This is a genomic window from Bradyrhizobium sediminis (genome assembly GCF_018736085.1).
GTDB lineage: Bacteria > Pseudomonadota > Alphaproteobacteria > Rhizobiales > Xanthobacteraceae > Bradyrhizobium > Bradyrhizobium sediminis.
In genome coordinates, this window is sequence record NZ_CP076134.1 from 5,456,934 (window position 1) to 5,514,604 (window position 57,671).

The 57,671-nt window shown below is 62.8% G+C and carries 49 protein-coding genes, 1 tRNA gene and 1 pseudogene (1 of these 51 only partly in view); 30 read left to right on the forward strand and 21 right to left on the reverse strand.

Going from position 1 to position 57,671, the window contains the following annotated elements; genetic code table 11:
* The 3 genes from KMZ29_RS26120 to KMZ29_RS26130 all read left to right on the forward strand — a co-directional run.
* Positions 1-1,718, forward strand: partial view of a transglycosylase domain-containing protein gene (locus KMZ29_RS26120; RefSeq protein ID WP_215621854.1) — the 3' portion only. The gene continues 538 nt to the left of window position 1, outside the view; the window shows 1,718 of its 2,256 coding nt (coding positions 539-2,256); the start codon falls outside the window, past its left edge; it ends in the stop codon at positions 1,716-1,718.
* Positions 1,719-2,067: 349 nt separating this feature from the next.
* Positions 2,068-6,549 (forward strand): HTH domain-containing protein, encoded by a 4,482-nt coding sequence (locus KMZ29_RS26125; RefSeq protein WP_215621855.1) that lies wholly within the window; start codon positions 2,068-2,070, stop codon positions 6,547-6,549.
* 22 nt (positions 6,550-6,571) lie between these two features.
* The gene (locus KMZ29_RS26130; RefSeq protein ID WP_215621856.1) at positions 6,572-8,479 is read left to right on the forward strand and encodes a hypothetical protein; all 1,908 of its coding nucleotides are present in this window, start codon (positions 6,572-6,574) and stop codon (positions 8,477-8,479) included.
* Between the two features lie 9 nt (positions 8,480-8,488).
* Here KMZ29_RS26130 and KMZ29_RS26135 read toward each other — a convergent pair whose 3' ends face one another.
* The 4 genes from KMZ29_RS26135 to KMZ29_RS26150 all read right to left on the reverse strand — a co-directional run bounded on the left by KMZ29_RS26135 (position 8,489) and on the right by KMZ29_RS26150 (position 12,636).
* Positions 8,489-9,328, reverse strand: a complete 840-nt coding sequence (locus KMZ29_RS26135) for a M48 family metallopeptidase (RefSeq protein WP_215604066.1) — start codon at positions 9,326-9,328, stop codon at positions 8,489-8,491.
* Between the two features lie 240 nt (positions 9,329-9,568).
* The gene (locus KMZ29_RS26140; protein ID WP_215621857.1) at positions 9,569-10,897 is read right to left on the reverse strand and encodes a polyhydroxyalkanoate depolymerase; all 1,329 of its coding nucleotides are present in this window, start codon (positions 10,895-10,897) and stop codon (positions 9,569-9,571) included.
* Positions 10,898-11,026: 129 nt separating this feature from the next.
* Complete coding sequence (locus KMZ29_RS26145; RefSeq protein ID WP_215624422.1) at positions 11,027-11,794, reverse strand: ABC transporter permease; 768 nt, start codon at positions 11,792-11,794, stop codon at positions 11,027-11,029.
* A gap of 47 nt (positions 11,795-11,841) precedes the next feature.
* On the reverse strand, positions 11,842-12,636 hold the full coding sequence (locus KMZ29_RS26150; protein WP_215621858.1) for an ABC transporter ATP-binding protein: 795 nt from the start codon (positions 12,634-12,636) through the stop codon (positions 11,842-11,844).
* A 209-nt stretch (positions 12,637-12,845) separates the two neighbouring features.
* Between KMZ29_RS26150 and KMZ29_RS26155 the strand changes: the two genes are divergently transcribed.
* Positions 12,846-14,165, forward strand: a complete 1,320-nt coding sequence (locus KMZ29_RS26155; protein WP_215621859.1) for an ActS/PrrB/RegB family redox-sensitive histidine kinase — start codon at positions 12,846-12,848, stop codon at positions 14,163-14,165.
* Between the two features lie 108 nt (positions 14,166-14,273).
* The gene (locus KMZ29_RS26160) at positions 14,274-14,828 is read left to right on the forward strand and encodes an ActR/PrrA/RegA family redox response regulator transcription factor (protein ID WP_215621860.1); all 555 of its coding nucleotides are present in this window, start codon (positions 14,274-14,276) and stop codon (positions 14,826-14,828) included.
* 367 nt (positions 14,829-15,195) lie between these two features.
* On the opposite strand, the gene KMZ29_RS26165 is transcribed toward KMZ29_RS26160, so the two are convergent.
* Positions 15,196-15,681 carry an MmcB family DNA repair protein gene (locus tag KMZ29_RS26165; RefSeq protein WP_215621861.1) on the reverse strand — a complete coding sequence of 162 codons (486 nt, stop codon included), beginning with the start codon at positions 15,679-15,681 and terminating at the stop codon, positions 15,196-15,198.
* A gap of 169 nt (positions 15,682-15,850) precedes the next feature.
* Between KMZ29_RS26165 and KMZ29_RS26170 the strand changes: the two genes are divergently transcribed.
* The 4 genes from KMZ29_RS26170 (at position 15,851) to KMZ29_RS26185 (ending at position 20,586) form a co-directional block, all read left to right on the forward strand.
* Complete coding sequence (locus tag KMZ29_RS26170) at positions 15,851-17,167, forward strand: ISNCY family transposase (RefSeq protein ID WP_215620016.1); 1,317 nt, start codon at positions 15,851-15,853, stop codon at positions 17,165-17,167.
* 238 nt (positions 17,168-17,405) lie between these two features.
* The gene (locus tag KMZ29_RS26175; RefSeq protein WP_215621862.1) at positions 17,406-18,533 is read left to right on the forward strand and encodes a vWA domain-containing protein; all 1,128 of its coding nucleotides are present in this window, start codon (positions 17,406-17,408) and stop codon (positions 18,531-18,533) included.
* Between the two features lie 282 nt (positions 18,534-18,815).
* Complete coding sequence (lpxD, locus tag KMZ29_RS26180; protein WP_249779792.1) at positions 18,816-19,823, forward strand: UDP-3-O-(3-hydroxymyristoyl)glucosamine N-acyltransferase; 1,008 nt, start codon at positions 18,816-18,818, stop codon at positions 19,821-19,823.
* A gap of 94 nt (positions 19,824-19,917) precedes the next feature.
* Positions 19,918-20,586: an MBL fold metallo-hydrolase gene (locus KMZ29_RS26185; RefSeq protein ID WP_215621864.1), complete on the forward strand. Its 669-nt coding sequence runs from the start codon at positions 19,918-19,920 to the stop codon at positions 20,584-20,586.
* 75 nt (positions 20,587-20,661) lie between these two features.
* Here KMZ29_RS26185 and KMZ29_RS26190 read toward each other — a convergent pair whose 3' ends face one another.
* The 3 genes from KMZ29_RS26190 to KMZ29_RS26200 form a co-directional block, all read right to left on the reverse strand.
* Positions 20,662-21,885 carry an extracellular catalytic domain type 1 short-chain-length polyhydroxyalkanoate depolymerase gene (locus KMZ29_RS26190; RefSeq protein ID WP_215621865.1) on the reverse strand — a complete coding sequence of 408 codons (1,224 nt, stop codon included), beginning with the start codon at positions 21,883-21,885 and terminating at the stop codon, positions 20,662-20,664.
* An 84-nt stretch (positions 21,886-21,969) separates the two neighbouring features.
* On the reverse strand, positions 21,970-22,605 hold the full coding sequence (locus KMZ29_RS26195) for a hypothetical protein (RefSeq protein WP_215621866.1): 636 nt from the start codon (positions 22,603-22,605) through the stop codon (positions 21,970-21,972).
* Positions 22,606-22,614: 9 nt separating this feature from the next.
* A complete protein-coding gene (locus KMZ29_RS26200) occupies positions 22,615-23,322 on the reverse strand; it encodes a VOC family protein (protein ID WP_215621867.1) in 708 nt (235 codons plus the stop codon).
* A gap of 173 nt (positions 23,323-23,495) precedes the next feature.
* Here KMZ29_RS26200 and KMZ29_RS26205 point away from each other — a divergent pair, with 173 nt between their 5' ends.
* Positions 23,496-24,737 (forward strand): LLM class flavin-dependent oxidoreductase, encoded by a 1,242-nt coding sequence (locus KMZ29_RS26205; protein ID WP_215621868.1) that lies wholly within the window; start codon positions 23,496-23,498, stop codon positions 24,735-24,737.
* Positions 24,738-24,977: 240 nt separating this feature from the next.
* Positions 24,978-26,354 carry a cytochrome P450 gene (locus tag KMZ29_RS26210; RefSeq protein WP_215621869.1) on the forward strand — a complete coding sequence of 459 codons (1,377 nt, stop codon included), beginning with the start codon at positions 24,978-24,980 and terminating at the stop codon, positions 26,352-26,354.
* 16 nt (positions 26,355-26,370) lie between these two features.
* Here the strand turns inward: KMZ29_RS26210 and KMZ29_RS26215 are convergent, their stop codons facing one another.
* The gene (locus KMZ29_RS26215; protein ID WP_215621870.1) at positions 26,371-26,874 is read right to left on the reverse strand and encodes a cupin domain-containing protein; all 504 of its coding nucleotides are present in this window, start codon (positions 26,872-26,874) and stop codon (positions 26,371-26,373) included.
* A gap of 116 nt (positions 26,875-26,990) precedes the next feature.
* Entirely contained in the window at positions 26,991-27,833 is an 843-nt protein-coding gene (locus KMZ29_RS26220; RefSeq protein WP_215621871.1) for an SDR family NAD(P)-dependent oxidoreductase, read from the reverse strand.
* 189 nt (positions 27,834-28,022) lie between these two features.
* Here KMZ29_RS26220 and KMZ29_RS26225 point away from each other — a divergent pair, with 189 nt between their 5' ends.
* The 10 genes from KMZ29_RS26225 to KMZ29_RS26270 all read left to right on the forward strand — a co-directional run bounded on the left by KMZ29_RS26225 (position 28,023) and on the right by KMZ29_RS26270 (position 43,096).
* Positions 28,023-28,985 (forward strand): sensor histidine kinase, encoded by a 963-nt coding sequence (locus tag KMZ29_RS26225; protein ID WP_215621872.1) that lies wholly within the window; start codon positions 28,023-28,025, stop codon positions 28,983-28,985.
* Positions 28,986-29,271: 286 nt separating this feature from the next.
* Entirely contained in the window at positions 29,272-30,954 is a 1,683-nt protein-coding gene (locus tag KMZ29_RS26230; RefSeq protein WP_249779793.1) for a putative bifunctional diguanylate cyclase/phosphodiesterase, read from the forward strand.
* Positions 30,955-31,229: 275 nt separating this feature from the next.
* Positions 31,230-32,675, forward strand: coding sequence for a sigma-54 interaction domain-containing protein (locus tag KMZ29_RS26235; RefSeq protein ID WP_215621874.1), 1,446 nt, complete (start codon positions 31,230-31,232; stop codon positions 32,673-32,675).
* 194 nt (positions 32,676-32,869) lie between these two features.
* The gene (locus KMZ29_RS26240) at positions 32,870-34,924 is read left to right on the forward strand and encodes an acyl CoA:acetate/3-ketoacid CoA transferase (protein WP_249779794.1); all 2,055 of its coding nucleotides are present in this window, start codon (positions 32,870-32,872) and stop codon (positions 34,922-34,924) included.
* 113 nt (positions 34,925-35,037) lie between these two features.
* Entirely contained in the window at positions 35,038-36,222 is a 1,185-nt protein-coding gene (locus KMZ29_RS26245) for a substrate-binding domain-containing protein (RefSeq protein WP_215621876.1), read from the forward strand.
* Positions 36,223-36,318: 96 nt separating this feature from the next.
* Positions 36,319-37,083 carry an ABC transporter ATP-binding protein gene (locus KMZ29_RS26250; RefSeq protein ID WP_215621877.1) on the forward strand — a complete coding sequence of 255 codons (765 nt, stop codon included), beginning with the start codon at positions 36,319-36,321 and terminating at the stop codon, positions 37,081-37,083.
* On the forward strand, positions 37,080-37,802 hold the full coding sequence (locus tag KMZ29_RS26255) for an ABC transporter ATP-binding protein (RefSeq protein WP_215621878.1): 723 nt from the start codon (positions 37,080-37,082) through the stop codon (positions 37,800-37,802). The genes KMZ29_RS26250 and KMZ29_RS26255 overlap by 4 nt, the downstream gene beginning before the upstream one ends.
* Positions 37,799-38,809, forward strand: coding sequence for a branched-chain amino acid ABC transporter permease (locus KMZ29_RS26260; RefSeq protein ID WP_215621879.1), 1,011 nt, complete (start codon positions 37,799-37,801; stop codon positions 38,807-38,809). Before KMZ29_RS26255 ends, KMZ29_RS26260 begins: the two co-directional genes overlap by 4 nt.
* A complete protein-coding gene (locus KMZ29_RS26265; RefSeq protein WP_215621880.1) occupies positions 38,806-39,876 on the forward strand; it encodes a branched-chain amino acid ABC transporter permease in 1,071 nt (356 codons plus the stop codon). Before KMZ29_RS26260 ends, KMZ29_RS26265 begins: the two co-directional genes overlap by 4 nt.
* Before the next feature lie 115 nt (positions 39,877-39,991).
* Positions 39,992-43,096: a bifunctional diguanylate cyclase/phosphodiesterase gene (locus tag KMZ29_RS26270; protein WP_215621881.1), complete on the forward strand. Its 3,105-nt coding sequence runs from the start codon at positions 39,992-39,994 to the stop codon at positions 43,094-43,096.
* A 70-nt stretch (positions 43,097-43,166) separates the two neighbouring features.
* Here KMZ29_RS26270 and KMZ29_RS26275 read toward each other — a convergent pair whose 3' ends face one another.
* Both KMZ29_RS26275 and KMZ29_RS26280 read right to left on the reverse strand, forming a co-directional pair.
* On the reverse strand, positions 43,167-43,730 hold the full coding sequence (locus tag KMZ29_RS26275) for a cytochrome b/b6 domain-containing protein (protein WP_215621882.1): 564 nt from the start codon (positions 43,728-43,730) through the stop codon (positions 43,167-43,169).
* 11 nt (positions 43,731-43,741) lie between these two features.
* Positions 43,742-44,014, reverse strand: coding sequence for a PepSY domain-containing protein (locus tag KMZ29_RS26280; RefSeq protein WP_215621883.1), 273 nt, complete (start codon positions 44,012-44,014; stop codon positions 43,742-43,744).
* 124 nt (positions 44,015-44,138) lie between these two features.
* On the opposite strand from KMZ29_RS26280, the gene KMZ29_RS26285 reads away from it, so the two are divergent.
* The 4 genes from KMZ29_RS26285 to KMZ29_RS26300 all read left to right on the forward strand — a co-directional run bounded on the left by KMZ29_RS26285 (position 44,139) and on the right by KMZ29_RS26300 (position 46,892).
* Positions 44,139-44,486, forward strand: coding sequence for a hypothetical protein (locus tag KMZ29_RS26285; RefSeq protein WP_215621884.1), 348 nt, complete (start codon positions 44,139-44,141; stop codon positions 44,484-44,486).
* A 98-nt stretch (positions 44,487-44,584) separates the two neighbouring features.
* A complete protein-coding gene (locus KMZ29_RS26290; RefSeq protein WP_369810055.1) occupies positions 44,585-44,866 on the forward strand; it encodes a PepSY domain-containing protein in 282 nt (93 codons plus the stop codon).
* Positions 44,866-45,531 (forward strand): response regulator transcription factor, encoded by a 666-nt coding sequence (locus KMZ29_RS26295; protein WP_215604094.1) that lies wholly within the window; start codon positions 44,866-44,868, stop codon positions 45,529-45,531. Before KMZ29_RS26290 ends, KMZ29_RS26295 begins: the two co-directional genes overlap by 1 nt.
* Positions 45,528-46,892 (forward strand): sensor histidine kinase, encoded by a 1,365-nt coding sequence (locus tag KMZ29_RS26300; protein ID WP_215621885.1) that lies wholly within the window; start codon positions 45,528-45,530, stop codon positions 46,890-46,892. Before KMZ29_RS26295 ends, KMZ29_RS26300 begins: the two co-directional genes overlap by 4 nt.
* A gap of 38 nt (positions 46,893-46,930) precedes the next feature.
* Here KMZ29_RS26300 and KMZ29_RS26305 read toward each other — a convergent pair whose 3' ends face one another.
* A complete protein-coding gene (locus tag KMZ29_RS26305; protein WP_215621886.1) occupies positions 46,931-47,296 on the reverse strand; it encodes a hypothetical protein in 366 nt (121 codons plus the stop codon).
* A gap of 171 nt (positions 47,297-47,467) precedes the next feature.
* Between KMZ29_RS26305 and KMZ29_RS26310 the strand changes: the two genes are divergently transcribed.
* Both KMZ29_RS26310 and KMZ29_RS26315 read left to right on the forward strand, forming a co-directional pair.
* Positions 47,468-47,953 carry a RidA family protein gene (locus tag KMZ29_RS26310; protein WP_215621887.1) on the forward strand — a complete coding sequence of 162 codons (486 nt, stop codon included), beginning with the start codon at positions 47,468-47,470 and terminating at the stop codon, positions 47,951-47,953.
* Positions 47,954-48,036: 83 nt separating this feature from the next.
* Positions 48,037-48,441 carry a YccF domain-containing protein gene (locus KMZ29_RS26315; RefSeq protein ID WP_215621888.1) on the forward strand — a complete coding sequence of 135 codons (405 nt, stop codon included), beginning with the start codon at positions 48,037-48,039 and terminating at the stop codon, positions 48,439-48,441.
* A 41-nt stretch (positions 48,442-48,482) separates the two neighbouring features.
* Here the strand turns inward: KMZ29_RS26315 and KMZ29_RS26320 are convergent, their stop codons facing one another.
* The 5 genes from KMZ29_RS26320 to KMZ29_RS26340 form a co-directional block, all read right to left on the reverse strand.
* A complete protein-coding gene (locus KMZ29_RS26320; protein ID WP_215621889.1) occupies positions 48,483-48,767 on the reverse strand; it encodes a hypothetical protein in 285 nt (94 codons plus the stop codon).
* A 154-nt stretch (positions 48,768-48,921) separates the two neighbouring features.
* Complete coding sequence (locus KMZ29_RS26325) at positions 48,922-50,001, reverse strand: LLM class flavin-dependent oxidoreductase (protein ID WP_215621890.1); 1,080 nt, start codon at positions 49,999-50,001, stop codon at positions 48,922-48,924.
* A 129-nt stretch (positions 50,002-50,130) separates the two neighbouring features.
* A complete protein-coding gene (locus KMZ29_RS26330) occupies positions 50,131-51,219 on the reverse strand; it encodes a YeeE/YedE family protein (protein WP_215621891.1) in 1,089 nt (362 codons plus the stop codon).
* A 127-nt stretch (positions 51,220-51,346) separates the two neighbouring features.
* Positions 51,347-51,574 carry a hypothetical protein gene (locus tag KMZ29_RS26335; RefSeq protein ID WP_249779795.1) on the reverse strand — a complete coding sequence of 76 codons (228 nt, stop codon included), beginning with the start codon at positions 51,572-51,574 and terminating at the stop codon, positions 51,347-51,349.
* A gap of 113 nt (positions 51,575-51,687) precedes the next feature.
* A complete protein-coding gene (locus KMZ29_RS26340; protein ID WP_249779796.1) occupies positions 51,688-53,445 on the reverse strand; it encodes a patatin-like phospholipase family protein in 1,758 nt (585 codons plus the stop codon).
* Positions 53,446-53,870: 425 nt separating this feature from the next.
* On the opposite strand from KMZ29_RS26340, the gene KMZ29_RS26345 reads away from it, so the two are divergent.
* Positions 53,871-53,947 (forward strand) — tRNA-Arg (locus KMZ29_RS26345).
* A gap of 264 nt (positions 53,948-54,211) precedes the next feature.
* On the opposite strand, the gene KMZ29_RS26350 is transcribed toward KMZ29_RS26345, so the two are convergent.
* Together KMZ29_RS26350 and KMZ29_RS26355 are read right to left on the reverse strand one after the other, a co-directional pair.
* Positions 54,212-54,604 carry a helix-turn-helix domain-containing protein gene (locus KMZ29_RS26350; RefSeq protein ID WP_215621893.1) on the reverse strand — a complete coding sequence of 131 codons (393 nt, stop codon included), beginning with the start codon at positions 54,602-54,604 and terminating at the stop codon, positions 54,212-54,214.
* A pseudogene (locus tag KMZ29_RS26355) lies at positions 54,589-54,765 on the reverse strand (type II toxin-antitoxin system HigB family toxin); the annotation flags it as partial. The gene KMZ29_RS26350 and the pseudogene KMZ29_RS26355, both read right to left, overlap by 16 nt.
* A 313-nt stretch (positions 54,766-55,078) precedes the next feature.
* On the opposite strand from KMZ29_RS26355, the gene KMZ29_RS26360 reads away from it, so the two are divergent.
* Complete coding sequence (locus tag KMZ29_RS26360) at positions 55,079-55,531, forward strand: GFA family protein (protein ID WP_215621895.1); 453 nt, start codon at positions 55,079-55,081, stop codon at positions 55,529-55,531.
* 211 nt (positions 55,532-55,742) lie between these two features.
* Here the strand turns inward: KMZ29_RS26360 and KMZ29_RS26365 are convergent.
* Positions 55,743-56,809, reverse strand: a protein-coding gene (locus KMZ29_RS26365; RefSeq protein WP_215620268.1) for an IS630 family transposase whose coding sequence is annotated in 2 segments (ribosomal slippage) — positions 55,743-56,320 and positions 56,320-56,809 — 1,068 coding nt in all. Because the reading frame shifts where the segments join, the coding sequence is not laid out codon by codon here.
* A gap of 62 nt (positions 56,810-56,871) precedes the next feature.
* Here KMZ29_RS26365 and KMZ29_RS26370 point away from each other — a divergent pair.
* Positions 56,872-57,285, forward strand: coding sequence for a GNAT family N-acetyltransferase (locus KMZ29_RS26370; protein ID WP_215621896.1), 414 nt, complete (start codon positions 56,872-56,874; stop codon positions 57,283-57,285).
* Positions 57,286-57,671 lie beyond the last annotated feature (386 nt).

The window sequence follows — 57,671 nt, forward strand, 5'->3', positions numbered from 1 at the left end:
GCGCGGCGGTGGCGAACGTCATGCATCGCGGCGTCTCGCAGGGCGGCTCGACCTTGACCCAGCAGCTCGCCAAGAACCTGTTCCTGACGCAGGAACGCACGCTGCAGCGCAAATTGCAGGAGGTCGAACTCGCGCTCTGGCTGGAGCGCAAGCATTCCAAATCGGAAATTCTCGAGCTCTATCTCAACCGGGTCTATTTCGGCTCTGGCGCCTATGGCGTGGAGGCGGCCGCGCAGCGCTATTTCGGCAAATCCGCCAGGAACGTCACGCTGGCGGAAGCCGCGATGCTGGCGGGACTGGTCAAGTCGCCGTCGCGGCTGGCTCCGAACCGCAATCCGGAGGGCGCCGAGAAGCGCGCCCAGACCGTGCTGGCGGCGATGGCGGACGCCAAATTCATCACCGATGCGCAGGCGCAGGCCTCGATCGGGCAACCCTCCTACAACGTGAAGGCGGCAGGGGCCGGCACCATCAATTATGTGGCGGACTGGATCGGCGAAGTGCTCGACGATCTGATCGGCCAGATCGACCAGAACATCGTGGTCGAAACCTCGATCGACCCGAAGCTGCAAAGCGTCGCCGAAGCCGCCATCATCGACGAGCTGGCGGCAAAGAGCGTGAAGTTCAATGTCAGCCAGGGCGCGCTGGTGGCGATGACGCCGGATGGCGCGGTGCGCGCCATGGTGGGGGGGCGCAATTACGCCGAGAGCCAGTATAATCGCGCGGTCACCGCCAAGCGCCAGCCGGGCTCGGCCTTCAAGCCCTTCGTCTATCTCACCGCGATCGAGGCCGGACTGACGCCGGAGACGATCCGGCAGGATGCGCCGCTCGACGTCAAGGGCTGGAGGCCCGAGAACTATACCCACGAATATTTTGGTTCCGTGACCCTGACGCAGGCGCTGGCGATGTCGCTCAATACCGTCGCGGTGCGGCTCGGCCTCGAAGTCGGGGCCAGGAATGTGGTGCGCACCGCGCACCGGCTCGGCATTTCCTCGAAGCTCGACGCCAATGCCTCGATTGCGCTCGGCACCTCGGTCGTCTCGCTGACTGAACTGGTCGGCGCCTATGCGCCGTTTGCCAATGGCGGCCAAGGGACGACACCGCATGTCGTGACCAGGATCCGCACCTCCGAAGGCAAGGTCCTGTACGTGCGGCCCGCCGATCAGCTCGGCCAGGCGATCGAACCGCGCCATGTCGCGATGATGAACACGATGATGCGGGAGACCTTGCTGAGCGGCACCGCGCGCAAGGCGGAAATCCCGGGCTGGACCGCGGCCGGCAAGACCGGCACCAGCCAGGATTTCCGCGACGCCTGGTTCATCGGCTACACCGCCAATCTCGTGACCGGCGTCTGGCTCGGCAATGACGACAATTCACCGACCAGGAAGGCAACCGGCGGCGGCTTGCCGGTCGAGGTCTGGACCCGCTTCATGCGCGCGGCCCATCAGGGCGTGCCGGTCGCTGGCTTGCCGAACTCGCGCCAGGCCGGCTTCCTCTCCAACCTGATGCAGACGGCCTCACAGGTCAGCGCGCCTTCCGCGCCATCCGGACCGACTCCTTTCGCGCAAGCCCCGGTTCCGCTGGCGCCGGTTCCGTCCAGTGGCGGCTATCGACCGCCGCCGACGCGCACGTCGGCGCCGCCAGCGCCGAACACGCGCCCGGAAGCGGCGGCAGGACTTGACGGCTGGCTGGTGGATCGGCTGTTCGGCGGCAACCGCTAGAGCCAAACCGGTTAAGAAGGAACCCGCGTTCAGGGCAATGATAACGACCCCGCAGGCGGGACCCTAACGCGAGAGCCTCGACGAACGGTTCAATATGACCTTGCGCGAGGCGAAGCGGGTAGAGCCCGACGGTAAGCCGGCGCGCCAATATATGCCCAATCGATGCAACTAGCGGGATAACGCGTGGCCCCGGATGAAATTCGCTTCGATTTGTGCGATTACGTAACGTGAGTTCGTTAGCTCGGAGGCGACACTGGCTGACCTACATCTACTCTCAAAGGAAGTCCCGATAGAACGCCACGTCCTTTTCCTTCACGGACTCCGGTGGCGGAAGAAACGCCCTCTTTGGATGTCGGGCGGACAGCCACCTGAGAAGTGGCCGCTCTGGCTTTCTGACGAGATTGAAAACCTCGCCATCTGGAGCGCGGAGTACGATGCCGCGCCTTCAAACTGGTTGGGGCACGGCATGTCGCGAGCGGACCGCGCGAATAATCTACTCGCGCGGTTGCTCGCCGAACCGCGTCTTGAGACGGGTGATATTGCGTTCGTCGTTCACAGTTTTGGTGGGCTGGTGTTTGCGCAGATGCTGCGCATTGCAAGCGAAAGGGCAGAATTCGACGCGAAGGCCGGAAGCTTCCTAAAGCGAATTAGTCGCGTCACATTCCTGGGTACTCCGCATCGTGGCGCAGATTTGGCAACGATCGGTGGCAAGCTCAGTTTTGTTTCACGTCTTTCTGCTGCCTCGCTCGGCCTTGCACGCAATGATCCCGATCTGCGAGACTTAAACGAATTCTTCCGTCAATATGTATCCCGAAACGGTATTGATACACAAAGCCTGATAGAGGGGCGTTCCACCTCGATCTGGGGATTAGTGGTTAAGCCCGACAGTGCCGGCGATGGAACATTATCCATCCCAATAGTGGTTGATGCGGATCACTTTGAGCTGACCGCTCCGACTTCCCGCCAATCCGAAATCTACATCCACATCCGCAACCAATTGAAGAAGCCGATTGGGCATCGAAGAACCTTGGTTGCCGATGCCAATCTCCTTGAGGGCATCGCTCAGAATTCTGCCGCTAGTGCTGCGACGCTTACTCGGATTGAGGAGAAGCTCTCTTCAACAAGTCAAACAGCGCATCAAAAGCCGCTAATCCCCAGCTATCTTGTGGACGGCGAAACGATCAAGCGGATTACCCGGCTTCGTCAAATGCGTTTCTTCGAAGGCTCGACGCATCTGGAGGATGCTGAACGGCTGGCGAGCGAGCTTCTTAGTGGAGAGCTAGTCGGTACTTCGGTCCAGGTGAAAGCTGATGCCTTAGCATGGTGCGCCAGGCTATTGTCTGCAAAGACAGACAGATCAGATGCGCAACGGCTTCTTGGCGAAGCGAAACGACTGTTGTCGACGGAGGCCGTCGCCATCGCCGGAGCGCTTCTTCTCTCATATGAGGGCAACGAGCCCGAGGCATTGAAGCGATTAGCGGAGATCAATTCGAACGACGCGCGCGCCGCCTCTTTGATCATAGTCATAAACTCCAAAGGCGGGCGCGACCCGCTCAAGTGGTTCGACGATGCCGGGCTTTCGATTGGGTCCATCGCTCCCGACGGGAAGTTCTTCTTGTTGAAGCGTCTGATCGATGCTGGCGCATGGGAAGGCGCCCTGAAGACGGCAGAGGCGTTGACGGACAACGATTTCAGAGAGGCGCCGGTTCTCGCTTACGTAGCCGCGAGCGCACGACTTGCGTCGACCGCACCAACCGAGCTGAAGGCCTTCGTAGCTTTCCAGCCTCCATTTGAGGTTAGCCCGATACCGTTGGACGACACGGCTGCTTCGATGGAGCAGCGCCGGAAGGCACGCGAGTTGTTTGAGCGTGCAGCAGAAGCAGCAGCAGGGTTGGGTCTGTTGCGCACCAGCCGCGATGCTGCTGATCGCGCGCTTTGGATCGCGTTGCGCGACCCTACTACAAGAGGAGCGGCACTAGGACAATTGGAACGCAGCATGCGGGACCCAGCCGAGCAGTTGCGGAGGCTTCCGCTCGCGCTGGAATTTGGGCTGAAGCTAGATCTACAAGCGGTCGAAAGAGAGATTGATCGGCAGGACGCTCTATCAGACGGCAATTCGGATGTAGCTGTTGCGCGCATAAGTATTGCGTTGACCAAGGGCTCTCCGAAAGAAGGCGCTGACTACATCGCGAAGTATCGCGACCGTCTGATCAAGCATCTTAATCCATCATTCGTCTACTCGATGGAGATTGAACTACTTGCTCGCTCGGGGCAGGCGGATTTGGCAGAGCAAAAAATCGTGGAGTGGCCCAATGGTGAAGCTTCTGAGTCCGAGCGTGACCGCTTACGGCGATTAATCGCGGAGGCGCGAGGCGCGAATCCAGTTGAAGCAAGAGAGGTTGAATTCAGAAGAACAGACTCGCTAACCGATCTGGCGAATCTTGTCGAAAGGCTAAACGAGCTGGAGGAATGGGGCCGATTAGCGCCCTATGCGGCGACGTTTTTTGACCGGACCCGCGGATTGTCTGCGTGCCGCATCTACGCTCAAACGATGTTCGAAACGAAAGATTATGAAGGGGTCCTACAATTATTAAACCAGCATCCAGATTTCGTCGCACAGTCCCCCTTTCTTGAAGCAATTCGGGCCTGGTCATTTTACCGGGCCGGCGACATCAACGCCAGTAGACAGGCAATCGAGAAGCTCCGAGCAAGACGCGATGAAGCAAACGACCGAATCTTGTTCGTATCGATCGCGATATCATCCGGAGATTGGACTTCACTCAATTCGTTCATCGAGGAGGAGTGGGCGGCGCGTGAAAAGCGCAGCGCGGTGGAGTTGTTGCAGGCGGGGCAGTTAGCCGTTCATGTGGGGTCGTCAAGGGCGCGGGAACTCATTTTCGAGGCGGCATCTCGGGCGCCCGATGATCCGGCTGTCCTCACGGGTTGTTATGGAGCAGCCATCAGTTCGGGTTGGGAAAGCGACGAAACTGCTCGATGGCTTGAGCGAGCCGCCGATCTGTCAGGTGATGACGGTCCGGTTCAGCGTTTTTCACTTAAGCAGATGCTTGATCTCGACCCGGATTGGCAGCAACGCGAGAAGCGCACGTGGGAACAGCTGAATGCTGGAGATATTCCTATCTTTGCGGCGGGACACCTACTACGTCGTAGTGTCTTCCAAATTTATCTAATTCCAGCAATCGCGAACAGCGAAGCGACTGATCCAAGGCGACGTTCAGTAGTCTATGCCTATAGCGGCGCAAGACAGTTCTTCCGTGCGACAGCAAAAAGCGCCGTACTTGATCCCACGACAATTATATCATTGGCCGTTACGGGTGCACTCGACAAAGCATTCAATTGGTTCGACAAGATCGTTATTCCCCATGCGACGCTAGGATGGTTGTTCGAAGAAAAGCAAAAGCTGCAATTTCATCAACCAAGGAAGATCGTTGAAGCTCGCGAAATCAAGTCGCTGCTCGAGTCTGGACATATTGTTCGATTTGAGGGAACCGCCGTCGTTGACCGAGAACTTGCGTCGGAAGTTGGCGATGATTTAGCCGCCTTCATCGCGGAGGCCATGGTTCCTGCGAATGATGGGCGTCAGCGGGTCGTGGTGAGGCCCTGGCCTGTTCACCGCATTGGCTCACTCATGGAGGAAGAAGCCGATCTGACCGCTTACTCCGGACACTTGTCCGGCTGTCTGGAACTAGTGGCTGCTTTGGCCCAGCAAGGTCAACTCACTCAGGCGGAAGACCAGCGGGCGCGCGCCTATTTCAAACTTCGGGAGCGACCCTGGCCAACGCCCGTGCAAATTCAGCCCGGCGCGACCCTGTTCTTGGATGAATTGACCGTAACATACTTCCAACACTTGCGGTTGTTAGGAAAGATTAAAGCTGCTGGCTTCACCGCCGTTGCCTCACCCAGCGAATTGCTTCAAGGCGATGCTTTCGTCCGCCATGAGGATCTGACCAACCGCGCGAGTGAATTGCTCGAACAAATTCGTAAAAAGTTAGCTGAGGGGATTTCTTCAGGCAAAGTACAGGTAGCTCCGCAACGCAGTTTGATCGAGGACGACGGCGTAGCGCGGCTTCAACAGCACCCAACATTTGAACTGATGTCCGCGGCTGACATGGCTGATGTTGTCGTAATCGATGACAGGCATTTCAATCAGCATGGAAATATTTCGGGAAGTTTCGGGACGCGGCCGGTGTGGTCGAGCTATGACATCATCTCGTTCATGTCTTCAGATGACAATGAATTTGAAGAGTACGTTACAGCGTTGCGACGCGCTGGATTTGCGTTCGTCCCGCTGCGGGCTGAGGAGCTGTCCGCACTTGTTGCGCGCACCTCAGTATTGAATGGGCGCATGGTCGAGACAGCTGAGCTGAAGGCTATACGAGAAAATCTCCTGCTCGCTCGTATGTCCGAAAGTTTGGCGTGGCCCAAAGAGCAGACTTGGTTAGGCAATACGGCTCTGGCGTTTGCTGCGACAATAAAGGATCAGTGGGTCGATGGTGTCGATGAAGTGGCGGCCCGGGCACGTGCCGCCTGGCTGCTGGAGCAGTTCGATATACGTCACTGGGCTCCGTCTTATGGCGCAGTGGGCGATATTGCGGAGATGAAAACGCGGTATCGTAACCAAGTGCTTTCTTTGGCAATGCAAACTTCAAAGGTAAGCTACGATACCAAGCAAAAGTACTGGAGATGGTACGAAGAAGCGGTGCTCGAACCGCTACGACTGGCTGATCCGGAGTTGTACACCGAGCTGTCTGAGGATGTGAAGTCAATCGTCGAAGATGGATTGCGTCGGGTGGAGGGGCAGAATGGGGCCTAGAGTTCCTCTCAACGAATTAGGAATGATGCTCTTGGGCATGTTTCCGCCGAAGCTGAGAGAAGGGGCGCTTGAAAGCAAAGCGCTTCGCGATAGGCTTTCGCTAAGTCTTGAGGTGGCCCTTCGTTTGGACGCGATAGGCGTCTCGTTTCGACGTTCGATATTGTTCCAAGCTATTCGCCAGATTCTGAACGACCCAGCGTCTCGGGTCGACGTTCCGGATATTGAGGAAGTATCGTGGCAGCTAAAGTTCAATGCCGACAAGCGAGCGTTGGAATTGGTTCGCGAAGAGAAATCACACTCGACGCCTGATTTCACTTGTCTGCATCCCGTTGCAGCGACGCGCCTCGAGTGGTTTGATCGGGAAAACAAGAAGTTCGAACTGCGTGACGATCGAATGAGCGCTTGGCGCCAAACCTTAGAAAGGAGGCCCCTGGACGACGAAGAAGTCGACGAGTTGTTCAAGGAGTATCGGTTGTCGCCGCGCTATGTTTCGAGAAGCATCGAAAACCACCTGCGGCGCAGGTCGGTCGCCATTGATATTCTCGTACCCAACGACATTCGATATTTTGAGCGGCTGGTTGGCCAGCTGGGGGAGTGCCGTGATGTTAAGGAGTTCTACAACAAGGTCGTCACCCTCAGAAATGCCGAGCTTGTTTCAGAGGATCTGGCAAACGGGTTTAGAACCTCGTTCTTGCTGTGCGCGCATCCATTCGGCGCAGGAAGCATTCCATCCGTGGAAGGCAAATCGGAAGAGTTGTCGGCCTTGTTCAAATGGATTCTCTCGAACGGCGATCTTGTATCGCAAGTCGGAGCTATGGAATGGGGCCTGACCAATCTAAATGAGCACCCAGCTCTTGACGAACTCCTTACGAAAATCGCCGAGCGTATCCGAAGCGAGGACGCCAAAGACAGGGAAGGCAGGTTGAGATTGTTTAGTGCTTTGGTCGTGCTCGTCGACGGTGAGCTGGCTGGCACTGGGATATGCCGTAACAGGCCTCCGTTTTGGCGAAGGCTGGCTTCGATTGCCCATGCGGCGATCATTGAAAGAGCAATCCTCGCAACGGGCATGATAACGGCCGACTTCGTTGAGTGGGCTATGGAGAACCGTGGATTTGTCTACTATCTTCAAACCTTCATTGACCTGAGGCGCGAGCCGCGATGGCTACCGGATTTCATTTTCCCGGAGCAGCTCAAACCCGAGTTCGCAGGCCGGATAGTCGCCGCCGCCGCCCAGGCAGCGCTTGAGGCGGGCCCGCTTCGCGATTTGATACTTGGCGACGGAGACAACAGTCTCAGGACTCAAGTGGAATTTCCGGATTCATTCTTTCCCGGCCCGTTGGAGGGGGGAAGTCCGGCTATCCAGTCGATGCCAGAGGACGTGGAGGCAGCTCTAATAAAGAACCTACAGAAGGATGAAATAACGCCCCGATCGTTCGCGACACTCGTCAACTCGGCGCTGGTTTGGAAGCTGGATCAAAAATGGGCTGATCTGGCCGCGGATAGGCTTCGACAAGCCAAGTATCAATTGCGGGACATCACTTCCCAGAACGAGGCGTTCACCTTATTGAGCGGCCTTTCAACGGTTGCTGCGGTCACCCGAAGCAAGCGTCTTGCTGAGGAGACCCGTATTCTGATGCGCGTGATCAAAAGAAAGCCGGGTCTGGAAATCACGATGGAGAACGCGGTGCGCATCTCTTTGATTGCAGCCGCTGCGTACCAAGACCTGGGAGATTGGTGCAAATACGTGGGGGATTGTCTGTCTGAGTTCGCATTCGAAGACATGGCGCCGGACAAGGCTTTGGTTTTGCGTAATCACATCGCCGTTCTCAGATTACTGGAACCGGCTCTTTGGAGAACGAGTTCCCGCGCCGACGCGGCGGTGACTGGTTTATTGGCGGTTGCGCGAACTGATCTGCCGGCGACTCCCTAGACCCGCGACCTAGTCCTGTATCCCGTAGCGATGCAGGTCGTTGCCGTAGGTGTCGAGCCAGCTCTTGGCGCGCTCGACATGGGCGCATTCCCGGGCGACCACCCGCCAGAACCGCGCCGAGTGATTCATCTCGACGAGATGCGCCACCTCGTGGGCGGCGAGATAATCGAGCACGTAGGGCGGCGCCAGGATCAGCCGCCACGAGAACGACAATGAGCCGGCCGAGGTGCACGAACCCCAGCGGCTCGACTGATCGCGGATCGACAGCCGCTTCACCTTCACGCCATAGGCCTCGGCGTAGACCAGCGACGCCTTGTGCAGATCGTTGCGCACTTCGCGCTTCAGGTAATCGTGGACCCGCCGCTCGATATGCTCGGCGCCGCCGGCGACGCAGAGAATCCGCTCGCCGCTTTCGCGGGTTTCCGTCCACACCGTGCCGCGCACGCCGGCGCGATGCACGATCTTGTGCGCGACGCCCCGCAGCGGCACCACGGTTCCCGGAAGAAAGGGTGCGGCCTTCGGCAACCGGCCGAGGCGCGCGGCGATCCAGCCGCCATGACGCTGGGCGAAGTCCTTGGCGTCGGCGATGGTGCCGCGCGGCGGCATGGTGAGGATCGCTTCACGGTCGCTCGGATGGATGCGCAAGGTGTAACGCCGCGCGCGGCGGTGCCGGCGCAGCCTGACCGAGTAGATCTGCGAGCCGTGCTTGACCAGAAGTCGAGAAGGTTCGGCGGGCCGCCGATAAAGGAGGGCGCGAGTGGCCATGTCTGCAAGTCCGGGGATCAGGAGTTCGCCCGGATTCTGCCATATCCGCCGCCAGTGAAATCGCTCGGCGCAAAAACAAATCATTTGCCCAATATACAGGGGCAACCCGCCCTGCCGCCCCTACAGGATGGGCCTGGAACAAATAATTTTGGCTGGAACCGGGTCCGGAGACCGCCTTGAAGGAATGAGACCAAACTCATTCCTTTAACGGGCTGGGAATCCGGGTTTCCTTGCACCAATTCAGAGGGTTACCGATCGCGCCGAATCAGCGCCGCAATCGCCGTTCGAAGCGGGAGCTCTGCCTTGAACCCATTCGTTCGACGCTCATTCGGCGGCGAAGGCCAATTTGGGTTTCACGTTCGCCGCCGAGGTCATGAAATCGGAAATCCGTGGCACGATTTCCGATTTGAAGCGGGAGCCGTTGAACACGCCGTAGTGGCCGACGCCCTTCTGCACGTAATGCACCCGGCGGTGGTCGGGAATCGAACTGCACAGCGCATGCGTCGCTTCGGTTTGCCCGAGACCGGAAATGTCGTCGTTCTCGCCTTCGACCGTCATCAGCGCCACCCGCGTGACCTTCGACGGGTCGACCAGCTTGCCGCGATGGGTCATTTCGCCCTTGGGCAGCGCATGCTTGACGAACACGGTGTCGACGGTCTGCAGATAATACTCCGCGGTCAGATCCATGACGGCGAGATATTCGTCATAGAAATCGCGGTGCTTGTCGGCCATGTCGCCATCGCCCTTCACCAGATCCTTGAACAGGTTCTTGTGGGCGTCCATGTGACGGTCGAAGTTCATGCTGATGAAGCCGTTGAGCTGCAGGAAGCCCGGATAGACGTCGCGCATCACGCCCGGATGCGGAAACGGCACCTTGGTGATGACATGGGCGCGGAACCAGCCGATGCCGCGCTCCTGGGCGAGATTGTTGACCGCGGTCGGATTGCGGCGGGTATCGATCGGGCCGCCCATCAGCGTCATCGACAAGGGAACGAACGGATCGCGTTCGGCTTCCATGACGGAGACCGCCGCCACCACCGGCACCGAGGGCTGGCAGACCGCGATCACGTGCATGTTGCCGCCGAGCAGATGCAGCATCTCGATCACGTAATCGACGTAGTCGTCGAGATCGAAACGCCCCTCCGTCAGCGGCACCATCCGCGCATCGGCCCAGTCGGTGATGTAGACCTCGTGGGTCGGCAGGAATGCCTCGACCGTGCCGCGCAGCAGCGTCGCGTAGTGGCCCGACATCGGCGCCACGATCAGCACCCGCGGCTGGGAGCTGCGCAAGGGGCGGGTCAGCTTGCGATCGAAGTGCAACAGCCGGCAGAACGGCTTTTCCCAGATCGACCGGATTTCGATCGGCGTCCGGATGCCGTTGACCTCGGTGTCGTCGAGACCCCATTCGGGCTTGCCGTAGCGGCGCGTGGTGCGCTCGAACACTTCGCAGCCGGCGGCGATGGATTTGCCGAACTCGGTGTGCGACCACGGATTGAGCGGATTCTGGAACAGAATTTTCGTGGCGTCGGTCACGGCGCGCGCCGGATTCAGCGACGCGTGCGCCATTTCGTACATCCAGTACATCGGCGTTGTCAGCGCCGGACTGCCTTCAGCCACCAGTGGCGGTGCGCCGCCAAACTCACCAATCGGCATGTATTCCTCAAATCCCCTTTTGCATCGCAGCATACTGCATAATGCGTAATTAAGCGTCAATGCACAGATCGGTAGATCTACCCGCCCGGAGGGCCGTAAATCCACGGATTCCGTGGGATAACCCGGCCTTCATTCGCCGCCCTGGAGCAGCGAGCCGTGGCGCCTGGCGCTCTTCAAAAGGGCAAGAAAGATCGCAAATGACGCAATCAGGAGCATAGCGTTGATCGCCAGCGCCGACAGCATCAGGTCGGTCCGGAGCACCTTGTCGATCAACAGCGCCCGCATCCCCTCGAATACATAGGTCGGCGGCAGCGACCAGGCGACATATTGCAGCCAATGCGGCAGCACCGTCACGGGATAGTAAACGCAGGCGAGCGGCATCACCCCGAACATCAGCGTCCAGACGATGCTCTCGGCGCCCAGGCCGTTGCGCAGCACCAGCCCCGAGACGAAAATCCCGAGCGACCAGCTGGTGAATATCAGATTGCAGAAGAAGGCGATCAGCGGCAGCCCGAAGCCGTACAGATTGAAGTCGAAGAAGAACATCGCCAGCAGCGTCATTGGAATGACGCCGATCGCGAGCCGGATCAGGCTCATGACCATCAGCGCGATCAGAAACTCGATCGGCTTCAACGGGCTCATCATCAGGTTGCCGAGATTGCGCGCCCACATCTCCTCGAGAAAGGAGATCGAAAAGCCGAGCTGCCCGCGGAACAGGATGTCCCACAGGATCACCGCGCCGATCAGGGTGCCGCCGGCCTGCGCGAAAAACCCGGCATTCTGCGAGATGTAATTCTGCAGGAAGCCCCAGGTGATGATCTGCAGCGCCGGCCAATAGATCAGTTCCAACAGCCGCGGCCACGACGACAGCAACAGGTACCAGTAGCGCAGGATCATCGCATTGATGCGATGCGGCGCGATGCCGCCGGGCAGGACAAGCTGGCTCACGGCGTGCCCTCCTGAACGCGGCCGCGTGCGACGTCGAGGAACACCTCTTCCAGCGTCGTCCGGTTATAGCGGGCCATGATCTTGTCGGGACTGTCGTCGTCCTCGATGCGGCCGCGCTTCATGATGATGACGCGGTCGCACAATCGCTCCACCTCCAGCATGTTATGCGACGCCAGCAGGATGGTTGCGCCATGGGCCTTGCGGTAGGTCTCGAGATGCCGCCGGATCCAGTCGGCGGTATCGGGATCGAGCGAGGCCGTCGGCTCGTCCAGCAGCAACAGCTCCGGCTGGTTGATCAGCGCCTTGGCCAGCGCCACGCGCGTCTTCTGCCCGGCGGAGAGCTTGCCGTTGGCACGGTCGAGGAAGTCGGAAAGGTCGAGGTCGGCTGCCAGCTTTTCGATGCGCTGGCGCAAATTCTCGACGGCATAGAGGCGGCCGAAGATCGTGAGATTCTGCCGCACCGTGAGCCGCATCGGCATGTCGACATAGGGGCTCTCGAAGTTCATCCGGCCGAGCACCTCGGCGCTCTGGTCGGGCATCGAAGCGCCTAGCACCTGGATGCGCCCCGAGGTCGGCAGCACCAGCCCCATGATCATGGCAATCGTCGTGGTCTTCCCGGCGCCGTTGCCCCCGAGCAGCCCGGTGATGCTGCCGGGCCGGATCCGGAACGATACGTCGTCGATGGCGCGGGTGGTCTTGTAGAGCTTGACCAGGTGCGCGACGTCGATCGCAGCCGATCCTGCCGGATCGGTCGCGGGCAAGCCGGGCAATGCTGCGTCTTCAACGATCATGCGGGGCGTTCATTGGGCCATTGCCGCGGCAAGCGCAAGACGGTGCCGAGCCCTTGGATTGCTGGCCCGACCTTCCCGAACAGCCTGCTGCAACGCCGGCCCGAGGGTCCCTCGAACCAAAATATCGAAAACAACCCCATGCACAGTAAGGAAGACGGTGGCCCGAATGCCAATTTGTGGTCGGGGACCCGCGCGGCTAAACTGCCGGGATGACCGACGTTGCAGCCTCCGATTTCCGCCATCCGCGCCGCCATGTCCGTCTGGATACCATCCTCCGGCTGCGCTGGCTTGCCGCGCTCGGCCAGCTCGCCGCCATTTTCGTCGTGGCGCAGGGGCTCGAATTCGACGTCCCGGTGATTCCCTGCCTCGCCATCGTCGCCCTGTCCGCCGCGCTCAACCTGGTGCTGCAGGTTACCTTCAACCCGATGCAGCGGCTGGAACCGGTCTATGCGGCGGCGCTGCTGGCATTGAACATCGTGGAACTGGCGGGATTGCTGTTTCTGACCGGCGGCCTGCAAAACCCGTTCTCATTTCTGTTTCTGGCGCCGGTCCTGATCTCGGCCACCGCGCTGCCGATCCGGCTGACCATGGCGCTCGGCGTGCTGGCGATGGCCTGCGCCTCCGCGCTGGTGTTCTTCCATCTGCCGCTGCCGTGGGAGGGCGACGAACCGCTGGTGCTGCCGCCGATCTACCTGTTCGGCGTCTGGCTCTCGATCCTGCTCGCGATCGGCGTCACCAGCCTTTATGCGTTCCAGGTCACCGAGGATACCCGCAAGCTTTCCGATGCGCTGGCCGCCACCGAACTGGTGCTGACCCGCGAGCAACACCTCACCCAGCTCGACGGCCTCGCCGCCGCGGCCGCGCACGAACTCGGCACGCCACTGTCGACCATCTTCCTGATCTCGCGCGAGCTGGAAAAAACCGTAACCGGCAACGGCCAGCTCGCCTCCGACCTCAAAACCCTGCGCGAACAGGCACAGCGCTGCCGCGACATCCTGGCCAAGATCACGCAACTGTCCGCGACCGGCGCGCCGTTCGACCGCATGCCGCTGTCGACGCTGATCGAGGAGGTGGTGGCGCCGCACCGCGATTTCGGCGTCGCGATCAAGGTGCGAATTGCGGTGGCGGGCACCCGCGAGCCGGTGGGCAGCCGCAATCCGGCGATCCTTTACGGCGTCGGCAACATCCTGGAAAACGCCGTCGATTTCGCCCGCAAGACCGTGGAAGTGAACGCATGGTGGAATAACGAGACCGTCGAGATCGTGATTTCGGACGACGGCCCGGGGATCGCACCCGACATGCTGAAGCGGATCGGCGAGCCCTATCTGTCGCGGCGGCGCGGCGCGGACGAGAGCGAGCACCACGGCCTCGGTCTCGGGGTTTTCATCGCCCGTACGCTGCTGGAGCGCACCGGCGCCAAGGTCTCCTTCACCAACAGGACGTTTCCCGATCACGGCGCCGTGGTCCAGATCGCCTGGCCGCGCAGCCGGTTCGAGGAAAAGGAAACCGCCGCCGAACCAGCGGCTTAGAGCCACACTCGGCCGCTCAGATGGCTGTTGAATCGACCATTTGCGGCCTTGGCAGCGCCCTGCTGCCACGCCATATGTGGTACGGTCTAACATAGGGATGACAGAGCCTTGAACGCCAGCGCCGAACTGACTGATCAAGCCGACCGCTCGCTCCTGATCGTGGAGGACGACAAGCCGTTTCTGGAGCGGCTGTCGCGCGCCATGGAAACCCGCGGCTTCACCGTGACATCCTGCGACAGCGTGTCCGACGGGTTGGCGCAAATCGGCAAGTCGGCCCCCGCCTTCGCGGTGGTGGATCTGCGGCTCGGCGACGGCAACGGGCTCGACGTGGTGTCCGCGCTGAAGCGCAAGCGCCCGGATGCCCGCGCGATCGTGCTGACCGGTTACGGCAATATCGCCACCGCGGTGACCGCGGTGAAGATGGGCGCGGTGGATTATCTCTCGAAGCCCGCCGACGCCGACGACGTGGTCGCGGCGCTATTGGCGAGCGGCACCGAAAAATCCGAACTGCCGCACAATCCGATGTCGGCGGATCGCGTGCGCTGGGAGCACATCCAGCGCATCTACGAGATGTGCAACCGCAACGTCTCCGAAACGGCGCGGCGGCTCAACATGCATCGCCGCACCCTGCAGCGGATTTTAGCGAAGCGCGCGCCGCGGTGATTCACCCTCCCCTCTGGTGAGGAGCCGCGCAAGCGGCGTCTCGAACCATGCAGGCCCGACAGGGGCCACATCCTTCGAGACGCAGGCTTCGCCTGCTCCTCAGAGCCTGACCGAAAAAGCAGCCAATATTTTCAGGCTCTTTCTGAGCGCTTGAAAATGATTCGCTTTCCGTCATGGCCGGGCTTCGTCCCGGCCATCCACGTCTTACTTGCTTAGACGCAGCCAAGACGTGGATGCCCGGCACGTCTAGCGCGAAGACGCGCTTCGCGCTTTTGGCCGGGCATGACGAGCTTTGCTTGAGAGGCCTATTTCATTGGCTGCTTCTTCGGTCAGACTCTCAGGATGAGGGTCTGGCACTTTAATTCTTTCAGAACTCCCCATGCCCCTGCGGATCGACCAGCCGGTTGATCCGTTGCGCAGCGGCAAGCGCGAACCGCACCGTCATCTGCTTGCGGGTCGGCGCCGGCAACCGGTGCTCCGGCGCCTCGCAATAGAGATGGGCGCCATAGGCGTCGGCGACGATCAGGCCGGTATCGCCGGGGAAAATCTCGTACGGCAGATCCTTCGTGAAGGCGAAGAACAGCCGGTCGCAATGCGCCCGGTAGTCCTGCCATTTCTGGTCGGCGCGCAGATCCTCCACCGACGATTTGATCTCGACGATCCAGATTTCGCCACGCTCGTTCAGCGCCACCAGATCGGCGCGCCGTCCCGACGGCAGCGGCAATTCGCTGATGCAGGCAAATCCCAGCGACCGCAACAGCCGCGCGGTGCCGCGCGCGATCGCCAGCGCCGTCTCCGACTGGCGGCGGTCCGGCGGGGGCACGAGGCTGATCTGGCGGGCGGGCGATTCCATCGCCGGGGAGCCTAACCGATTTCAGGCCGTCCGGCAGCCGGTTCGCTCCAAGTTGTCAGTAGCTCGTGATCTGTCGCCTGTTTGTAGCTCGTGAAGTGTCGTGTTTTTGGTGCCCCGGAACAAAGGGGGCACGATGGGCACGGCATCCATTCACGAGGGTGTACGACGGATGCGGTTTTCGAGTTTGCTGGATCGGACTGAGGCGAAGGAGCTGACGCAGGAGGCGGCGTCTGAGCTTCTGGGGATCAACGTGCGGACGTTCCAACGTTGGGCGGAACGCTTTGAGGCGGAGGGCGATGACGGGCTGGTCGACCGGCGCATGGGCCGGCGATCACCGAGGCGTGCGCCGGAGGAAGAGCTGGAGCGGATGCTGGGGCTGTTCCGGGACAAGTACGCCGATTTCACGGTGAAGCACTTCCACGAGCAGCTGCAAAAGCGACATGGCTATGTGCTGGGCTACACGGTGACGAAGCTGGCCTTGCATGCTGCGGGCTTGGTGCAGAAGGCGCCGAAGCGTTCGGCGCACCGCAAGAAGCGTCCGCGCCGGCCGCTTCGGGGCATGCTGCTTCACCAGGACGGGTCGCGCCACGTCTGGATCGAAGGTCTGCCGGCGATGGACCTGATCGTCACGATGGACGATGCGACGAGCGAGATCTACTCGATGCTGCTGGTCGAGGAAGAAGGGACGGCGTCGACGTTCCGGGCCTTGGGCGAGGTGATTGGCGAGCGTGGTCTGTTCTGCGCGCTCTACACCGATCGCGGCAGCCATTACTTCTACACCCCGAAGGCCGGCGCGAAGGTCTCGAAGACGCAACAAACCCAGGTGGGACGGGCTTTATCGCATCTTGGGATCGAGCATATCGCGGCCTATTCGCCGCAGGCGCGCGGGCGTTCAGAGCGGGTGTTCGGCACGCTGCAGGGCCGGCTGCCGAAGGATCTGCGGCTCGCCGGGATCAGGACGGTCGAGGCCGCCAATGCGTGGTTGAAGGCGCATTACATCGCCGAGCATAATGCGGCGTTTGCGATCGTGGCCGAACAGCAAGGCACGGCGTTCGTAGCCGACCGGCACGAGGCCTGGCGCGAAGCGCTGTGCGTGATCGAAGAGCGAACCGTCGCCAACGACAACACGATCGCATGGAGCGGCCGGCGGCTGCAGTTGCCGGAGAGCCGGCTCAGGCCCCACTTCGTCAAGGCCGTGGTGCGGGTTCACGGGTATCCCGATGGCACCGTGGGCGTGTTCCTTGGCCCGCACCGATTGGCGAGGTTTGCCGCCGATGGACAGCAGATCAGCCCCGACGCGCCTCAGCCTGGCAGCGTGCTCGGAGCCGTCAAGGACAAGCCCTTACGGGCGCGCAAGTGCGCGTCCTTGACCGCTCCTGCGCGCGCCGCCGTCGAGATAGCGCGGGTCGGGGCGGAGAAACGGGCTTCAAGTCAAACAAAGAAACCAACCCGAGGGGCTAACCTGCCACCAATATCCATGGCATGACCAAACCGGCGGAACCGTCCACGCCTTCCGGCTCCTCCGAAACTCAATAACGAAGGCGACAGATCACGAGCTACAAAAATACGACAACTTCACCCGCTACGGACACCGGTTCGCTCCAAGTTCGCTCCAAGTCGGCCGCAAATTTGTACGCGCCCCGCCTTGTTTTCGACCTCACGGGACCGAGAAACCCGGGGAACTTCCGGTTCCAGGGGACGGAACACCGGAGGAGAACATACTCATGAAGCCAGTCATCACCCTGCCCGCGCTCGCATTCGCGTTCGCGCTGGCTGCCCTGCCGCTGTCGGCCGGCCTGTCGAGCGCGGTTGCAAAGCCCACCGTGGAAGTCGCCTTCGTGCTCGACACCACGGGTTCGATGGGCGGCCTGATCGAAGGCGCCAAGCGCAAGATTTGGTCGATTGCGACCGCGATCGTCGATAGCAATCCCGACGCCGACATCCGCATGGGCCTCGTCGCCTATCGCGACATCGGCGACGATTACGTCACCAGGAAATTCGACCTCACCACCGACATCCAGGATCTCTACGCCAACCTGCTGGAGCTGAAGGCGCGCGGCGGCGGCGACTGGGCCGAGAGCGTCAACGAGGCGCTCGACGTCGCCGTCAACAAGCTGCAATGGACGACCAGCGGCGACACCAGGCGGATCGTGTTCCTGGTCGGCGACGCCCCGCCGCACATGGATTACGCCCAGGACACCAAATATCCGACCACGCTGTCGGTGGCGAAACAGAAGGACATCATCGTCAACGCGGTGCTCGCCGGCACCGCGCGCGACACCGAGCGGGTGTGGCGCGACATCGCCCAGAGCGGCAACGGCCGCTTCATTCCGATCCCGCAGGACGGCGGACAGGTGGTGATCATCGAGACGCCCTACGACGACGACATCATCATCCTGCAGAAGGAAATCAACGGCACCGTGATCCCCTACGGTCCGCGCGCCCTGCAGAAGCGCACCGAGGACAAGACCAGGCAGCTATCGCAGGTGGCGGCCGCGGCGCCGGCGCAGGCGAGCGAGATGGCGAGCTATCTCAACAAGCGCGCCAAGGCATCGTCGGAAGCGGTCACCGGCGACGGCGATCTGGTCAGCGACGTCAGCGCCGGCCGCACCAGCTTCTCCGCGATCAAGGACGATGATCTGCCGGCCAACCTGCGCGCGCTGAAGCCGGAGCAGCGCATGGACGAACTCAACAAGCAGATGAGCCAGCGCAAGGCGCTGAACGAAAAACTCGCAGCCCTGGTCGCCAAGCGCGACCGCTTCGTCGCGGAGCAGCGCGACAAGGCGCCGCCGAAGGCATCATCCTTCGACCGCGTCGTCGAGGACACGCTGAGGGCGCAGATCAAGCGGTGATCTGACGAACAATCATTTCAACATCGTCGTCCCCGCGCACGCGGGACCCATACGCCGCGGCCTATCGGTGAGACGCGAGCGTCAGACATCATCCTACTCAACTGACGCCCGGGGTTATGGGTCCCTGCGTACGCAGGGACGACAAGGGGAATCCGCGCCGCTTCCGGAATCGGCTTGGGAATAGCCCCCTGCCGGGTTATCGTGGGGCTGAGGGGGCGGGATGTGACCGAGTTCAGTTTTTTTGCGCGCACTACGGACTTCAGCGTAGCCGAGATTGTCTCAATGACCGGGGCCGAGCCGTGTGAGGGAGCCGACCTTTCGCGCCGGCTGACCGGCATCGCGCCGATCGATCAGGCAGGCGCCGGTGACCTGAGCTTCGTTTCCGAAGCCAAATTCGCCGCTGCGCTGAAGTCGACACGGGCCGGAGCCGTGCTGACGACCGAGCGCTTCGCAAAGCACGCCCCCGATGGCGTTACGGTGTTGCGCCTACGCAAGCCGTATGACGCCTTTGTCGCGATCGCACGCAAGATCTACAGCATCGCGCTGCGCCCGACTTCGACATTCGGCACCGTTGGCGTCTCGCCGGGCGCGATGGTGCATCCGTCGGCGCAGCTGGCGGACAACGTCACGGTCGATCCGTTCGCGGTGATCGGGCCGTCCGCCAGGATCGGAGCCGGCACCTTGATCGGCGCCCACGCCGTGATCGGCCCGGGCGTCCGGATCGGCAATGATTGCGCAATCGGGGCCAACTGCTCGGTCACCCATGCCCATGTCGGCGACCGCGTCATCATCCATCCCGGATGCGATATCGGTCAGGACGGCTTCGGCTACTTGCTGAATCCCGCGGGACATACCAAGGTTCCGCAGATCGGCAGCGTCGTCATTCATGACGACGTCGAGATCGGCTCGGGAACGCGGATCGACCGCGGCGGAATTCGCGACACCGTGATCGGCGAGGGGACCAAGATCGATAACCTTTGCCAGATCGGGCACAACTGCATCGTCGGCCGCCACTGCGTCATCGTCGCCCAGTCCGGCCTCAGCGGCAGCGTGACGCTGGAGGATTTCGTGGTGCTCGGGCCGCGCACCGGCATCATCCCGCACACCACGGTCGGCAAGGGAGCGATAACGGCGGCAAGGTCCACGGTGTACGGAAACGTGCCGGCGGGCGAATTCTGGGGCGGCTTTCCGGCCAAGCCGAAAAAACAATGGCTGCGCGAAGTGGTCGCCCTCGAGCAGCTCGCGGTGCGCGCACGCAGGAAATCCGCGGACCGCCCGGACGAGACCTGACTGCCGCCGCGGACGGTTCAAATTCGAAGGAAAGGGCTCGAATCTTTCGCAATCTTCCCCTTGGCGAGCCGCAAAAAATCGGCATTGTGCGGCGATGACCCAGCAAGCACAGACCAAGGCCAAGGCCGGCGCCATCATCGTCCCGGTGACGCTGTTCGAGCAGAACTGCACGCTGATCTGGTGCGAGGCCACCAGAAAAGCTGCCGTGATCGACCCCGGCGGCGATGTCGATAAAATTCAGGCCGCGATCGAGCAATCGAATGTGACGGTCGAAAAAATCTGGCTGACTCACGGCCATATCGACCATGTCGGCGGCGCCGCCGACCTGCGCGACGCGCTGGGGGTCGAGATCGTCGGGCCGCACATCGCCGACAAGTTCCTGCTCGACAACGTCGTCACCAGCGGCGCACGTTTCGGCATGACCGGCGTGCGCGATTTCGCGCCGGACCGCTGGCTCGATGAAGGCGACCGGGTTTCGATCGGCGAATTGAGCTTCGACATCCTGCATTGCCCGGGCCATTCGCCCGGCAGCGTGGTGTATTTCAGCAAGGAGATGCGCTTTGCGATCGTCGGCGACGTGCTGTTCAACGGCTCGGTCGGGCGCAGCGACATTCCCGGCGGCAACCACGCCACGCTGATCAAGTCGATCACCGGCAAGTTGCTGCCGCTCGGCGACGATGTCGGCTTCATCTGCGGCCATGGCCCGGGCTCGAGCATCGGCCAGGAGCGGATGACCAATCCGTTTCTTACCGGCGAAATGTGAGATTTCGCCAGCCTAAATCGAGGCTGCGAATCCGCCGCGACAGATCGTCGAGGTCGAGCGGCTTGCCGCCGTCAGCTATTTCATCAGGCCGGCGGCGGTGAGTGCGCGGGTGATGACGCCGCCGACGTCGATACCGCGGCGACGCGGTTGCGGCGGCGGCTCGGAAGCACGCTTGAGCGTCGTCAGCGGCCACAGCACCTTCGTGAGATCCGGCGCGCGCTCGGGCACCGGCGAAGCCGCCGCAGCGGTCTTTGCGGCTTGCTTTGCAGTTTCCTGCGCGGCGGCCTTCGCTGCCTCCTTGGACTGACGAATCCAGTTGGTGAGGCCGAAGAAATTCGCGATGTGATACGACGACGAAATTCCCGCCTCGATCAGGAACGCGCCCTGTGCGCCATAGCGCTCGTCATTGTCGCCGACGCCGAGCGGCGTGCCGTGGGCCATGTCGGTGATGGTGTAGGATTCGACCGTGGTTTCGCCATCCGCGTTCCACCAGACCTGGCGAGGGTAGCCGTCGACGGTCGACTCGGACATCGGCGCCGAAGGCAGTTGATGCACATCGAGCCACTGTTTGACGATCTCGTCGGCATTGGCGGGGTTGACGGTGCGATCGGCGCTGCCGTGCCACACCGACAGCTTCGGCCAGGGACCTGTGTGACCGGAAGCGCCGCGCACCAGATCGCCCAATTCGCCGGCCGGGCGGGACGGCGACTGGAACATTCCGCTCAGCGCTTCCCGCATGTTGGTCGCAACGCCATAGGGCAGTCCGGCGATGATGGCACCGCCCGCGAATATTTCGGGATAGGTGGCCAGCATGACCGAGGTCATGGCGCCGCCGGCGGAAAGCCCGGTGACGAAGATGCGCCGCTGGTCGATGCCGATATCAACCGCCATCCGCGCAATCATCTGCCGGATCGAGCAGGCTTCGCCGCTGTCGCGCGCGGTGTCTTCCGGGGTGAACCAGTTGAAGCAGCCGTTGGCGTTGTTCGATGGCTGCTGCTGCGGCATCAGCAACGCGAAGCCGTAATGTTTCGCCAGCGTGGACCAGCCGGCGCCGAGATCGTAGCCGGCCGCGCTCTGCCCGCAGCCATGCAGAACCAGCACCAAAGCGGGCGCCGGCGGGCAGTGATCGGGCACGAACGAGAACATCCGCAATCCGCCCGGATTGGAGCCAAAACCAGTGGTTTCGACCAAGGGGCTACCCTGGGCCGGCCGGAGGCTCCGTCCGAAATCTCCGAAGCCATTGAAACCATTCAGCTTGGGCAGGCGACGCAGAAATTCGACATTAGCGGCGAGGGACACCGGCAGCTCCTTGGGAAGAGAGACTTATCAACCCCATCAAGACCAGATAATTGCTGCAGTGCGAAATAAAAAGACCGTGTGCTGTCAACCTTTTAACAGCAAATTGCTTAACCCGGGCGCCGCATCCACGTCAGAAATGTGGCTCAGGGCGGCGAACAGCGCGCGGCCGCGTCGATATCGCCACGCTGACGATGAACGCATCGACACCGAACATGAATTGAGCGGCGACGACGGTTGCGAACAGCCACCAGCGATGGGGCGGACTCCATTGGCGGCATGGCCGCCTTCCCATGAACGCAGCTTGATCTGGACGCGACCAAGCCGCGTCGTCTCCTCGCGTGAAGGATCGTTCATGGCTGCCCTTTCGAAGCTGCTCGCCACATTGGCGGCAGTCGCGTTTACCGCTTCTCTCGCCGACGCTGCGTCGGCCAAAGTGCGAAAGCCGCAACGCGCCGCGCCGGAGCAACTCAGCCAGAAGCAACCGCCGCCTTTAGCGCTGCCCCGGCAATTCTTCGCCGCAAAGGGCGTGCAGCCGCTGACCCCGGAGCTGGAACAGGACCTGAAGCCGAAAGACAGTTTCAGGGAATGCGATATCTGCCCGGAAATGGTGGTGGTGCTTCCGCCAAGGAAACCTGGAAAGTCAGCCTGCCCAACGCCTGAGCGCGTCGGTGAAGCCAAAGCGCGGCGCATGGTTCGACCAAGCGATTGCGCCTGCGCCACCCACAGAACTCAAGAGATTCCCGGCTCCAATGAACCGGTGAGCGAGGCGCGCTGCGACAGTTCGATCCAGTTGCCGTCGGGATCGCGCACCATCGAAATGCGGGCCGTCGTCCCCAGTGTCACCGGCGCGCGGGCCTCCAGGCCGCCATGGGCCAGCACATAGGCATGTTCGCGATCGACCTCGAACACCTGAAAGGTGATGTAGCGCCAACCCTTGCCCTCGAAGGACGCATCGTGCGGCGCGTCGGAGGCGAGCTCCGTTATCAGCACGGTGTCGCCGGCAAGATAAGTCATCGCTCCGCCGGCGTCATCGGACTTGCCCTGCGGCAGGCCAAGCGCCTCCGTATAGAAGCGGCGATGCGCCTCGAGGTCGCGAACGCCGAGGCGAATTCCGATGCGTTCGATTCCGAACATTCCCCTCGGCACCAGCGCGACCCGGTTGCCGTCCGGATCGACCAGCGGCTTCGGCGCGGCGATACCGTCGCGCGCGATCAGAAGCTCGCGATAGCCCGAGGGCGGGTTGTCGGGAATCGGCTCATAGACCTGGTTGATTTTCAGGATCGAGCCGCAGAGATCGTGACGATGCTGCTTGTAGCCGCGGCGGATCGGCTGGGTGTATTCGAACGGCAGGCCGATCTCGTTCTGCCAGAACGCCAGCGCGGCCGGCGCGTTGTTGGTCGCAAAGCCGATGTCGATGCGGGGTTTCGCGAGGTTCATCGTGGCTTTCTATCGGCACAGGAAGGGACGCGGAATTCCGGGCAACGGTTTAAGTCAGCCAACCCCGCGCGACAACCATGCGCTGGCGTCAGGGTTTGAGGATTGCCTTGCAGCTGCCCGCCCCGTAGTTTGGAACCAAGCATCCAAGAACAATGAAGTCCGGAGAAAACCCCATGGCGCGCCTGAAGTTCGGAGCCTTTCTCGCCCCGCATCATCCCATCGGCGAGCATCCGATGCTGCAATTCCGCAGGGACCTCGACCTGGTCGAGCAGCTCGACGCGCTCGGCTATGACGAGTTCTGGTGCGGCGAGCATCATTCCTCGGGCTGGGAAACCATCGCCTCGCCGGAAATGTTTCTGGCCGCCGCCGGCGAGCGCACCAAGCGCATCAAGCTCGGCACCGGCGTGGTTTCGCTGCCCTATCATCATCCCTTCAACGTCGCCCAGCGCATGGTGCAGCTCGACCACATGACCGGCGGCCGCGCCATCTTCGGCTCCGGTCCGGGCGCGCTGGCGTCGGACGCGCACACGCTTGGCATCGATCCGATGACACAGCGCGACCGCCAGGACGAGGCGATTTCGGTGATTAGCCGGCTGTTCAAGGGCGAGCGCGTCACCGCGAAGAGCGACTGGTTCACCATGAACGACGCCGCGCTGCAGATCCTGCCCCTGCAGGAAGAGATGCCGTTCGTGGTGGCTTCGCAGATCTCGCCGTCCGGCATGACGCTGGCCGGCAAGTACGGCATCGGCATCATCTCGCTCGGCTCGATGTCGACCCAGGGCCTGATGGCGCTGGGGACGCAATGGGGCTTTGCCGAGGATGCCGCCAGGAAGCACGGCACCACTGTGAACCGCGCCGACTGGCGCGTGCTGCTGTCCTGGCACATCGCCGAGACCCGCGAACAGGCGCAGCGTGAGGCCGGCGCCGGACTGATGCGCTGGCACAACGAGTATAATGTCCGCACCCTGCAGCGGCCGGGCCTGACGCCGTTCACCTCGCCCGAGGACGCGGTGGAAAAGACCGCCGGCGGCGAAGGCGCCGCCTCCACCATCGGCACTCCCGACGATCTGGTCAAAACCATCAAGAACCTGATGGAAGTATCCGGCGGCGTCGGCACCATCATCGGCTTCGTGCATGACTGGGCCAATCCGGAGAACACCCGGCGCAGCTGGGACATGGTGGCGCGCTACGTGGTGCCGGAGATCAACGGCTACATCGACGGCCTGCGCAGGTCGCAGAAATTCGTGATCGAAAATCGCGCCATCTTCGAGCGCGCCGGGCAAGCCGTGATGGCCAAGATCATGGAGAACGACAAGGCCGCCGCGGCGCTTTCGCTCACCGGCCCCGGCCGCGTCGCGATCCCGACCATCAACGCGCCGGATCTGCAGAAGGAAGCCGAGAAACGGAAGGCGTAAGGCGTAAGGCGAACCGGGCGGCTCGATCGCTAATCGTACCGCCCGGTCGCGCCCCGCGACCGCATTCTTTCCGGCCTTGTGTGCGGCGCGGCACGCGACTTTGTCGCGCAGTCCGGACCGGTCGCAACCCTTCCAGCTACGGATGAGCCTTTGCACGGCAGGGACAAAGGGATATTTTCGAGCCCGGGTTATGCCGACGACTGCCCGCCCGATCTGCAGGGACCAACCGGAGCAACTGCCATGTCGATGCAAAGTGTGGCTTCCCCCGCGATATCCTTCACTCCGCCCAAGCGCAATTCACTGACGCATATTCCCGGCGACGAGGGCTGGCCCATCATCGGCAAGACGCTTCACGTCCTCGCCGACCCCAAAGGCCAGGTCGAGCGGGCGGCGGCGCAATACGGGCTGGTCTATCGCAGCCATTTGTTCGGCGAGACCAGCCTCACTTTGCTTGGACCGGAAGCCAACGAGCTGGTGCTGTTCGACCAGGCCAAGCTGTTCTCCTCGACCCACGGCTGGGGCCGGATTCTCGGGCTGTTGTTTCCGCGCGGGCTGATGTTGCTCGATTTCGACGAGCATCGCCTGCACCGGCGCGCGCTGTCGGTCGCCTTCAAGGCCGGGCCGATGAAATCCTATCTCGGTGAACTCGACACCGGCATTGCGGCGCGGGTCGCGCAATGGAAGGCGAAGCCGGGGCCGATGCCGTTTTATCCCGCGATGAAGCAGCTCACGCTCGACCTCGCCGCCACCTCGTTCCTCGGCGCCGAAATCGGACCCGAGGTCGACGACATCACCCGCGCCTTCGTCGACATGGTGGCCGCTTCCGTCGCCGTGATCCGCAAGCCGCTGCCCGGCACCGCGATGGCGCGCGGCGTCAACGGCCGCAAGCGCATCGTGGCCTATTTCTCGGAGCAGATTCCGGTCCGCCGCGCCAAGGGCGGCGGCGAAGACCTGTTCTCGCAACTGTGCCACGCCACCCACGAGGACGGCGCGCTTTTGTCGACGCAGGACATCATCGACCATATGAGCTTCCTGATGATGGCCGCGCACGACACGCTGACGTCGTCGCTGACCTCGTTCGTCGGCGAACTCGCCGCCCATCCGGAGTGGCAGCAAAAGCTGCGCGACGAAGTGAACGCGCTGGGTGTCGCGGCCGACGCGCCCACCAGCTTCGACAATCTCGAGGCGATGCCGCTCACCGAGATGGCCTTCAAGGAAGCGCTGCGGCTGAAGCCGCCGGTGCCTTCGATGCCGCGGCGCGCGGTCCGCGACTTCACGTTCAAGGGCTACGCGATCCCGGCCGGCACCATGCTCGGCGTCAATCCGCTGTTCACCCACCACATGCCCGACATCTGGCCCGATCCCGACAAGTTCGATCCGCTGCGCTTTACCGATGAGGCGCAACGCGGCCGGCATCGCTTCGCCTGGGTGCCGTTCGGCGGCGGCGCGCATATGTGCCTCGGACTGCACTTCGCCTACATGCAGGCCAAGTGCTTTGCCCGGCATTTCCTGCAGAATCTCGAGGTCTCGTTCGAGCCGGGCTACAAGGCGGACTGGCAGATGTGGCCGATCCCGAAACCGCGCGACGGAATGCGGGTGACGCTGAAGCCGGTGTGACCGCCGCGCCGGAGCGTTATTCGATAAACGTCGTGAGCTGCGCGCCTTCGTCGGCCACGAACACCGCGATCAGTTCGGCGGGCTCGGTGTTGCTGGCATTGGCCGAGACCAGATGCGTGGCACCCGGCGGCTCGAAGAACGACTGGCCGACCTTGAAAGTCTCGACCGGACCGCCGGCCAGCTGCGAGTGGATCTCGCCCTTGGTGACGTAAGCGGTGACCGAGCCCGCATGCCGGTGTGCGCGGGTAAATCCGCCGGGGCCATAAGACACCCGGACGACGGTCACGCGCTTGCCCGGCACATTCGGCAAAGCGTGCGAGGCGATCGGTTCGACGGTATCGAGCGTCGATCCCGGCGAATTGCCGGTCATGCAAAGCGGCTCGACGATCGCCGAGATGACGTCCACGGTCTGCGGCAACGCCTTGGCGATCAGGAAGGCGAAGGCAAGGCCGGCAATGACGGCCAGATGAAACGGCCGGGCTTCGGCTCGCCCGAACGACTTATCGAATGTTGCGGACATTGATGGCTCTCCCGATTGGCTCCCCTGTCATTCCGGGATGGTGCGCCAGCACCAGACCCGGAATCTCGAGATTCCGGGTTCGATGCTTCGCATCGCCCCGGAATGACGAGTTCGACCTACCCCGCGCCCTGATCGAACGCCTTGCGCAGCGCGACATAGCCCTGCTGCTGCGCGGTCCAGTTGCGGCCGCCGGTGATGGCGCCGTCGACCACCAGATCATGCCCGTTGATGAAACTGGATTCGTCGCTGGCCAGAAACACCGCGGCGTGGGCGATGTCTTCCGGCAAGCCGGCGCGTGGAATCGGCTGCGCGGCCTTGTAGACCTCGCGCATCACGGCCGGCGTCTTCTCGGCGGCTTCTACCGGCAACCCGAGCGCCTTGCCGAAAATGCCGGTGGCGATCGCTCCCGGCGAGATCGAGTTGACGCGGATGCCGGATTCACCGAGCTCCATCGCCACGCATTTGGTGAGGTGAATGACGGCGGCCTTGGCCGCGCCATAGACCACCGACGAGGAGAAGCCGGCCAGCCTGCCGGCGATGCTGCCATTGTTGATGATGCTGCCGGAGCCCTGGCGGCGCATATGGGGGGCGGCGTGCTTCATGCCGAGCATTACGCTGCGCACCAGTGTCGCCATCGCGGCATCGAAGCGGTCGACCTCGAGGCCTTCGATGCCGCCGGTCTGCGCCGGGCCGCCGGCATTGTTGAACAGGCAATCGATCCGGCCGAACTTGTCGACCGCCTGCTCGATCAGCGCGCGCATCTGCGCCTCGACCGTGACGTCGGTCTGGCGGAAGACGCAGTTGACGCCGAGCCTCCTGGCCAGCGCCTCGCCTTCCGGCACGCGACGTCCGGCAATGACGATTCTGGCGCCTTCGGCGACGAAAATCTCCGCGGTGCTCAGTCCAATGCCGCTTGTCGCCCCGGTGATCACCGCGACCTTGCCGTCCAGCCGTCCCATGTCGTTCTCCCATTCCTCGTGATTTTGATTTCAAATATATCTCCGGCCTCCCGGAACTACGCAAGCCACGGTTTGTTGCGAAACAGTTTCCTCGAACCGAGTGCGGTCGGCGCCGTTTCCGGCCGCTGATCGCGGATTTTCCTCTATGCTCGGCCTTATTTTGGATTCGCTCATCGGTTGATATGGCTTATGGGGAAATTGATCGACGAGTTTCGGCTGGTCTGGCAAGGAATATCCCAGCCATCGCCGCTACTTAATATCGGATTTGCAGCCTTCTGCCTCGCGCTGTCGACCGCTGCACGGTGGGGTCTTGCACTGATTCGACCGGACGTATTCTTCATCCCGTATTTTCCGGCCGTATTCTTTGCCACCGCCTTCGGCGGCTACCGGATCGGCATTGCAACCGCACTGGCCGGAGGGATACTCGGCCTGACCGTCAACTTCAGCGACGCGATGGCCGATACAGCCAGAGTAATACTGCTGCTGATTTATTGGACGGTGTGCGGACTGACGATCTGGGGGGTGGCGCACTATCGATCGATCGCCTTGCGGCAACGAGACATCTCACGGCGGCTGATCCGGGAGGAGGAATACCGCAAGCTGATCGTCGACGAACTCCAGCACCGGCTGAAGAACAAGCTGTCGACCATTCATGCGGTTCTGCATCAGGTGCTGCACGATCAGCCGCAGATTTGGGCCCGCATCGATCCCAGGATACGAGCGCTGTCCCGGACGGACGACCTGATTGCCAGGGTCGACGGCTTTGGCTGCGATATCAAGGATCTCCTGGTCTCCGAACTCGGTCCTTACGGGCATGTCCGGTTCAACCTGAACGGAGATCCGCTGTTTCTCCCCGGCAAGCTGGCGGTGAGCCTGGCGCTGATATTCCACGAACTGGCCACCAATGCCGGGAAATACGGCGCGTTTGCCTCTCCGCGAGGGTTTTTGCAGGTGTCATGGACGGTCACCGACGATCGCCTCGGCATTACCTGGGACGAGACCGAAGGTCCTCCGGTCGGAAGCATCGGGGAAGCAGGCTTCGGCACCAAGCTGTTGAAATCGGCGCTCCTGCCCTTCGACGGCAAGACCGAAATCAGCTTCTTGAAGACCGGGGTTCACTGCACCCTGCAGTGTCGCATACCCGCGAGCTAGCAGGCCGCCTTCGGCCCATCGAGGACGAAAGTCGCCGAAGGCCCGGCATTCCAAAATCGCGTTAGAGCTCTGTTAATGACGATTAGGGTGAGGCTAATTCAAAGCGCACACTTTGTTCGACTGACGCCCTCTTTCTCGGTTCCATTTAACCAAAACTACAAGGGACTCCGCCACAGTCGGCCGCATGCCAAGCCGCACCCAACACAACCTGCAGAGAGCCCTGTCCGAACGCGGTAACGAACTTGCTGCAGATGCCGAGCTGAGCATTCTGAGGGATGTCTTCCGAATGCTCCCGACCGGCGTGACGGTTCAGGACGAGCAAGGCCACTTCCTGCTGGTGAATGACGCCGCCGCGGCCCAACTCAGGATGGCTGGCGTCGAACCGGCGGCGCCGGCTTCGAGGGAACTGGACCACCGTCGCAAGACCGGCATCGAAGTGCTGCGCACCGGCCGCCCCGCGATTGCGGAAGAATGCGTCGACAACGGCCATGCCAAGCAGGTCTATCTCACCACCCATCGACCGGTTCGCATCGCCGACCGCAACCTGCTGCTGTCGAGCTCCGCCGACATCAGCGAGCAGAAGGCCGTCGAGGATCACTTGTTCCGGTCGGCCTATTATGACGAACTGACCGATCTGCCGACGCGGCGCGTGATCGAGCATCGCGTCAACGCGCTCTTGAAGCGCGACGAGCCGCACGGCCGCTTCGCGCTGGCGTTCCTCGACATCGATAATTTCAAGCATATCAACGACTATTACGGCCACGCGATCGGCGATGCGCTTCTGGTCGAGATCGCCAGGCGGCTTGGGCTGGACTTGCGCGAATCCGACATGCTGTCGCGGATCAGCGGCGATGAATTCCTGCTGCTGCTCGATCCGATCCAGAGCGAGCACGAAGTGTCGGAGTACATTCGCTTCCTGCTGGAGCGCCTGAGGGCGCCGTTTTTCATCGACGGCTCGGAAATTTTCGCATCGACCTCGATCGGGGTCAGCCTCTATCCCGAGCACGGCCGCAGTTACGATTTGCTGCGCCAGAACGCCGACATCGCGATGTATCGCGTCAAGAACGAGGGCAAGGGCTCCGCCGCCTTCTTCGACGCCAGCATGGAGCGCGAGGCGCAGGCGCGCATGAAAGTCGAGCAATCGCTGCGGCTGGCGATCCTGGAGAAACGCTTTTGCTGCGCCTTCCAGGCCAAGGTCGACATCCGCACCCAGGATATCAAGGGCATCGAGGCGCTGGTGCGCCTGCGCGACGATACGGGCGTCATTCAGGCTCCCGACACCTTCATCAATCTTGCCGTGGAACTCGGATTGATCGACGAGCTCACGCACCTGGTGCTGGCCGAGATCGTCAAATCGATCGATCTCATCAACGAGACCTTCGGCCCCGGCGCCACCATCAGCATCAATGTCGCGGCCAAGCAGGCCGGCAATCCGGAATTCATGCGACCGTTTGCGACCGCCATCGAGGCGACGGGATATCCCGAACGTTTCATGATCGAGGTCACGGAAGACGCCTTCGTCACCAAAACCCATTTCCAGGATCAGATCCTGCCGATCTTCCGGAAGATCGGGGTCCGGATATCGATCGACGACTTCGGCATCGGCTATTCGTCGCTGTCGGCGCTGGCCGACATCACCGCCGACGAGATCAAGATCGACCGCTCCTTCATCACCGACATCCACAAGCGCCCGCGCAGCCAGGGCATCTTGCGGGCGATCGAGTCGCTGAGCGAGGCGCTGGGCATGACCGTTATAGCCGAGGGCATCGAAACCTTCGAGGAACTCGCCTATCTGCAGGCCGCCACCAAGATCCGCTATGCCCAGGGCTATTACTTTTCCAGGCCGATCTTTCTGGAGGAACTCAAGCCGGCGATTCCGCTCGCCAGCGCAGCGCGCGCCAGCCCGGCGAGCCGTCCGCCGCAGGAAAACCGCCCGGTCTATGCGCGCGGCGAGCGCTATCGGCGTTGATGGCGATCGCGGAATCGTGGTCGGCGTCATTGCCGCCGGCCGATCAGCGAAATGAACGAGTGCCGGCGCCCGGGAACGTCTTCGTATTTGCATCCGGCGAGGCGGCTTCGGGATCCAGATTCCGCTATGCGAAATCGCAGGTCATTTGCTAGATATATCAAGCAAATGAACCTCGCAGTTCAGTTCCAATAATGAGATAAATCAGACGCGGCACAGATCGCCCGGCCAATCGTCGCTATCTCCATCCGGCATCCATCGAGGACTTTTCTCGCGCCATGTCCGATCGCCACTCCATCGTCAGCGACCCCGAAGTCATTCGTGTGCGCGCCATGGAAACGCTGTTTGAGCGGCTCGAGAGTCTTTGTGAAGGCGCCATTGCGATCGATCGCGCGGGGCGCGTCGTCTACGTCAACGAAAAATATCTTGCCTCGCTCGGCCTCGATCACGCGTCGGAAGCCATCGGCCGCCCGATCGAGGAAGTCATCCCCAACAGCCTGATGCGCCGGGTAGCGGAGACCGGCGAGCCGATCCTGCTGGACATCATGGAGCTCGGCGGCGAGCAGCTCGTCGTCACGCGGATGCCGATCGAGGATGAGAACAAGAATGTGATCGGCGCGATCGGCTTTGTGCTTTACGATCGCCTCGACGGCCTCAAGCCGCTGATTGCGCGGATGGCTCAGCTCGAAAGCGACTTGCGCGTGGCGAAACGACAATTGTCGCAGCCGCGCACCGCGCGGTTTACCATCGGCGACTACGTCGGCGGGACCGAAGGGATTGCGCGGGCCAAGGAACTCGCCGGCCGGGCAGCGCGGCAAAGCGTGACGGTGCTGCTGACCGGCGAAACCGGCACCGGCAAGGAACTGCTGGCCCAGGCCATCCACAACGCGTCCGCGCGCGCCGACAAGCCTTTCGTCAGCGTCAATGTCGCCGCCATTCCCGATACGCTGATCGAGTCCGAATTCTTCGGCGCAGCGCCGGGCGCCTACACCGGCGCCGATCGCAAGGGCCGCGATGGCAAGTTCCGGATCGCCGACGGAGGGACCTTGTTTCTCGATGAAATCGGCGAAATGCCGCTGCAGTTGCAGGTCAAGCTGCTGCGCGTGTTGCAGGAGCGCGAAATCGAGCCGCTCGGATCGGAAAAGGTCTCGAAAGTCGATATCCGCGTTATCGCCGCCACCAACATCGATCTGCAGAAGCGCGTGAACGAAGGTGCGTTCCGGGCCGATCTGTACTATCGGCTCAACGTGCTTTCGATCGCGTTGCCGCCGTTGCGCGACTGCATCGGCGATCTTCCCGAGATTTGCGCCCGGCTGCTCGACGACATCATCCTCTCCGGCAACTATCTCAGCGCACGGATCACGCCCTCGGGTCTCGCCGCGCTTGCCCGTTACGATTGGCCCGGCAACGTCAGAGAGCTGCGCAACATCCTGGAGCGCGCCCTGATCCTCAGCGATTCAGGCCGTCTGACCGGCAATGATTTCGCGCGCATTTTGCCCTTCGGGGCCGAAGTCAAGGCCATGGCGGCAACAAGGCCGGAGGCAGGCGTCGTCCCGTATTCGCAGGCCGAAGCGAGGTTCGAGAAACAGACACTCGAGCATGCACTTCAGGCGACCAATGGGCAGATTTCCGAAGCGGCCAAGATGCTCCGCATCTCCCGCGCAACGTTTTACAAGAAGCTCGCCAAGCTCGGGCTCACGCCATCAGGTTCGCCACCCGTCTGATTTTTGAGACTCGAAGCGTCTCAAGTCTCAGACAGTTGACGCCGGCTGCTTCCGGCTCGACATCGCCGGCAGCCGCCTGAACTGCCGGTTTTTCAGTCGTTTTGATATATCGCAATGCATCTGGCGCGGACCTTGCTCTGTTTCTTCGACGACGCATGCCAAATGCGCGCGATCTTAGCAGGGAGGGAACGTCGTTGAGCCAGCATCCAGCCCTGCCCTATCTGCGCAACTCGGAGAAGGGCAAGATCGTTACCGCAGCCGAAGCCGTGCGGCTGATCCGCGACGGCGACACCGTCGCCACCGGCGGCTTCGTCGGCATCGGGTTCGCCGAGGAAATCGCGCTGGCGCTGGAGCAGCTCTATCTCGCCAGCGAAGGCGACGCCCCCTACACCCAGGGCAAGCCGCACAATCTGACGCTGATCTATGCCGCGGGACAAGGCGACGGCAAGGATCGTGGCCTCAATCATTTCGCGCATGAGGGGCTGGTCAAGCGTGTGATCGGCGGCCACTGGGGCCTTGCGCCGAAATTGCAGGCGCTCGCGATATCCAATCAGATCGAGGCCTACAATCTGCCGCAGGGCGTCATTACCCACATGTTTCGCGACATCGCGGCACGCCGCCCCGGCCATATCTCGCGCGTCGGCATGGGCACTTTCGTCGACCCGCGCAACGGCGGCGGCAAGCTCAACGCCCGCACCACCGAAGACATGGTCGAGCTGGTCACCCTCGGCGGCCAGGAATGTTTGTTTTACAAGACCTTTCCGATCGACGTCGGCATCATCCGCGCCACCACGGGCGATCCCGACGGCAACCTCACCATGGAAAAGGAAGCACTGACGCTGGAGGCGCTGGCAATCGCCATGGCGGCGCATAATTCCGGCGGCATCGTGATCGCGCAGGTCGAACGGGTGGCCGAAAGCGGCAGCCTCAATCCGCGCCAGGTCAAAATCCCCGGCATCCTGGTCGACTGCGTCGTGGTGGCGAAGCCGGAAAATCACTGGCAGACCTTCGGCACGCAGTACAATCCCGCGTTCAGCAGCGAGATCCGGGTACGCGCCGGCTCGCTGCCGCCGATGCCGATGAGCGAACGCAAGATCATCGCGCGCCGCGCCGCCTTCGAACTGAAGCCCAACAGCGTCGTCAATCTCGGCATCGGCATGCCCGACGGCATCGCGGCGGTCGCCAACGAAGAGGGGATCATCGACCTCATCACCATGACCGCGGAACCCGGGGTGATCGGCGGCATCCCCGCGAGCGGGATCGATTTCGGCGCGGCGATCAACACCCAGGCGGTGATCGATCAGCCTTATCAGTTTGACTTTTACGACGGCGGCGGCCTCGACGCGGCATTTCTCGGCCTCGCCCAGGTCGATCGCGCCGGCAACCTCAACGTCAGCAAATTCGGCCCCAAGCTTGCCGGCGCCGGCGGCTTCATCAATATCAGCCAGAACGCCAAGAAGGTGATATTCGTCGGCACCTTCGGCGCCGGCCGCCTGCGCATTGCCTTGTCCGACGGCAAGCTCGCCATCCTGGAGGAGGCGAAAGCGCGCAAGTTCGTCGAAGCCGTCGAGCAAGTGACGTTCAGTGGGGCTTATGCGACCAAGCGCGGGCAGAGCGTGCTCTACGTCACCGAACGCTGCGTCTTCACACTGACGCCCGACGGGCTCGAACTCGTCGAAGTCGCGCCCGGCATCGATATCGGACGCGATATCCTGGCGCTGATGGATTTCAAGCCGGCGATACCCCGCGATCCCGTTGCCATGGACCCGCGAATCTTCCGCGAGGGGCCGATGGATCTGCGCAAGGACATGCTTGCGATTCCGCTCGATCAGCGCTTCACGCTCGATGAGCAGCAGAACTTGTTCTTCGTCAATCTGGAGCGCTTCGCACTGCGCAGCCGCGCCGATATCGATGCGATCGCCGGAGCCGTGGAAATGAAGCTCGGCGGGCTCGGCCGGCGGGTCTACGCGATCGTCAACTACGACAACTTCTCGATCGTGCCCGAGCTGCTCGACGAATATTCGGCCATGGTGCGCAGCCTCGCCGACCGCTTCTACTCGGGCGTCTCCCGCTATACCACCTCGGGCTTCCTGCGCATCAAGCTCGGCGAAGCGCTGGAGAAACGCGGCGTCGCCGCGCATATTTTCGAAAGCGCGGAGGAAGCGCAGTCGGATTGGCGGAATGTCGCCGGCATCGCCGACTCGCGCCCCGATCCCGACCGGCGTGTGACGCTTGGAAGAACCGCATGAACGCTCAATGATATTTTTTCGAAACCGCGCGCAGCCGGAACATCGAATTGCAATGTTCCTCCCGCTGTGCGAATCGCTGTGATAACGTCAATTCTGCAACAGGAGGAACTGCCGTGCGCTTACCACTCATTCTCGCAACCGCCACACTCGGCCTGATCGGAAGCGCCGCCGCCCAGGCGGACGATCTCAAGATCGGCCTGATCTACGGAAAGACCGGGCCGCTGGAAGCCTACGCCAAGCAGACCGAAACCGGCCTGCGCATGGGACTGGAGTATGCCACCAAGGGCACCATGACGGTCGACGGCCGCAAGATCGTCGTCATCACCAAGGATGACCAGAGCAAGCCGGATCTCTCCAAGGCGGCGCTCGCGGAAGCCTATCAGGACGACAAGGTCGATATCGCGATCGGCACGACGTCGTCAGCGGCGGCGCTGGCCGACCTGCCGGTGGCCGAGGAAAACAAGAAGATCCTGATCGTCGAGCCCGCGGTCGCGGATCAAATTACCGGCGAGAAGTGGAATCGCTATATCTTCCGCACCGGGCGCAATTCCTCGCAGGACGCGATCTCCAACGCGGTGGCGATCGGCAAGCCCGGCGTCAGCATCGCCACGCTGGCGCAGGACTATGCCTTCGGCCGTGACGGCGTCGCCGCCTTCAAGGAGGCGCTGGCAAAGACCGGTGCGACGCTCGTCGCCGAGGAATATGCACCGACCACCACGACCGATTTCACCGCGGTGGGCCAGCGCCTGTTCGACGCGCTGAAGGACAAGCCGGGCCGCAAGATCATATGGATAATCTGGGCCGGCGCCGGCAATCCGCCGGCGAAGCTCCAGGACATGGATCCGAAGCGCTACGGCATCGAGCTCTCGACCGGCGGCAACATCCTGCCGGCGCTCGCAGGCTATAAGATCATGCCCGGCATGGAAGGCGCGACCTACTACTATTACGACATTCCGAAGAATCCGGTGAACGACTGGCTCGTCGCCGAACACCAGAAGCGCTTCAACGCACCGCCGGATTTCTTCACCGCGGGCGGATTTGCCGCGGCGATGGCCGCGGTCACCGCCGTGACCAAGGCGAAATCCACCGACACCGAAAAGCTGATCGCGGCGATGGAAGGCATGGAGTTCGACACGCCCAAGGGCAAGATGATGTTCCGCAAGGAGGACCATCAGGCGCTGCAGAGCATGTATCACTTCAAGGTCAAGGTCGATCCGAACGTCGCCTGGGCCGTGCTGGAGCCGGTGCGCGAACTCAAGATCGGGGACATGAACGTTCCGATCCGCAACAAGCGGTAACCATCGTTCCGCGATTGGCCTCTCCCCGCATGTGGGGGAGAGGCCAAGACTACTGCATCAAGACCCCTGCATCACGTGTCTACCCACGAGTTTTCGATGACCTCCCTCGAAACCCGCGACCTGACCATTCGCTTCGGCGGCCACGTCGCGGTCAACCGCGTCAGTTGCACGTTCCGGCCGGGCGAACTGACCGCCATTGTCGGCCCCAACGGGGCCGGCAAGACTACCTATTTCAATCTGATCTCCGGACAATTGCGCCCCACCGACGGCAGCATCCTGTTCGACGGCGCCGATATCACGCAACTTACCGCACCCTTGCGCACCCGCGCCGGCCTCGGCCGCGCGTTCCAGCTGACCAATCTGTTTCCCAATCTGAGCGTGGAAGAAAATGTCCGCCTCGCGGTGCAATCCGCGCACGGCGTGCATTACGACATGCTGCGGCCGTGGATGACCCGCCGCGACCTGATCGCCCGCGCCGACGCCATTCTCGACGAGGTCGCGCTCGGCGGCCGACGCAATGTGGCGGCGACCGCGCTGTCCCACGGCGATCAGCGCAAGCTCGAAGTCGCGCTGATGATGGCGCTCAAGCCGAAGGTCTTCATGTTCGACGAACCCACCGCCGGCATGAGCATCGACGAGGTGCCGGTCGTGCTCAATCTGATTGCGAAGCTGAAGCAGGATTCGAGCAAGATCATCCTGCTGGTCGAGCACAAGATGGACGTGGTGCGCTCGCTGGCCGACCGCATCATCGTGCTGCATAACGGCCAGCTGGTCGCCGACGGCAAGCCGGCCGAGGTGATCGCCTCGCCGATCGTGCAGGAGGCCTATCTCGGCATCGCGCCCGGAAAGAGCGCGGCATGACCGACCTTCTCACCCTCGCCGGCGTGCATACCCATGTCGGGCGTTATCACATCCTGCACGGCGTCGACTTCAGCGTGACCGAGGGCAAGACCACGATGCTGCTCGGCCGCAACGGCGCCGGCAAGACCTCGACGCTGCGAACCATCATGGGCTTGTGGCAGGCTTCCGCCGGCCAGATCACGCTCGACGGGCAGCGCATCGAGGCGAGCGCGACGCCCGATATCGCGCAGCTCGGCGTCGGTTACGTCCCGGAGAGCATGGCGGTGTTCTCGGACCTGACGGTGAAGGAAAACCTGATCCTGGCCGCACGCGACGGGCCGCTCGACGATGCCAGGCTGGAATGGATTTTCGGATTCTTCCCCGCGCTGCGCCGTTTCTGGCTGTCGCGCGCCGGGGCGCTGTCCGGCGGGCAGAAGCAGATGCTTTCGATCGCCCGCGCCATCGTCGAGCCGCGCAAGCTGCTGCTGATCGACGAGCCGACCAAGGGCCTGGCGCCGGCCATCGTGGTGGCGCTGATCGAGTGCTTTGCCGAAATCAAGCGCCGCGGCGCCACCATCCTCATGGTCGAGCAGAATTTCCATGCCGCGCGCGAGGTCGGCGATTCCGTTCTGGTGATGGACAACGGCCAGATCGTTCATCGCGGTGAAATGTCGGCGCTGGCCAGCGACGTGGCGCTGCAGGAGCGGCTGCTCGGACTCAGCCTGGAGGCGCATCAGTGACCGACCTCGCCGCACCGGAAGCATTGCCCAAGCCGAAGCGGGATATCCTGCCGGCGCTGTTGCCGGCGATTCTCGCCCTCGCCATGCTGCCGTTGATCGGCTCGGGAAGTTCCTGGGTAACGCTGACGGTGGCCAGCCTCGCCATGGGCATGATGATCTTCATCATGGCGTCCGGGCTGACGCTGGTGTTCGGCCTGATGGACGTGCTCAATTTCGGCCACGGCGCCTTCATCGCGGTCGGCGCCTATGTCGCGACGCTGGTGCTGCTGCCGCTGGCGCCCTACGTGCAGGCCGACTCGCTGTTGACCAACCTGGCGGTACTGGCGCCGGCCGCCCTGCTGTCGATGGCGGTCTCCGGCGCGCTCGGGCTCGTGGTCGAGCGCGTGCTGATCCTGCCGGTCTACGGCCAGCACCTCAAGCAGATCCTGATGACGACCGGCGGATTGATCGTCGCCGAGCAGGCGCTGTATGCGCTGTGGGGGCCGCAGATCATTCCGCTGCCGCTGCCGGCCTCGTTGCGCGGTTCCTTCATCATCGGCGACGTCGCGATCGCGAAATACCGCCTGCTGGCGATGCTGCTCGGGCTGGTCGTATTCGCCGCGATCCAGCTGGTGCTGAACCGCACCAAGATCGGCCTCTTGATCCGCGCCGGCGTCGAAAACCGCGAGATGGTGGAAGCGCTCGGCTATCGCATCAGGCGGCTGTTCCTCGGCGTGTTCATGGTCGGCTCCGGCCTCGCCGGCCTCGGCGGCGTGATGTGGGCGCTGTATCGCGAGCAGGTGCACGCCTCGATGGGCGACGATCTCACGGTGCTGGTGTTCATCGTGGTGATCATCGGCGGCCTCGGCTCGATCGGCGGCTGCTTCATCGGCGCGCTGCTGGTGGCGATGGTCGCGAACTACGGCGGATTTCTGGTGCCGAAACTGGCGCTGGTCTCCAACATCCTGCTGATGGTCGCGATCCTGATGTGGCGCCCGCGCGGGCTATATGCGGTGACCTCCAGATGATGATTCTTTCAGGCGATCCGCCGCGCAGCCGGCTTCTCGGCATCCTGCTCGTCGTCATCATCGCGGCGCTGGCGGTGGCACCCTTCGTCTTTCCCGGCGCCAAGGCGATGAACGTCGCCACCAAGATCTGCATCTTCGCAGCATTGGTGGCATCCTACGACCTCTTGCTCGGCTACACCGGCTCGGTATCGTTCGCGCACACGATGTTTTACGGCATCGGGAGTTATTCGATCGCGATCGCGCTCTATTCGATGGGACCGAACTGGACGGCAGTGGCTGCCGGCGTTGTGACCGGCCTGCCGCTGGCGATGCTGCTGGCGCTCGGGATCGGGCTGTTTTCGTTGCGGGTCGAGGCGATCTTCTTTGCCATGATCACGCTGGCGGTGGCCTCCGCGTTCCTGGTGCTGGCCTCGCAACTGTCGTGGCTCACCGGCGGCGAGGACGGTCGCAGTTTTCAGCTGCCCGAATTGTTGCGGCCGGGCACGGTCATCATTCCGAAGGACTGGTTCGGATTCGCCATCAACGGCCGCGTACTGACCTATTATCTGATCTTCGTGGCGTGCGCCGCGATGATCCTGGCGCTGCTGCGGGTGGTGAATTCGCCGTTCGGCCGCGTACTGCAGGCGATCCGCGAAAACCGCTTCCGCGCCGAAGCCCTGGGCTTCCGCACCGTGTTTCATCTGACCTATGCCAATTGTCTTGCCGCCCTCGTCGCCGCCAGCGCCGGTATGCTGAACGCGCTGTGGCTGCGCTACGCCGGGCCGGACACGTCGCTCAGCTTTTCCATCATGCTGGACATTCTGCTGATGGTGGTGATCGGTGGCATGGGAACCATGTACGGCGCCATCATCGGCGCGACGATCTTCATTCTGGCGCAGAACTATCTGCAGGCGCTGATGGGCGCGGCCTCCAACGCAGCGGCCGAGGCCGGACTGCCATTGTTGCCGGGATTGCTGCATCCGGATCGCTGGCTGCTGTGGCTCGGCCTGTTGTTTATCGCCAGCGTCTATTTCTTCCCCACCGGCGTGGTGGGACGGTTACGAAATCCTTCGCGCAAACCATCTTGAGGGCTGTTGTAGCCCGTATTTCTACGGCCCGGACGCGCCATTAAGACCTGAGTAACCGGTTTTCCTAACCGGTATGCCATTTGTGCGTTGTATCCATACCCCCTGGGGTTGGCGAATGCGCAAATTGGCTTCCAGCGTGTGGAACGGGTTTACCGCGGCGATCGGGTCGCCGGCTCTTGCCGCGTCGATACGGCGTGGGCCGATCCTTTCGCTGATCCTGTGCGGCGGCCTGCTGGTCGCGGCAATCATCGTCGGCACGGTGATGATGGTCGGCGAATTCCGCGAGCGCACCCTCAGCAACACCGAGCGCGAACTCGAAAATACCGTGCTGCTGCTGTCCCAGCACTTCGAGCAGCAATTCGAAGACGCCGATGTCATCGCGAACAACCTGATCGCCCAACTGCAATTTTCCGAGATCGCTTCGCCCGAAATTTTCGAGAGGCAGATGTCGACGCCCGAAGCGCACCTGATGTTGCGATCCAAAGTCGGAACGCTGTCCCCTATCGGCGAAATCAAACTCTTCGATGCCAGGGGGACACTGATCAACTCATCGGGAGTCTGGCCGCTGCCGGCCATCAGCATTGCCGAGCGGGCCTATTTCAAGACCCTCAAATCGGATCCGGGCTCAAAAATTGCCCTGGCCGAGCCGGTTCGCATTTTCACCGGCAGTTGGACCACTGTCGTCGCCCACAGACTCACCGGGCCGAACGGGGTTTTTCTCGGCGTGATGGCGAGACGGATAGACCCCGATAATTTCGAGAAATTCTTCGCATCCGTCGCGCTTGGCAAGGGCGCCGCCATCTCCATGTTCCATCGCGACGGGACGATGCTGGCGCGCTATCCTCATATCGCCGACATGATCGGGCAAAAATTCAAGGGGGCGCCGCTGCTCAACAAGGTTCTGACCGAGGGCGGCCGGCAGACCCTCCGGATGCAGAGCCCCGTCGACGGGCTGCCACGGCTCGGTTCGGCGGCCGCCCTGAATCATTTGCCGGTCGTGGTCGTCGCGACCACGACCGTCGCCGCCGCGCTGGCCGACTGGCGCGAGCAAACCAGGCTGATCGTCGCCGCCGCCGTGCTGTCGGCGCTGGTGATCGCGGTCATTCTATTCCTGATCGTCAGGCAGATGGCCCGGCAAGGCCGGGATTCGCAGCAGCGGCTGGAATTGCAGAAGCAGCAGCTCGACACCGCCCTGAACAACATGACGCAGGGCCTCGTGCTGTATGACGCATCGGCGCGCATCATCCTCTGCAACCGGCGCTACATCGACATGTACGAACTATCGACCGACGTCGTGAAGCCCGGCTGCCACTTCCACGACCTGATCCGGCACCGCCAGGCGACGGGATCCTTCGACGGGAATGTCGAGGAGTTTTGCTCAAACATCATGCGCAATGTTGCGCAGGGCAAAATCACGCACATGACCATGGAAACCGGAGGCCGTTCGTATCTGATCGTCAACAAGCCGCTGACGCAGGGTGGCTGGGTCGCGACCATAGAAGACATAACGGAGCGCCGGAACCTCGAACAGGAACGCGACCGCAATCATGCGTTCCTGCGTCAGATCATCGACAACATACCGTCACAGATCACCGTCAAGGACGTGCGCGATCGCCGTTATCTCCTGGTCAACCGGGTGGCCGAGACCCATTTCGGCCTCTCGAGCGACGCCATCCTCGGCAAAACGGCACCGGACATATTTGCAGAGGCCGTCGCCGATGCGGTCACGGCACGCGACGAGGAGGCCCTGCGATCAGCTGACGGCTGGTTCCTCGACGCGACCCCGTGGGAAAGCTCGACGCTGGGCCCCCGCTTCGTGACTTCAACGCGCATTGGAATCCGCGATCAGGCCGGCGAGACCCGATACCTCGTCAATGTCGTCGACGACGTGACCGACCGGCGGCGCGCCGACGAAAGGATCGCCCACCTCGCGCACTACGACGCGCTGACTGACCTGCCGAACCGGGTGCTGTTCCGCGAACAGATCGAACGTGAACTGCAGCGAACCGGCCGCGGCGAGCAGTTCGCACTGCTCTATATCGACGTCGACGAATTCAAGGGCATCAACGATTCGCTCGGACATCACGTCGGCGATGAACTGCTGAAGGCCGTGGCTAACCGCCTCCGGAGCTGCATCAGGGAAACCGATCTCATCGCACGGCTTGGCGGCGACGAATTCGCGGTCATTCAGACTGGCGTCCGGAACACCCGCGAGGTCGTGGAGTTCGTAACGCGCATTCACGAGACCATCCGGCAGCCCTATCAATGCCTCGGCCACCAACTTTCGACCGACGCCAGCATCGGCATTGCAATGGCGCCGCAGGACGGCACCGATCTGGATCAGCTGATCAAGAATGCCGATCTGGCAATGTATGGCGCCAAGGCCGGGGGACGCCGGACCTATCGCTTCTTCGAGCCGGCCATGGATGCCAGCGCGAAGGCGCGGCTTGCCATGGAGCAGGACCTGCGTCAGGCGCTCGTGGATGGCGGCTTCGAAATTCACTATCAGCCCCTCGTCGATCTTCGCCATAACGAGGTGACCGGCTGCGAAGCTTTGCTGCGCTGGCGCCATCCGGAACGCGGCATGATTTCTCCCGCCGAGTTCGTACCGGTCGCGGAAGACACCGGCCTGATCGTCGAGCTCGGCGAATGGGTCTTACGCACCGCCTGCGCCGAAGCGGCGACCTGGCCGGATCACGTCCGAATTGCCGTCAACGTCTCGCCGGTTCAACTGAAGTGCCCGACGCTGGCGCTGAAGATCACAAGCGCATTGGCGGCCTCCGGCCTGAAGGCGAGCCGGCTGGAGCTCGAGATCACCGAGGCAGTACTGATCCGCGACGACGAGACCGCGCTCGCCATCCTGCATCAGCTCCGCGCCATCGGTGTCCGGATCGCGCTGGACGATTTCGGCACCGGCTATTCCTCGCTGAGCTATCTGAAGCGCTTCCCCTTCGACAAGATCAAGATCGACCGCTGCTTCGTCAGCGACATCACGGAGATCGACGGCTCGTCGGCGATCGTGCAGGCGGTGGTGAACATCGCAGCCTCCCGCGACATGACGACGACGGCGGAAGGCGTCGAAACATCAGAGCAGAAGGAACTGCTTCGCGCGCTGGGCTGCACTGAGATGCAGGGCTACCTGTTCAGCGCCGCGAAACCCGGCCCGCAAGTGCGGCAACTGTTCGGCACGCAACCGGCGATGAAGGCGGCCGTGGCCTAGCTACGAAGATTCCGCAGTTGCCCGGCGAAGTCCCGGGCGGCGCCGTTGCGGCGCCGCCGGAATTTTTCCTTCACGACGACCGTTTGCGGCCGGTCCACATCGCCTTCACGAGATTCTCACGGTGCAGCAGGCTCGAAGCCGCAACACCCAGGACATGCAGGCTGGCCAGCACCAGCGTGCCGTGGGCGAGCGCCTCGTGAAGCTTCTCGACCCATTTGGCCCCCCAATAGGCGTCCGTCGTCATCATGTAACCGGTCACAGCGGTGCCGATCAGTGCCGCGAGCAGCGCTACGATCATCGCACCGCCGGCGGGATTGTGGCCGAGATAGCGCGGCGCCCTGAGGTTCGCGACATCCCGCAGGTAGGCCAGCACATCGCGCGGCGACCGCACGAAACTCGAAAACCGCGCGTGGTGCGGACCGACGACGCCCCAGGCCAGGCGGAGCGCCAGCAGAGTGGCGATGCCGTAGCCGGCGGCGATATGCACGCCCTCGATCTCGTCGCCGGTGACGAAGGCGACGACGAACAGCGTCAACAGCGTCCAGTGGAACAGCCGCACGAACGGGTCCCACACCTTGACCGTTGCCGGCGGCACTGTGCCGCCGGCTTCGATCGCGTCATGCGTGAATGCCATGGCGGGGGCCGTTACAGCTGGCCGACGATGGCGGCGGAAGTCGGATCGACAAACAGTTCGACGCGGCTGCCGTTCTTGTCGATGGTATAAAGCTCGCCGCAGGCGGCCTTCAGCTTTGCCTTTTGAACCTTGTAGCCCTGCGCCTCGATCTTGGCCTGGAGGGCATCGAGGGAGAGCCACTGGCTCTGCGGCGCCGACGTGCAGGGCCGCCCGAGGCTGCCGGCGTTGGCGAACGTCGCCGTGGCAAGCAGGGCAGCGGTAGCGAGCATTGCGATCTTGGTCATGGGAAGTCTCCGTGGTGGGCGCCTGCCTGCTGGCAGCGCTGGAAAAGGGATCGATCCCGATGGGTGCCTTTGATCCATGTCATCGACCGGTCAGCGTCCCATCGGTATTGGATAACGATGGTTAGTGGCGCCGACCGTGGTCCCGTCGCTCATCGTGGCGTTCGTGGGCTTCATCGTGATGTTCGCGGTGGCCGCGACGGGCGTCGTGGTGTTCCCTGCGGGATTCATGGTGGCGCTCATGTGCGTATTCTTCGCCACGCACGGCAGGCCGGGTCGCCTCGGTGGTGCTTCCGATCTCCGTGGCGGTGACATCTTTGGCCTGGGCCAGCGCTCCGGCGCCGAACAGGGTGATGAGGGTACCGAGCAAGATGGTCTTGCGCATGGTGATATCTCCTGGGCTTGCGTCCCGACCGCCTATCCGGCCAGCGACGGGATGCACTATCGGCCGGCACCGCTGACAACCGCCTGTTGACCGATGTCAGCGAACTGTCAGGCGGTCCATGTCAGGGGTGACGTCGAAAGGAATTGAGTGCAGTGATGGGCTTGCGTTCGAAAGGATTGGCTTTTGGCTTGCTGTCAGCGCTTGCGGTGTTCGCGGCCGGTGCGCGGGCCGACGACCACCGCGACCATGACGTGGCGCGGCAGGCCGTCGAACGCGGCGAGATCAAGCCGCTTGCCGAAATCCTGCAGATGGTGCGCGACAAGCTTCCCGGCGAGGTCGCCGGCGTGAAGATCGAACGCAAGGGTGGACGGCTGATGTACGAATTGCGGATCGTCGGCGCACAAGGACGCCTTCTTGAAGTTTACGTCGATGCGGCGACCGGCGCGATTGGCCGCACCCGGGAGAAATGATGCGCGTGCTGCTCGTCGAGGATGACCGCAGGATCGCCGCCGAGGTCGAGCGCGCGCTGGTGGCGGCTGGCTATGTGGTCGATCGCGAAAGCAAGGGCGAGGAAGCCTGGTTCCGCGGCGACACCGAGGACTATGCCGCGATCATTCTGGACCTGGGATTGCCCGGCATGGACGGACTGGCCGTACTCAAGCGCTGGCGCGCAAGCGGCCGTACCACGCCTGTTCTGATTCTCACGGCGCGCGGCAGCTGGAGCGAGCGCGTCGACGGCATCGATGCCGGCGCCGACGACTATCTGCCAAAGCCGTTTCAGATGGAGGAATTGCTGGCACGACTGCGCTCCGTCCTGCGCCGCTCGGCCGGACGGGCCTCCTCCGTGGTGACGATCGGCGATCTCACCCTCGACGAGCGCCAGATGAAGGTCAGCGTGCGCGGCGTCCCGATCAACCTGTCGGCGCTGGAATATCGCGTGATGGCCTATCTGATCCACCAGCGCGGTCGCGTCGTGTCGCAGCTCGAGCTCAGCGAAAACATCCATGGTACCGACGACGCCCACGATTCCAACGCCATCGAGGTTCTGGTCGGCCGCCTGCGCCGCAAGCTCGGCATCGATCTCATCGAGACCAGGCGCGGCTTCGGCTACCTGATTCCGGAGCCGGCCGGATGAGCCGGAATTCGCTGCGGCTGCGCCTCGTCGCCGGCGGCATCGCCGCGATCGTGCTTGCGCTGGCGCTGGCCGGTCTCGGTCTGACGCTATTGTTCGAGCGCCATGTCGGCCGCACCGTCTCCCAGGATCTCGATGTCCATCTCAAGAAGCTGTTGGCCGGCCTCGACGTCGACGCCGACGGGCGCATGGTTGTCAACAATGGCCCCGTCGATCCGCGGTTTTCCGAACCGCTGTCGGGCCTGTATTGGCAGATCGCCGACGACCGCGGCCAGACGCTGCGCTCGCGCTCGCTGTGGGATTCATCTTTGCTGCTGCCGAAGGACGAGCCCGCCGCCGGCGAAGTGCATCGCCACGAAGCGACCGGCCCCGGCAACGGCCGGGTTCTGCTTGCCGAACGCCGGGTCCGGCTCAACATCAACGGGCGCGATGCGCCGGTCACGGTCGCGGTCGCGATCGACGCCGCGCATGTCGCGGCGGCGACCACCGCGTTCGCCACCGACCTCGCGACGGCGCTCGGCCTGCTCGGGATTGCGCTGGCGGCGGCAACCGCTGTACAGGTCGGGCTGGGGCTGCGGCCGCTCGACGTCCTCAGGCGCGGCGTGGCCAATATCCGCGCCGGCCGCGACCGGCGGCTCGCAGCCGCCGTGCCTGACGAAGTCCGGCCGCTGGTCGACGAGGTCAATGCACTGCTGGCTGCGCGCGCCGAGGAAGTCGAGCGCTCCCGTCACCGCGCCGCCGATCTTGCCCACGGCCTGAAGACGCCGCTTGCCGCTCTCGCCGCCGATGCCGGCCGTCTGCGCGAGGCGGGACAGTCGGTTGTTGCCGACGGCATCGATGAGGTGATCGGGACCATGCGCCGTCATGTCGACCGGGAACTTGCACGGGCCCGGCTGCACGGCGCCGGGCGTTCCCGGCCGGATGCATCGACAACGCTGGCGCCGCTGGTTCGCTCACTGGTAGCGACGCTGGCGCGGACGCCGGACGGCGCCCGGATCGCCTGCGAGATCGCGATGACGGATGAAGTGACGGTGCCGTTCGAGCGCGCCGATCTCGCCGAGGTGCTGGGCAATCTGCTCGAGAACGCAACGCGCCATGCCCGCAACCGGGTCCGGATCGCCGCCGCAGCGGACGGCCGCAACATCACCGTTGAGGACGACGGCGCCGGCATTCCCGAAGCGGTCCGGCCAACCGTCCTCGCCCGCGGCGAACGGCTCGACGAACGCGGCGGCGCCGGGCTTGGTCTTGCCATCGTCCAGGACGTCGTCGAAGCCTATGGCTGGACGTTGCAGCTGGATACGTCGGAACTCGGCGGACTGCGCGCCACACTCCAGCCGAATGCTTCGACCGAGCTTGCCGGCTAGCCCGCATTCATTGGACGGCATTCACGGACGCCAGCGATTCAAGCCGGCGCACCCAGAACGTTTCCGGAAGGCGCCCGGCTGATGGTTTCCTTGCAGCGATGCCATTCCCGCATCGGCGCATCGGCAACCCCCTGGCGCGACAGCGCGAGATACTCGCTGCGCAGGATGATGCTCACGACTTCGCCCGAGCCGTTTTCTCCTGCCGGGACGACATAGTCGAAAGCATGGCGGCTGTAGTTGCCGTCGATTTGCTTGCCGCCCGGCGTGGTGATCCTCTCGGCGCGGATCGACATCCGCAGCCCGTCGGTGCTGCACCAGTCGCCGTCGATGGCGTCGGCGCGGCCGACGCCGGTTTGCAGCAGCACGCCCATCGCGGCCAGCACGATCAGCATACGCGTGGACATCGGCGCCTCCATCGCAAAAGGGCATCATCTGCTGGCATTTTGCCACAGACGAGGTACGCCCGCATCAGGACAGTTTTGCGCTAGGATCAGGCAATTGCGCGACGCCAGATTCCTATTCTTCCGCGCTCGGCCGTCCGCCCGACAGATCCCTCCACGAAAATGAGTGCAGCCATGGCCAACATCGAATCCCGTCTCAACGCTCTCGGCCTGGTGCTGCCGCCGGCCTTCGCGCCGCCGCCCGGCATTGTCCTGCCTTTCGTCAATGTGCGCAGAATCGGCAACCGCGCCGTTCTTGCCGGGCACGGGCCGCAGAGCCCCGAGGGACCGCTGGCGCAGCCGCTCGGCAAGGTCGGCCGCGAGCTGACCATCGAGCAGGGCTATGCGGCCGCAAGGCTCACGGCGCTGTCGATGCTGGGCTATCTCAAGCGCGCGCTCGGCGATCTCGACCGCGTTACGCATTGGGTGCGCATTTTCGGCATGGTCAATTCGGCGCCCGGCTTCGTCCAGCAACCCGCCGTCATCAACGGCTTCTCCGACCTCATCCTCGAACTCTGGGGACCCGAGGCCGGCGCCCACGCCCGCAGCGCGGTCGGCATGGCCGAACTGCCGTTCGGGATGCCGGTGGAAATCGAGGGCGAGGTCCAGATCGCGGATTAGCCGCAAATCGACTTGATTGTCGGGCCTATCGTCATAGGGTTGCAGTACCATTCCCCGCGACGCGCTCACATCGAGGAATCCGCATGCAGCCTGTTTCCCTCCTCCTGAACATCTTCTGGATCCTGCTCGGCGGCGCGTGGATGGCCGCGGGCTGGATGATTGCCGCCGTCGTCATGGCCATCACCATCATCGGCCTGCCCTGGGCAAGGGCCGCGTTCAATATCGCCGTCTATACCCTGCTGCCGTTCGGCTCCAAGGCGGTGCGTCGCGACGAAGTCACCGGCCAGCCCGACATCGGCACCGGACCGCTCGGCGTGATCGGCAACCTGATCTGGCTGTTGCTGGCAGGCTGGTGGCTGGCGCTCGGGCACATCGTCACCGCGGTCATCCTTGCGGTAACCATCATCGGCATCCCCTTCGCCTGGGCACACGTCAAACTCGCCGGCATCGCGCTGTGGCCGATCGGCAAGGTGATCGTTCCGGCATAGGACGTCATCCCGAGGGGCGTGCCCGGGACGTGACTAGCGCCTCAGCGCCAGGCTTCGTGCGATTCAGTCGGCTGGTCGCGGACCCAGTTCGGCCTCAGCAGAACCTTGAGGCCGGCCTCGAACGGGAGAACCCCCACCTGGCGCGCGTCCTCGGTGATCCTGATCGCCCAGCTCCTGGGAACCTCCGGATGCTCCTGGACCAGCCTTTGAACGACACCCGCGGCAAATAGCAGGGCATCGATATCGTCGGCCAAAGCCGTCCCATCGTGGCCATGGCCATCAATGGGGTTGATCGGATCGCAGACCTGGAATCTGTAAAACGGCATGGAATATGAATGCCCAACCCTTGTTGTTCCCGCTTTGACATCGATCAACCCTGCGGCCCGCCCTGCGGCAACATTTGTCAAGGGGAACCTGCAAGACCTTCGCCGCCTGATCCTTCCGGTCGACGAACTCGACCGGCCTTGAAGACTTGGCTCCCTATGCCGCCAGCCGGCCACGGTTGTTTTCGGCGAGGATCGGGCGGATCAGCCGTCCGAAGCGCTCGGCCTCTTCGTCGTGCAGATAGCCGGACAGGCAGAACGAATGACAGCCGGCGTCGATGAATTGCTGCAGCGTCGCGGCGCATTGAACGGGATTGCCGACCACCGCAATCCCGGCGCCGGGCCGCACCTTGGTGATGCCGGTCCATAGATGCGGCATCAGGAGGTCGCCATGCTCGCGGGCGAGCTCCTGCACGCGCCGGTTGGCTTCCGACTTGTTGTAGAGCGTTTTCATCTCCTGCTTCTGCCGTTCGGTCGCGTCGCGCACCAGCACATCGGCGGCTTCCCAGGCATCGGCTTCATCTTCGCGGCAGATTACCTGCAGCCGCATGCCAAATCCGATTGTCTGGTCGCGGCCATGGGTGCGGGCCATCCGCCTGATCTCGGCGATGTTATCGGCGATCCGATCCGGCAGGTCGCCCCAGAACAAATGCACGTCGGAATGCTTCGCCGACATTTCCCACGCCTGCCGCGAGCCGCCTCCGAGATAGAATTTCGGGAACGGCTGCTGCAGCGGCCGCGGCCGGATATGCGCGCCGGACAGCGTGTGGAATTTGCCTTCGAAATGCACCGGACCGCGTGTGGTCCACAGCGCCTTCAGGATCGAAACCTCCTCCTCCATCAGCGCGTAACGCTCTTCCTTGGCGTAGCGCACGCCCTCGCCTTCGACCTCGCTTTCGTTCTGGCCCGCGATCAGGTTGATGCAGATGCGCCCGCCCGACATCTGGTCGAAGGTCGAGATCATCTTGGCCAGCAGCACCGGATTGATGTAGCCGGGCCGTGCCGCGATCAGCGGCTTGATCTTCGACGAACGCGCCGCCATGAACGCGCCGGTGATCCAGGCCTCCCAGCACACCGAGCCGACCGGGATCAGCAAATATTCGAAGCCCGCCTTCTCCGCGGCCTGCACCACGCGGTCGCACAAGTCAGGCGATCCCGGCACCTGGGCCTCGGGCACGCCATAGGCCGTGGTGTCGCCATGTGTGGGCAGGTACCAGCCGAATTCGAGCGGACGCATGAACTTCTCTCCTTGATGCGCGGCTTTGGCCTGCGCGATTTCCTCAAGGGCAGTGTACAGGCTGCGTCGGGCGGGACAATCGGGGTATACCCCCGACGGCCCCAGGCCGGCCAATCAGCCTCAAATCCATCAGGAGGCGCTGACGATCTCGCGAGGATTGGTCGAACGGACAGATCGTTCGTCGACCAGATAGTTCGTCAGCAATGCGCCGGCCCACATGGCGGCAAGGGCCACCCAGGATGTCAGGGCAAAGATCGCTCCGCCGGTGACGCCGGCGCCGACGGCGCATCCGCCGGCCAGCATGCCGCCGAAGCCCATCAGCGCCGCGCCGAACAGGTAGCGGCTCATACTCGGTCCGTCCTGAAATCCCTGCATCTTCCATTCGCCCGCCAACAGCGCGGCAAACAGCGAGCCGGCGAACACGCCGGGAACCAGGCCGACGTCGAACCCCAGCTGCAAGGACGGTGAATTGATCAGTCCCATCAGCGTGTCGGCCGATGGCCCGATAAAACTGATGCTCTTGACCTGAACCAGATTGAATGAGGCTTGTGAGACGCGAAACGTCAACAGCCAGCCCGCCGCAACGGCAAGGCCGACGCCCACGGCGCTGGCGCCGGCAAGGGCGCCGACGCGGGCGCGCCGCGCCAGCCATAGCGCGCCGCCGAGCCCAAGCATGCCCAGAAACAGGCCCAACACTGCGCCAGCGTCGACGATTGCAAGCAGGCTGCGCGAAGGGCCGCCCTGCACGGTCCACAATTCGGACAGCGCTTCCCGGACAGGCGAGAGGAACCCTCGCAGCGAGGCCTGGCCGACGATGGTAAGGACCAGCCCGGAAATGAGCGCGCGCAGATTTCCGGTCGCCGACAGAACCAATAGGCGGCTCGCGCAGCCGCGCGCCAGGATCATGCCGGAGCCGAACAGCACGCCGCCGATCAGGCTGCCGGAGAGGCTGCCTCGCGCGGCAAGCTGGCGGGCGCTGGAAACGTCGAGCAGCCCCGAGGCGATGAGCGCATTGGTGCCGGCAACGGCGGCAGAGAACGTCAATAGCCAGATCGAGAACTTCGAGCCAAACAGCCCGTGCGAGAATTCGATCACGGCGGATCGCAGGCAGAATTTGCTCGACTGCGCGAAAGCGCCGAACAGCATTCCGATCAGCAGCCCCCCTGCGGCAAGAACCACCGCATCGCCGGCAAGATCGATGAATGATTCCAGATACAAGCCGTTCGGGCCTTTCGTCGGCTGACGGACCATGGCGCTGACTAGATTGTCAGGAGATCGCTGCCGGTCCTTGATTTGGCGCAATCAACCGCTTCGTCGGGGGTATCCCCGACGCGGGCCGGTCCCCTCACTTCGATCTCAGCAACCGCTCGCGATAAGCCTCCAGCCCCAGCCGGACGTCCTTGTCCTCGACCCATTCGCCTGTTTCATCCATTACGCCGGCCTCCAGCATCGCGGCTGCGCAGGGCCAGTGCAGATCGACCCAGCGCGGAATATCGGCCTCCGGCATGGCGCTCCGCCGGCAGATCCGCTCGGTCATTTCGCGGGCCAGTGGTTCGATGTTGGAAGAGGTCATGGGATCGTCGTCGCCGGGTTCCAGGTCGCGCTGGTTTTATACGAGGACATGGCCGAGAGCGTGGCAATCGGCGCCGACGCGGCCGACCTGTTGGATAGAGCACTGTGTGAATTTCAGCGTTTGGTTGCCGGTCTGGCGGTGGCGAGGATGGCGGCGATGGCCGCATTGCCCTCCGCCTCCAGCGCGGCGATGGCTTCCCGGGCCCAGAGATAGGCCGCGTCGAAAATCTCGGTATGGCGTTCGAATTCCGTCACGCCGATCTCGGGCGAAAGCGGCGGCCGCATCACATGATCGAGCGGCGCGGCCGGCAGCATATCGTAACGCTGATGCGCCACCAGACTTCGCCACAACACGTTGACCGCGCTCGGCGCCGCCGGCAGCAGCTTCTTGCGGAACGGCGTCAGCATCGCCATGACCAGCTCGAACCGCCCGGGCAGCGCGGCATATTCGACGTCGAACATCTCGGCCGCGGGGTCGCCGAAATGCACCACCAGATTGGGACCGCTCTTCAATTGATGCATCTGTGCGAGCGGCACATTGTCGATCAGGCAGCCATCGACCAGCATCGCGCCCTCCGCCGTGTAGAACGGCGGCAATAGCCCGGGGATCGCGCTCGAGGCACGCACCGCCTGCCACAGCAACCCCGACCGGATCAGTTCGAGGTTGTGGGTGGAAAGATTGGTCGCGACCGCCGCGAAAGGCCGCCAGCAGTCCTCGATCCGGCAGTCGGCGCCGTATTGGTCGGCGAGCGCGCGATCGAAGGCCTTGTGGTCCAGCAGGGCATAACGCGGCCAAGTCGGCCGCCGGAAGCTGCGGCTCCTGACGAAGATCTCGTGCGTGCCGCGCTCGAGATGCTCGGCCTCGTGGTTCTTGGCGAAACCGGCCGCCATCGCCGAACCGACGCTGGTGCCGACAAAGATATCAAACACGACGCCGCGCTCGCGGAACGCCTTGTAGATGCCGACATGAGCCGATCCGAAGCTGCCGCCGCCGGCGGCGACGAAGCCGACCGCGCGGCCGGACAGGAACCGGACCAGGCTGTCGATATCGACCTGATCCGCGATCGCGACATGGTGATGCATGAAGCTGGGCAGGCGGGCGAGCCAGGCCGCGGTGCCGCTGACCTCGCCGCTGCGCCGGTCATGGACGCGAACGAGGCGGCGCGCCGCTTCGGGATGAACTTCGCAGGCGAAGGCCTCGACATCCGTCAGCACGCCGGCGGCGGGCGCCTTGCCATGGCATACGAATACGACCATGTCGGCTTGGCGGATCGCCTTGCGCGTCCAGGCCGAGTCTTCGCGACCGCCGAGATAGACCACCAGTGGCGCGGTCTGTTCGATCTTGTTGAGCCAGCCGGTGACCTCAGGCGCATCCAGAGCCCGTCCGGGAAACATGGCGGCAAGGCGGTTGGGATCGACGATCTCGGCATCGGTCGCGGCCAGTTGGTCGCGCATCCGGCGATCGAACGCGTCCGGAGCAGGCGCGTATCCGCCCTGAATGAACGCCACCGTTCGCGCCTTCGGCGACGCGCGAACCGGGATAAGCCGCGCCGTCTCCCTGGCGAACCGCAGCGCCAGCGCCGCCAGCAGCGCTTCAACGATGGCCGGTGCTTCTTCGGCAAGTTCCTGATAGGCCGCGCGGGTCAGCACCAGAACGCTGGTGTCGCGGATCGCAACTACATTGGCGGTGCGCGGGATATTGGCGAAGAAGCCGATCTCGCCGACCAATTCGCCGGCGCGCAGCTCGGCAATCGGCGCGGCGTCGCCGATCTTGCGCACCGCTAGCGCGCCGTGCAGCACCACGAACAGGGCGTCCGAGGGCGCCCCTTGCGCCACCAGCATCTGCCCGCGCACCAGATCCTGGCGGACCATGGCGCGGATAGCCTTGCGCCGCTGTTCGGAACTGAGCGTTCTGAACAGTGCGAAATCCTCGGATACGTTTCCCCATGCAAATGTCGAGCTTGGCCCGTCCATCGGCGACACCCGCCTTTATTTGACGGACAATGTATAACCGCCCCGCTCCGGCGGCGAGCCATTTGGGATTCGCTGCGCCAGCTAGCCGCGGCGATGCGGACGGAGGGGGCGGAATTGGATAATCCCGAACGACCAATAAGGCCCCATCAAAGCCAATTATTCGGGAGAAACGGCGGTCAAGGCCCCGCTTGCGCCCGGCACGCGCTTTTGCGGCGCACCCGGCCCGATTTGAAGGCGCGACTTCCGCCTTTTGCCGGCTTTGCCCGGCCATCCTCTGCAGGGCCGTTGCCCCTGCCCGGCCAATCGGCTAAATGGACCGCAACGCACCCGTAGCTCAGCTGGATAGAGCGTTGCCCTCCGAAGGCAAAGGTCACACGTTCGAATCGTGTCGGGTGCGCCATTTTGTTGCAGCGAAGACTACGCCGGCCCACGCGCCATCAGGCAGGATGTCTCACGGTCACGCCGGGTCGCTGCGGCGCCATCCAAAAATATCGAAAACAACCCCATGCAAAGTAGCAGGCGGCCGCCGGAGCCGACGCTTTGAGCCGATACTTGACACGTCGGCCAAATCAGCAGCACTACTTCATCCTCGCAAAATCAGTTAACGCGACAGCGGGCGCGCAACGGCGACTGCTTGGTGTGACGTTAGGCGATACACCCCCACCTATGATCGGACGCTGCATTGCGACAGCTTCAAGACATCGATGCGATCATATTCCGCGTGGGTACCGTCGAGGACGAGCTGCCGATGGAAGTCGAAGGCGGCCGCCAGGCGAAAGGCGAGCGCAGGCGGGCGGCGGCTCGTCGTCGAGCCGGAATTCACAATAGTTTGGTGCACTGTCACCGTAATTCGGTAACGGATCGCGTCGATCGTATCGGGCGGTTCGATTGGCCAGCGCTTGCGCTCGTAGTCCTCGATGATCAGTGCGAGAAGATCAAAACGATCGGCCTCCGGTGCCCCGGGCTTCGGTTCGTTCTCGAAGTACCGCTCAATCTCGTTCAGCGCGACGTCGTAGTCCGCTTCGGAGTGAAGTGGACGGATCATCTTTTTCGCCATGACACGATCTCCGGATCGATGCGGTCGTACTCGGCGTGAGTACCGATGAACTTCACGAGCAAGCGGCCGAAGGAAGACGCCACGTGGACGACCAGTCGGTATTTGTTGCCGCCCAGATCAAAGATGACCCGATTGTCGCCTACGAAGTCGACGGAGTCACCACCAGATAGCCCGTGGGCGTAGAACCAAAGGGATAGGTGATCGCCAATCCAACCACACTCGCTATCCATAAAACCATGGGGGTCACCTCGGCGTTCTAATTTCAGGCAGTCATCATTTGGTCATCTATGTCTACGTCTTTGACCGCCATGGGTCCAAGAAGCAACTCTGCACGTTGCGAATTCTTGATTTCCGCACGCCAGAGTTCGGAGGGATCGAAGACCTACATAGTCGGGAAGCCGTAGAGCCATGCCCTTTTGACTCGACGGTGAGGCTATATATCATGGCGATCTTTTATGTACTTGAGGAGTGTCCATGGTTCTTCTCGCGCCAGCCGTCGGCGGATGCAGTTGCGGCAAGCTGCGATACAGCATCATCAAGGAGCCTTTAACTGTCTATATCTGTCATTGCCATCAATGTCAGAAGAGAACCGGCAGCCCATTTAGCATGTCGCTTGTAATGCCGGCAGACGGCTTTCGCCTCGATGAAGGCGAGCCTGTGCGGAGTGAACGAGTTCTGCATACTGGACAAAAAAACTATTCGGTTTCATGCGGTGCATGCTACTCACGCCTCTACACCCAACGAAATGTTTCGGAGACGCTCAATTTGCGCGCTGGGACGTTGGATGAAACCAGCCAAATTCGGCCCGTCGTGCAGATGTGGACCAGCAGCGCTCAACCGTGGGCCATTCAACAAGATATTCTGAGCTACTCCGAGCAGCCAACCGACTACACACCTTGGCTCGACGCGTGGAAGGCTAGAGAGTAGCTCGACGTGCTACCGGCAAAGGCTTTGACGGTTCTACGATGATTGCTGGAAAGGCGCGTTACATGGAGAAGTCCACAAGGTCCCGCCCCCGAACGACCACCGCAATCACGATACGGCCAATGAACGAGAGCGACGTACCGGAGCTGCTTCGGCTCATGCGTGCGATCGTCAGCTTTGAGCGTGCTCAGAACTTCAGCTTATACCAACGGCCTCAAGGAATGACCGTCGCCCAGGTTCTGGATGTGATTGAGGCAACGCGCTCGGGGTCGTCGGCGAAGAAGCGCCAAGCAGCGCAGGATTTGTCGACAATGTCGTCGTAGCTTTCGAACACGGTGATGGCGAGTTTGTTGCCGCGCAGATATTCCCAGACATTCTCGACCGGGTTCAGCTCTGGAGCGTAGGGCGGCAGGCGGACGAGCGTGATGTTGCTTGGAACGGAGAGACGCGCCGCGACGTGATAGCCTGCGCCATCAATGACGAGCGCAGCATGTGCTCCCGGCGCAACACGGCGGCCGATTTCGGCCAGATGCATGGACATGGCATCGGTATCGGCGGCGGGCAGGACGAGCGCCGCCGTAGCTCGGCGTTGCGGACAGACGGCGCCAAAAATGTAAGCCCACTCGTAGCGTTGGTCGCGTGGCGCACGAGGCCTTGTTCCTCGCTTGGCCCAGACGCGGGTCAGCGTCCCTTGCTGGCCGATGCGGGCTTCGTCCTGGAACCAGATTTCGATGGGTTTGTCTTTCGCGCGGTCGGGGAGTTGCGCCGCGACCGTTGCGGCAAAGTTTTTTTAAAGGCCTCCTGGGCTTCTTCGTCGGCCTGCGGATGGCGCGGACGCACCGAGAGCCGGCGGTAGCCGAGCTTCGCCAGCACCTTGCCGACCGAGCGTTCATGCAATGCGACGCCAAAGCGCCGTTGCAACTCGTCGCGCAAATCCACGCGCCGCCAGCGCACTACCCCATGGCGAGCCGGATCGGGCCCGGCCTCAACCAGCTTGGCCAGTTCGGCTTGCTGCTCCGCTGTGAGTTTTGGCGTGGGACCTGGCGTCTTCAAATCGTGCAGGCCGTCCAAGCCCTCAGCGTTGTAGCGATGCACCCAATCCCGCAGGGTCTGGCGATCCATGCCGCAGCTCTCCGCCGCCGACTTGCGATCCATCCCATCGAGCACCATCGCAAGAGCCAACATCCGCCGTGCTGCTGAACCATCCTTCTCCCGGCCCGCCGCCGCACGAAGGTCCTTTGCCGTCAAATCAAGCCGTAGGATCCTAACCGCTCCACCCATCGATGCTGCTCCTCTCAAAAGCAAACATCGAGTCAGAGTTTCTCTGATTTGGGAATCCCAAAATGAGTCAAAAGCCGCGGCCGTTGGTATTAGACGAAGCGGAGCTGCTTCGCCGTGGCTTCGGTAAGCGGCCCGAATTTGGCGCTTACGTCGCAGACGCAGGCACGGGGTCACTCGCCGGAATGGTGGTCCACTACGAAATCCCGTTCATGCATACGCTGCAACCACTTCTGATGCTGAAGTGGCTCTATGTTGATCCCGAGTGCCGAGGTGGGCGCGTCGGCCAAAGGCTCATGCGGCAAATGGCCCTGCATGCCCGCGCGACAGGGCACGAGCGCTTCTGCTGGTTCGTGCTGAACGACAATGTGTTGGCGCATTCATTTTACCGCGGCCTCGGCGCGACGGAGGACCCTGAGTGGCGGCGGTGGATTATGCCTACCAACGCTTTGAACCGACTCGTGGAAGGCGCAGAATGATCGTCACCTGCCATTTAGCATGCCTAGAGCGCACGCAATAATGCCGTCGGTTCTGGTCGAACTCATCAGTGGCGACATGGTGGAAAGCTTAGGAAGCGCGGTCGCGGCTGGTCGCCGGCGCACACGACGCTGAAGTCGGCTCGGGGTCATTTGCGCAATTCTGGCGCCCCGCCGTCAACCTCCGGTCCACCCCCAAGAACGGACATTCGCGCCGATTCCGAGGATGGCTCTGCACCTTGTCCATGGAGGCGCATCGAGATGGCCGCGACATCGGAAAACTGCTCCCTGTTGTGGGTGCAGCGTTAATTCGCATGCGGTCGCACATTCTCGGGTTCTAGCGTGTGATAGGCTGCGACGTCATAGTGCCACGGCGAAACAATATTGCC

Coding starts and splice junctions, on each gene's coding strand:
- KMZ29_RS26125 (WP_215621855.1), top strand. CDS start 2,068: ATGTCGGGCGGACAGCCACCTGAGAAGTGGCCGCTCTGGCTTTCTGAC.
- KMZ29_RS26130 (WP_215621856.1), top strand. CDS start 6,572: ATGATGCTCTTGGGCATGTTTCCGCCGAAGCTGAGAGAAGGGGCGCTT.
- KMZ29_RS26135 (WP_215604066.1), bottom strand. CDS start 9,328: ATGATTTGTTTTTGCGCCGAGCGATTTCACTGGCGGCGGATATGGCAG.
- KMZ29_RS26140 (WP_215621857.1), bottom strand. CDS start 10,897: ATGCCGATTGGTGAGTTTGGCGGCGCACCGCCACTGGTGGCTGAAGGC.
- KMZ29_RS26145 (WP_215624422.1), bottom strand. CDS start 11,794: ATGATCCTGCGCTACTGGTACCTGTTGCTGTCGTCGTGGCCGCGGCTG.
- KMZ29_RS26150 (WP_215621858.1), bottom strand. CDS start 12,636: ATGATCGTTGAAGACGCAGCATTGCCCGGCTTGCCCGCGACCGATCCG.
- KMZ29_RS26155 (WP_215621859.1), top strand. CDS start 12,846: ATGACCGACGTTGCAGCCTCCGATTTCCGCCATCCGCGCCGCCATGTC.
- KMZ29_RS26165 (WP_215621861.1), bottom strand. CDS start 15,681: ATGGAATCGCCCGCCCGCCAGATCAGCCTCGTGCCCCCGCCGGACCGC.
- KMZ29_RS26170 (WP_215620016.1), top strand. CDS start 15,851: ATGCGGTTTTCGAGTTTGCTGGATCGGACTGAGGCGAAGGAGCTGACG.
- KMZ29_RS26175 (WP_215621862.1), top strand. CDS start 17,406: ATGAAGCCAGTCATCACCCTGCCCGCGCTCGCATTCGCGTTCGCGCTG.
- lpxD (WP_249779792.1), top strand. CDS start 18,816: ATGACCGGGGCCGAGCCGTGTGAGGGAGCCGACCTTTCGCGCCGGCTG.
- KMZ29_RS26185 (WP_215621864.1), top strand. CDS start 19,918: ATGACCCAGCAAGCACAGACCAAGGCCAAGGCCGGCGCCATCATCGTC.
- KMZ29_RS26200 (WP_215621867.1), bottom strand. CDS start 23,322: ATGAACCTCGCGAAACCCCGCATCGACATCGGCTTTGCGACCAACAAC.
- KMZ29_RS26205 (WP_215621868.1), top strand. CDS start 23,496: ATGGCGCGCCTGAAGTTCGGAGCCTTTCTCGCCCCGCATCATCCCATC.
- KMZ29_RS26210 (WP_215621869.1), top strand. CDS start 24,978: ATGTCGATGCAAAGTGTGGCTTCCCCCGCGATATCCTTCACTCCGCCC.
- KMZ29_RS26215 (WP_215621870.1), bottom strand. CDS start 26,874: ATGTCCGCAACATTCGATAAGTCGTTCGGGCGAGCCGAAGCCCGGCCG.
- KMZ29_RS26220 (WP_215621871.1), bottom strand. CDS start 27,833: ATGGGACGGCTGGACGGCAAGGTCGCGGTGATCACCGGGGCGACAAGC.
- KMZ29_RS26225 (WP_215621872.1), top strand. CDS start 28,023: ATGGGGAAATTGATCGACGAGTTTCGGCTGGTCTGGCAAGGAATATCC.
- KMZ29_RS26230 (WP_249779793.1), top strand. CDS start 29,272: ATGCTCCCGACCGGCGTGACGGTTCAGGACGAGCAAGGCCACTTCCTG.
- KMZ29_RS26235 (WP_215621874.1), top strand. CDS start 31,230: ATGTCCGATCGCCACTCCATCGTCAGCGACCCCGAAGTCATTCGTGTG.
- KMZ29_RS26250 (WP_215621877.1), top strand. CDS start 36,319: ATGACCTCCCTCGAAACCCGCGACCTGACCATTCGCTTCGGCGGCCAC.
- KMZ29_RS26255 (WP_215621878.1), top strand. CDS start 37,080: ATGACCGACCTTCTCACCCTCGCCGGCGTGCATACCCATGTCGGGCGT.
- KMZ29_RS26265 (WP_215621880.1), top strand. CDS start 38,806: ATGATGATTCTTTCAGGCGATCCGCCGCGCAGCCGGCTTCTCGGCATC.
- KMZ29_RS26270 (WP_215621881.1), top strand. CDS start 39,992: ATGCGCAAATTGGCTTCCAGCGTGTGGAACGGGTTTACCGCGGCGATC.
- KMZ29_RS26275 (WP_215621882.1), bottom strand. CDS start 43,730: ATGGCATTCACGCATGACGCGATCGAAGCCGGCGGCACAGTGCCGCCG.
- KMZ29_RS26280 (WP_215621883.1), bottom strand. CDS start 44,014: ATGACCAAGATCGCAATGCTCGCTACCGCTGCCCTGCTTGCCACGGCG.
- KMZ29_RS26295 (WP_215604094.1), top strand. CDS start 44,866: ATGCGCGTGCTGCTCGTCGAGGATGACCGCAGGATCGCCGCCGAGGTC.
- KMZ29_RS26300 (WP_215621885.1), top strand. CDS start 45,528: ATGAGCCGGAATTCGCTGCGGCTGCGCCTCGTCGCCGGCGGCATCGCC.
- KMZ29_RS26305 (WP_215621886.1), bottom strand. CDS start 47,296: ATGTCCACGCGTATGCTGATCGTGCTGGCCGCGATGGGCGTGCTGCTG.
- KMZ29_RS26310 (WP_215621887.1), top strand. CDS start 47,468: ATGGCCAACATCGAATCCCGTCTCAACGCTCTCGGCCTGGTGCTGCCG.
- KMZ29_RS26315 (WP_215621888.1), top strand. CDS start 48,037: ATGCAGCCTGTTTCCCTCCTCCTGAACATCTTCTGGATCCTGCTCGGC.
- KMZ29_RS26320 (WP_215621889.1), bottom strand. CDS start 48,767: ATGCCGTTTTACAGATTCCAGGTCTGCGATCCGATCAACCCCATTGAT.
- KMZ29_RS26325 (WP_215621890.1), bottom strand. CDS start 50,001: ATGCGTCCGCTCGAATTCGGCTGGTACCTGCCCACACATGGCGACACC.
- KMZ29_RS26335 (WP_249779795.1), bottom strand. CDS start 51,574: ATGACCTCTTCCAACATCGAACCACTGGCCCGCGAAATGACCGAGCGG.
- KMZ29_RS26340 (WP_249779796.1), bottom strand. CDS start 53,445: ATGGTCCGCCAGGATCTGGTGCGCGGGCAGATGCTGGTGGCGCAAGGG.
- KMZ29_RS26350 (WP_215621893.1), bottom strand. CDS start 54,604: ATGGCGAAAAAGATGATCCGTCCACTTCACTCCGAAGCGGACTACGAC.
- KMZ29_RS26360 (WP_215621895.1), top strand. CDS start 55,079: ATGGTTCTTCTCGCGCCAGCCGTCGGCGGATGCAGTTGCGGCAAGCTG.
- KMZ29_RS26370 (WP_215621896.1), top strand. CDS start 56,872: ATGAGTCAAAAGCCGCGGCCGTTGGTATTAGACGAAGCGGAGCTGCTT.